Raw genomic sequence first — 57671 nt, forward strand, 5'->3', positions numbered from 1 at the left:
GCGGGAAGCCGGCCGCCGAAACTGTGGCTGCCGAGTAGGGCCAGCGAGTAGTACCAAAGAAAATCCACCTCATCTGTGCCGGTTCACCTTCGGCAGTGCCGAAGGTGACGCGCAACAGATGAGGTGGATTTTTCAGTATGTAGCGGCAGGGGCGTCGATCAGTGTCCCGGGAAGCGCTCGACGGCGGCCTGTGCCACCTTCTCCGCCTCGTCCTTGCCGACCCAACCGCCCGGTGTGACCGACTTGCCGGGCTCGAGATCCTTGTAGTGCTCGAAGAAGTGCGAGATCGCGTTCAGCTCGAACTCCGACACGTCGCCGACGTCCTGAATGTGGTCCCAGCGCACGTCCTTGGCGGGCACGCACAGCAGCTTGTCGTCGCCGCCTGCCTCGTCGGTCATCGTGTACATCGCGACCACACGAGCCTTGACCACGACGCCCGGGTACACCGACTCGGGCAGCAGGACCAGCGCGTCGAGCGGGTCGCCGTCTTCGCCGAGTGTGTTGTCGATGTAGCCGTAGTCGGCGGGGTAGCCGAATGCGGTGTAGAGATAGCGGTCGAGGAAGACCTTTCCGCTCTCGTGATCGACCTCGTACTTGTTGCGACTTCCCTTGGGGATCTCGATGGTCACATCGAATTCCACGGTTCCTCCTTGATCGTGGCGCCTCGGGCGGGATCGGTGCGCCGTCGGCGGGTGTCGACAGCCGCGGTCCGGCTGTGCGAATCGCCTCAACGATACTGTGGGGCGTCGGAAGAGATGGGTCGAGACCGGAGGTCGAGTGGGCGCGAGGAATCAGGACGGTCGGTTGCGCGGTCGACGTCGCGCGGTTGTGTGGACCCTGGTGTCGGTGATCGTGCTGGCATTGGTCGCATCGAGCGTGCTGTTCGTGGCGTTGCGCATGAACAAGTCCGACGACCTCCCGGCCGGTGTGCCGCCAAGGCCTGCGCCGATCGCCGCGACGCCTGAGATCAACGCTGTGTCGGCGACGGCGCCACAGCCGACGGCATCCGGCGTGACCAGGCAGATCGCCGCAGCGGCCCGCGCGCCGCAGCTCGGCGAGTTCACCGGCCAGGTCAGCGACTCGTTGACCGGCGCAATCCTGTGGTCGAAGAGCCCGAGCACCCCACGGGTGCCCGCATCGAACACCAAGATCCTGACTGCGGCCGCCGCGCTGCTCGGACTCCCGCACGATGCGCGCCTGACGACGACTGTCGTGGTCGGAACCGACGGCCAGGTGATTGTCAAGGGTGCAGGCGACCCGACGCTGTCGGCCCAGTCGAAACGGTCGCAGACGTTCTACACCGACCCCGGTCGGATCAGCGACCTTGCCGACCAGGTCCGTCGGTCGGGGGTTCCGGTCACCTCCGTCGCCGTCGACACCAGTGCGTACACCGGTCCGACGATGGACAGCAGTTGGAGCCGCGACGACATCAAGGGCGGCGACATCGCTCCGATCGAGGCATTGATGACCGACGGCGCGCGCATAGATCCGCTCAACGAATACTCCCCGCGCGTCGATGACCCTGCGAGAACCGCCGGAGAACAACTCGCCAAGGCCCTCGACGTCGACGCCCCGGTCACGAACGTCACCGCTCCCGCTGGTGCGCGGACCGTGGCGACGGTCCGTTCGGCACCGCTCGTCACCAGGGTCAACGACATGCTCCGCTACTCCGACAACGTGCTCGCCGAGGCGCTCGGCGTCGAACTGTCCGTCGCTCGCGGCGGACCCGCAACGCTCGCAGGCGGTACGTCGGCGGTGAAGCAGACGCTCGCCGACAACAAGTTCGACGTCTCGAACGTGACGCTGCGCGATACGTCGGGGCTGTCGTACCGCAACCTCGTGCCCGCAGCACTGCTCGACAAGCTGATGGCCGCTGCCAGCGGACCGACCGGAAGCGATCAGCCGATCGATTCCAAGATCCGCCCGATGCTCGACGGACTGCCGGTTGCAGGCGGCACCGGCACACTCGCCGACCGTTTCACCGTCGGCGAGAACCCCGGCGCGGGGTGGGTGCGCGCGAAGACCGGAACACTGACCGGCGTCAGTTCGTTGACCGGCATAGTTCAGACGGTCGACGGTCGGGTGCTGTCGTTCGCGTTGATCTCGGGAGGCACATCTCCCGCGGACGCGCGGCCGGCCCTCGACAACGTCGCGGGCAAGTTGAGGGAGTGCGGGTGCCGATGACCGAGCCGACCGACGACGTGGGAAGTGGTCTCGACAAGCTCGACCAGCGGGGTGAAGCCGCCCAGCGGGGTGAGCTCGACGAGCGGGGTGGTCTCGACAAGCTCGACCAGCGAGACGAGCGAGACGAGCGGGAGGAGCGCGGCGAGTCGATCGGTGCGCGCATCGATTGGTCGCTTGCCGCGACGGTCGGGAAACGTCTGGTGCGTCCGGGGCCGAAGGTCACCGAGTACACGCTCGACGCCGCGCAGGCCGAACTGGCCGACGCCGCCGTGCGGGCCGAGGGACCGGTGCGCGAGGTCACCGGACTCGCGGACGGGCTGCGCGTACCGAGTGCGCTCGTGGTCGATCGGCGCGGCTGGGTCGACGCCGCGTCTCAGTCGATGCGATCGATGCTCGACGGCGACGACGACGGCGAGTCCGGTGGCGGACTGTCGGGGAAGGTCGGCGGCCTACAGGCAGGCGGTCTCCTCGCGTTCCTCGCGGGCGCCATACTCGGGCAGTACGACCCGTTCACGCCGAGTGGTTCGGATTCGAGCGGGCCAAGTGACCCCGGCGCCGGGAGCGCAGCGAGCGGGCCGCAGAATCCCGGCGCCGGGAGCGCAGCGAGCGGGCCAAGTAATCCGGGCGTGCTCATGCTGGTGACGCCGAACATCATTGCGGTGGAGCGTAGTCTGCGCGTCGTGCCGTCGGATTTCCGTCTGTGGGTGTGTCTGCACGAGGTGACCCATCGCGTGCAGTTCTCCGCCAACCCCTGGCTGCGTCAGTACATGCTCGACAACATCGCGGTGCTGACCTCCGATGCCGGAGAGTCGGTGGCAGACGTTGTCGCACGGATCAATTCGGCTGTGCGCGGTGGTGCCAAGCGGGAGAAGGGCGTCATCGGTGTGATGCAGATGTTGCAGACGCCCGAGCAGTACGAGGCGTTCACCCGCATGATGATGCTCGGCACCCTTCTGGAGGGGCATGCCGACCACGTCATGGATGCCGTTGGCCCAGCACAGGTTCCGACCGTCGAGCAGATCCGCGCATCGTTCGACAAACGACGCACCGCACCGCGAAATCCCGTGCAGCGCATCATCAGAGCGTTGATCGGTATGGATGCCAAACTCGCGCAATACATTCGGGGCAAGGCTTTCGTCGACGAGGTCGTCGGGACCGTCGGAATGGAGCGTTTCAACACCATCTGGACCGATGCGGAGACGCTGCCCCGGCCAGACGAGATCGACGAGCCGTCGCGATGGATTGCACGCGTGTTGTGACCCGCGCGGTCGCAGATTTTGCGACCGCTCACCTGGCCGGACGCACCGAGGTGTGCGTCGGGTTGTCCGGGGGACCGGACTCGTTGGCGCTCACCGCAGGAGCGCTCCGTGCGGGTCTGACGGTCCGCGCACTCATCGTCGACCATGCGCTGCAGCCCGGCTCTGATGCTGTTGCGGCCGATGCGGCGCGGACCGCCGTGGGCCTCGGTGCGTCGGCGCAGGTGCTGCGCGTGAGTGTCGGAACCGCCGGAGGCATGGAAGCGGCGGCACGAGACGCCCGGTACGCGGCACTCGACGCCGCCCGCGACGGACTGCCGGTCCTGCTGGCCCACACCATGGACGATCAGGCCGAGACAGTCCTCCTCGGCCTCGGAAGGGGTTCGGGGTCGCGCTCGCTGGCTGGTATGCGTGCGTCGCGTGAGCCGTGGGGTCGGCCGCTGCTGGGTGTACGTCGTTCGCAGACGGTCGGAACGTGCACAGAGCTGGCACTGCCAGCGCATGCCGATCCGCACAACCGCGACCCGAGATTCACTCGCGTGCGGCTACGAGCAGAGGTGATCCCGTTGCTCGACGATGTCCTGCACGGTGGGGTCGTCGAGGCGCTGGCGCGCACCGCGACCTCCCTGCAGGCTGACGTCGATGCTCTCGACGACGTCGCGGACGAGATCTACTCGACGTCGTCGAGGATCGGCGAGCACGCCGAACTCGACGTCGCTTCGGTCGCCGACCTCCCCGCCGCGGTGCGAACCAGAGTTGTGCGGCGCTGGCTGCGGGAGGTCGGCGCGACGGAACCCACGACGCGGGTGATCGAGGCCGTCGACGAGCTGCTTCGGGGTGTTCGGCCGGGCCAGGTGGCGATCGGCGGATCGCCTGATCACCGGCTGGCGGTCGAACGGACAGCCGATGGGATGAGGGTGACGCGCCTTCCGCGGTGACCCGGTCACCAAAGCGTGGCCGGGTCACCGCGGAGGGATCGCTTTTTAGTCGTTCTAAACGGGCGAGTTGATGGTCTGGAAGTACTGGATCGCGGAGAGGATCAGCGTCCCACCTCCGCCGAGGATGATTCCGACGATCGACCCGAGCGCCGCACCGATCTGAATGCCAGGAAAGAGGCAGCCGATTCCCGCGCCCAGCGCCGCACCGAATCCACATCCGACCACAGCCCCGACAACAGCGCCGAGACCAAGTCCGACCAGAGAAGAAATGGTCATTCCGGCCGACAGCTGACCGTTGAAGCGGGTGAGAGCCTCGTTGTCGCGTTGTTGCTTCGTCTGCTTCGTCGGGGCTTCCTTCGCGGCGACCGCACGCATCGCGTTCACCTGAACCGGGTCGGCGAGATGTGCACGCAGTTTGTCTCGGGACGGGACCAAAGTCGCGGATGTCGGGGTCACGTGCGCGTCGATGGGCAATTCGAGAAATTCATCCCGATACCACAAAGCCATGCGGAAAAGGGACTTTCCCGCGCCGTTCTTGATGACCAGGTCAGAGCCCTCACGAGCTATCGTGCCGTCGGTGACGGAGAGGCTCACCGACGACGGTCCAGCGGAAAGGCGGTAGTGAACCGATTCCGACGACGGCGCAGCGTGGGCAGTTGCCTGCAGCAGGGGGATCGCGAGCACAGCGGCGGCGAAGATTGCAATCGCACGTATCAAATACTTTGTCGGCAAATATGTTTCGCCAGGCAAATGTGCTAGTTGAGAGGGTGGCTTGGGGTTGTATCGCCGCTGTTGGTTCATTGTCGTCCTCGTCCTTGATCCGACGTTGAGTTTGCTTGTCATCGGCGATTACGCCGCTCCGTGATCCTCAAATAAAATCCGAGAATCGTTAGTGAGTGATACCGATCACTACGATGCCCGAAAATAGATAGTGGCTGCTTTTCTTGGGGCGTGGGCACAACCGCGCCCGCGGGTGACGCATGTTTCGATCCGTTATTCTCTTGTGATGGATTCGTCCTGTTTTCAGACGACATTTCCTCGGGTGGGTAATGGTGTTCAGACGCAGCGGACGGCACCGCGGGCATCGGCCGGTTCGGTGGACGTGTCAAGCTGGTATCCGTGCATTCCGAGATCGAGATCGAGCACCACTACGGCGACGACATCGAAGCTGTCCTCATAACGGAGGAACAGATCAAGGCGCGGACCGCGGAGCTGGCCCAGTCGGTGGCGCAGCGCTACACGGATCTGCAGGACGATCTGGTCCTGATCGGCGTCCTCAAGGGCGCGATCATGTTCATGACCGATTTCGCCCGCGCGTTGCCCATTCCGTCGCAGATGGAGTTCATGGCGGTGTCGAGCTACGGGTCGGCGACGTCGTCGTCGGGCGTGGTGCGCATCCTCAAGGACCTCGACCGCGACATCGCAGGTCGTGACGTCCTGATCGTCGAGGACATCATCGACTCGGGGCTGACGCTGTCGTGGCTGATGAAGAACCTCGCCACCCGTCAGCCGCGGTCGTTGGCGGTGTGCACCCTGCTCCGTAAGCCGGAGGCGGTCCGCTCGCCCGTCGACGTCGCCGATGTCGGCTTCGACATCCCCAATGAGTTCGTCGTGGGCTATGGCCTCGACTATGCGGAGCGCTACCGCGACCTCCCCTTCATCGGCCGCCTGCGCGCGTCGGTCTACGAGAACTAGCCCGCACAGCGCGCGAGGGGAGCCCGCGCAGATAAACAGGGAACGGTTTCACCTGCGTGATCGTTGACCGGTAGCCTCAATGTGTACGACCGAACCCTTGGGTGGCGTTCACATCGTTCACGAACCGATGGGAAGGACAGTGGTAACGGCGCCGGGCGGCCCCACGTAGCCTGGACCTCCACCAATGCGCATGAACCGAAAGACAGTCTTCCGTAACCTCGCGATACTCGCGGTGCTGGTGCTCGCCCTGTGGGGCTGGAGCGCGATGCGCGATGGCGATCGCGGCTATACCGGGGTCGACACCTCTGTCGCGTTGACGCAGCTCAACACAAAGAACACCAAGTTCATCCAGATCGACGATCGCGAACAGCAGTTGCGGATCGAGACCAAGGATGCAATCAAGGTCGACGGCCAGGACGTCACGAAGATCTCGACCAAATACCCGGCTTCGGCGGGCGAGCAGGTCTTCGACTCGGTCAAGTCGACCGGGGCCGGCTATCAGACCAACGTGACGCAGCAGTCGGTGTTCTGGCAGATCATGATCTTCCTGCTGCCGATGCTGCTGCTGTTCGGACTGTTCTTCTTCGTCATGAACCGCATGCAGGGTGGCGGCAAGGGCGGCGTGATGGGCTTCGGCAAGTCCAAGGCCAAGCAGTTGTCCAAGGACATGCCCAAGACCACCTTCGCCGACGTCGCGGGTGCCGACGAGGCTGTCGAAGAGCTCTACGAGATCAAGGACTTCCTGCAGAACCCCGCGCGCTACCAGGCTCTCGGCGCCAAGATCCCGAAGGGCGTGCTGCTCTACGGTCCGCCGGGAACGGGTAAGACGTTGCTCGCGCGGGCAGTCGCGGGCGAGGCGGGCGTGCCGTTCTTCACCATCTCGGGTTCCGATTTCGTCGAGATGTTCGTCGGTGTCGGTGCGTCGCGTGTGCGTGATTTGTTCGAGCAGGCCAAGAACAACAGTCCGTGCATCATCTTCGTCGACGAGATCGACGCCGTCGGCCGTCAGCGTGGTGCTGGTCTCGGCGGTGGTCACGACGAGCGTGAGCAGACGCTGAACCAGTTGCTCGTGGAGATGGACGGCTTCGGCGACCGCTCGGGTGTGATCCTGATCGCGGCGACCAACCGTCCCGACATCCTCGACCCGGCGCTCCTGCGTCCCGGACGTTTCGACCGGCAGATTCCCGTCGGCAACCCCGACATCGCGGGTCGTCGGGCCATCCTCAAGGTGCACGCCAAGGGCAAGCCCATCGCCGAGGATGCCGATCTCGACGGTTTGGCCAAGCGCACGCCAGGAATGTCGGGCGCCGACCTCGCCAACGTCGTCAACGAAGCCGCACTGCTCGCCGCGCGCGAGAACAAGACGCAGATCACGGCGGAAATGCTCGAGGAGGCGGTCGACCGCGTCATCGGCGGACCGCGTCGCAAGAGCCGGATCATCAGCGAACACGAGAAGAAGGTCGTCGCGTACCACGAGAGTGGACACACGCTCGCCGCGTGGGCGATGCCCGATCTCGACCCGATCTACAAGGTGACGATCCTCGCGCGCGGACGAACGGGTGGTCACGCGCTCGCCGTGCCCGAGCAGGACAAAGACCTGATGACGCGTTCGGAGATGATCGCTCGTCTGGTGATGGCCATGGGCGGTCGCGCATCGGAGGAGTTGGTCTTCCACGAGCCGACGACCGGCGCGTCGTCGGACATCGACCAGGCGACCAAGATCGCACGCGCGATGGTCACCGAATACGGCATGAGCGCCAAGCTCGGCGCCGTGCGCTACGGGCAGGAGCAGGGCGATCCGTTCCTCGGCCGCAGCATGGGCGCGCAGAGTGACTACTCCGCCGAGGTCGCGAGTGAGATCGACGACGAGGTGCGCCGACTGATCGAGGCCGCACACACCGAGGCGTGGGCGATCCTGTCCGAGTACCGCGACACCCTCGACGTGCTTGCCAGTGAACTCCTCGAGAAGGAGACGCTGACGCGCAAGGATCTCGAGAACATCCTGTCCGACGTCGAAAAGCGTCCGCGGATCACGACGTTCAACGAGTTCGGCGAGCGCACCCCGAGCGACAAGCCCCCGGTGAAGACCCCGGGCGAGTTGGCCATCGAGCGCGGCGAGCCGTGGCCTCCTCCGCCGCCGGAGCCGGTGCGCGAGCCGGTCGGTGCAGGCAGTGCTCCCGCCGCCCCGGGTTACCCCGGTGGGCAGCAGCCCTACTACGGAACCCCCCATCAGGGTCAGGGTTCCTATCCGGGCCAGGGTTCGTACCCGGGTCAGGGATACGGACAGCCCTATCCGCAGCAGGGCTACCCGCAGGGTTCGCAGGGTGGCGGCACTCGCCCCGACTATGGTGCTCCGCGTGACTGGTCGGCGCCGGGTTGGCCGCCCCAATCGCAGGGGAATCCGCAGTCGCAGGGATATCCGCAGTCGCAGGGATATCCCCAGTCGCAGGGGTACCCGCAGAACGGAAACCCGAACGGCGCCAACGGAAATCAGCCAAATGGAAACCAGCCAAACGGTAATCAGCCCAACGGGTATGGCTACGGCAACGGTTCGTACGGCGGCCAGCACGGAGCGGGCAGCAACGGCGGGCAGCATCGCGATGATGCCGGCGACGGGTCGCAGCGCAACAGTTCGCACGGGGAGACCGGTTCGCACGGAGACAACCGTTCACCCGGAGACGGAGCCTGAGGGCCGGATCGATGACAATCAGCGAGGGTCACGACATCGCGACTCACGACGACGCGTCGCGTGATTTGTCGACCGGTGATGGGCGCTTCTTCGACCAGGAGCGCGCAGAGGCGGCTGTGCGAGAGTTGCTGATCGCGGTCGGCGAGGATCCCGACCGCGAGGGGTTACGGCGCACACCGACTCGCGTGGCGAATGCGTACCGCGAGATGTTCGCCGGTCTCTACACCGACCCGTCGGAGGTGCTCGCCACCATCTTCGACGAAGATCACGACGAGTTGGTGCTGGTCAAAGACATCCCGATGTACTCGACGTGCGAGCACCATCTCGTCTCGTTCCACGGTGTCGCCCACGTCGGCTACATTCCGGGCCCGACCGGCCAGGTGACCGGACTGTCGAAGTTGGCGCGCGTCGTCGACCTCTATGCCAAGCGTCCGCAGGTGCAGGAGCGGTTGACGAGCCAGATCGCCGATGCCCTGGTTGAGCGGCTCAATCCGCGCGGCGTGATCGTCGTGATCGAAGCAGAGCACTTGTGCATGGCGATGCGGGGTATCCGCAAGCCGGGCGCCCGCACGACGACGTCCGCGGTGCGCGGCATCTTCAAGACAAGCGCCGTTTCGCGCGGCGAGGCACTCGACCTCATCACCCGGTGACCGCTCACCCGGTCGCCGCCGACACGGTCGATGCCGCACGCACGAAGGTGATGGGCGTCGTCAATGTCACCGCCGACTCGTTCTCCGACGGTGGTCGCTACCTCGACCCCGACCGCGCCGTCGAACACGGTGTGCGTCTCCTCGCCGACGGCGCCGACATCATCGATGTCGGTGGTGAATCGACCCGCCCGGGTGCGGTGCGCGTCGATGAGTCCGTCGAGATCAAGCGCGTGGTTCCGGTGATCTCCGCACTTGCTGCCGAAGGCGTGCAGGTCTCGGTCGACACGATGCGCGCAGGCGTGGCGGCGGCCGCCATCGAGGCCGGGGCGACGATCGTCAACGACGTCTCGGGCGGTCGCGCAGACCCGGGCATGGCAGCGCTCCTCGCCGACGCCGGACTGCCCTGGATTCTGATGCACTGGCGTCCCGCGGCAGCCGAATCGGATGCCGGTCGACGATTCACCCACCGGGTCGACGACACGGGTGGATACCGCGACGTTGTCGCAGAGGTCAGTCGTGAACTGCTCGGCCAAGTCGACGCCGCCGTCGACGTCGGCGTCGATCCCGACAACATCATCCTCGATCCCGGTCTCGGGTTCGCCAAGACCGCACAACACAATTGGGCGCTACTGAACGCGTTGCCGACGCTGGTCGATCTCGGTTTCCCGGTGCTCGTCGGGGCGTCGCGCAAGCGCTTCCTCGGTACGCTGCTCGCCGCGGACGGCCATGATCGTGCGCCGGAGGGCCGCGAAATCGCCACGGCGTCGATCAGCGCGCTCGCCGCGGTGCACGGTGCGTGGGGAGTTCGGGTACACGACGTCGCAGCCAACCGTGATGCGGTGACTGTCGCTGCGGCGTGGCGTACAGGTGGGCGCGACCGGCACGCCGTCCGACGGGAGCATGGAGATGGCTGACCGCATCGAACTGCGCGGTCTGCGCGTGCGTGGCAACCACGGCGTCTTCGACCACGAGCGCCGTGACGGGCAGGACTTCATCATCGACGTGACGCTGTGGGCCGATCTGCGTGCTGCTGCGGCGTCGGACGATCTGGCCGACACCATCGACTACGGATCGCTCGCACAGCAGGTCCACGACGTCGTCGCTGGTGGCCCGCGCAATCTGATCGAGGCCGTCGGCGGGGAGATCGCGGAGAAGATCATGCTCGACGACCGCATCCACGCCTGCGAGGTGGTGGTGCACAAGCCGTCCGCGCCGATCCCGCTGGATTTCGCCGACGTCGCCGTCGTGACCCGACGCTCTCGCAAGTCGGCCGGTGGTGTCCGGTGACTCGCGCCGTGCTGTCCGCAGGTACCAATCTCGGCGACCGCGAGGCCCGGCTTCGCGAGGTCGTCGACGCATTCGCCGACGACCTCGTCGCGGCGTCGAGCATCTATTCGACGGCCCCGTGGGGCGGCGTCGAACAACCCGACTTCTACAACATCACGCTGATCGTCGACGCCCCGATCTCGGCGCGCGACTGGTTGGAGCGGGGCTTCGAACTCGAACGCGCTGCCGATAGGACCCGTGATATTCGTTGGGGCCCGAGGACACTCGACGTCGACGTGATCTGTGCGACCGACGCAGACGGACAGCCGATCACCAGCGACGACGAGGTGCTGACGCTGCCACATCCGCGTGCCGCCGACCGGGCCTTCGTACTCGTTCCGTGGCTGGAGATCGAACCCGACGCGACGCTGTGGACGCCCGACGGTGTCCGGTTCGTCGTCGACCTGGTTGCGGCGCTACCCGCGAGTGAACGCGCGGGCGTGCATCGACTGTCCGCGCGTCCCGGGAACTCGCAGCCGGGCCGACCTGGGAGTGAGGTGTCGAGGTGACCGTCCCGCAGCCGTCGACGCCACCGGAGTCCGACGAACCCGGCCTGGGTCCGACGCGACCACGCGATCTGTTGATCATCGCGGTCTTCGTCGCCGTGGTCTCGTGGATTCTGGTGCGCTACAACTACTCGGCGCTGCCCCCGCTGCCGCTGCTTGCTGGAATCGTTCTCTACGTGCTCGCCGCGATCGAGACGGCGATGGCTTTCGTGGTGCGCGCACGTGTCGCCGACCGTCAGGTGGGTCGGGCGCGCGGGCAGTTGCACCCGCTGACGGCGGCGCGTGTGCTCGCCCTGGCGAAGGCGTCCGCGATCCTCGGCGCTGTGGCCGTCGGCGTGTGGGTGGGGATGCTGGTGTTCCTGTGGAGTCAGCACGGCGTGAATGCCGCCGAGCACGACAGACCCGGCGCGATCGTGGGCGCCTTCGGCGGACTCGCGCTCGTCGGTGCGGCGCTGTGGCTCGAGTACTGCTGCCGGGCACCCGATGACCCGACCGACCAGCCGACGCAGCCGCGGGCAGACGGTCATCCCGGACCCGCGTGACTTGCATGTGTGACGCGATCGGACGACTTCTTAGGGGTCCAATCGTGACTCTCCGCACCAGCCTGGCGGTCGTGGCGGCTGTCAGAGGGTAAGTTCACGATCATGACGACCTCGACTGGCCGTGCCGCCGACACACGCCGTTCCGGTCGCGTCGGGCAGTGGTTGGTGGGTCTCCTGATCGTGCTGGCCGTTGTGGCCAGCGTGCTGATGCTCTTCACTGATCAAATCTCGGTGCTCGGATCGCTGGCGGTGATCGCTGCGCTGTGGGCGGCGGTGATCGCGGCGATTCTTGTCACGCGCTACCGCAGGCAGGCCGAAAGCGCCGAGAGCAAGAGCCGCGACCTGCGCCTGGTGTACGAACTGCAACTCGAGCGCGAGATCGCCGCGCGCAGGCAGTACGAGCTCGACGTCGAGTCGACGATTCGCAAGGAGATCAGCGACGAAGCCGGCGTCGAACTGGCCGAACTCAAGGCGCAGGTGCTCGCACTGCGATCGAGCCTCGAGATGCTGCTGGGTGAGTCGCTGCCCGATCAGCGCGCGGCTCTTCCCAACGAGAAGCTGCGTGAGCTGGCTTCGGGCCTCGGTGGTCTCGGCGCCGAGTCGGGTCAATCCCATACCGGGTACGGCAACGGGGGTTACGGCGACTCGGGCTATTCCGGCGGGTACGGCACGACCGACTACACCGCTCACGACGACGGCGCCGTTGCCGCGCGCGACTTCGAGCAGACCGCTCCCGGTGCTGAGCATCGTCGACGCGACTCCCGCCCGTTCGACGCTCCGCGACGTTTCGGGACCGACGTCGACCCCAACGAACTGACCGAAGTGCTCCCGGTGGTTCCGGGTGACGCCCCCATCTCCGGGCGCATCGCCGCCGAGGTCCCGCTCGACGACATCCACGCCGAAGACACAGCCGTCGAGTACGGGGCGGTTGAGTATGGCGCGGTGGAGTATGCGGCCGTCGAGGACGTAAGCGCCGACGAGGTCGAGACGGTCGCTGTCGACGAGGAGCTTGCGGCGCAAGCTGAGGCCGACCAGCAGAACGTTGGCCCAGAAGGATCGGGCACAGAAGGATCGGGCACAGAAGGATTGGGCGCAGCGGGATCGGGCCCAGAATTCGGCCCGGAGGATTTCGGTGCAGAAGAGGTGAGGGCTGACGAGGTCGTCGTCGACGTGGTCGACGAACAGCCGCGGGCGCCCTACACCTCGGGATACGACGAGGAACCCCCTGCAGGATCGACCTCGGCGTCACCGTTCTCCGGCGGGTTCTATGTCCCCACTGCGGAGACGACTCCTTCAGCCGCCGACACCGTCGCGGCGCCGGAGCAGGAGGCCCAGGCTGAGACGGCAACGTCGGCGCCCGAGTCCGGTGACTCCGAAACGGTCGACACCCCTGACTCCGCGGCGGGTCGGCACGAGACCGGCGACGGTGCGCCCGCGAGTACCTACAGCGGTGGCCGACGACGTCGTGAGGACGATGAGGACCACGACGCCGCGCATACCGCTGGACTGCCCGTCGCAGAGCTGCTCAATCAGCTTCGCCAGTCTCCCGGTGGCAGTGGCGGCGGACGTCGTCGTCGCGAGGACTGACTTTCCCCTTCCGTCGACCTGGTCAGAGCCGTCGAGCGTCTCACCCGTGTCGTCGACGATCCGCTTGGGTGACCCGCCTCACAGGCATTGGCCCGACGATGCGTCGAGCGCCTAGCATTGCGGTGCACGTCCGGTACCCACGCTGCAGTTGGGACTGGAACGATCTGGGAGGACACCGGTGACCTCACCGAACGGCGATCCCGCCGTGTCGAATCAGCCACCCCGCGACGCGGGGCGAGCAGGCCATTCCGGATCCTTCTCCGCCGAATTCGCAGGGGTCAGCAATCTGCCGACACCCGCGCGCCTGACTATCGGCATCATTTCGGCGGGACGTGTCGGAACCGCACTCGGCGAGGCACTCGAACGCGCAGGCCACGTGGTTGGAGCGGTCGTGGCCAGGTCGCCGCAGTCTCGACGCCGCGCCGCCCAACGACTTCCCGAATCGCAGATTCTCGATCTTCCCGACGTGGTCGCCCGCTCGGAGCTCCTGATCATCGCCGTACCCGACGACCGCATCTCCGACGTTGTCGCGGAGATCGTGGACAGCGGACGGCTGCGTCCTCGGACGCTCGTCGTACATACGGCGGGCGCGCACGGCGTCGACATCTTGGCGCCCCTCACCGCGCTCGGGGCGCTTCCGCTCGCCATTCATCCCGCGATGACGTTCGTCGGAACCGACGACGACACCGCCCGACTGCCGCAGGCTTGCTTTGGCGTCACCGCTTCCGACGAGGTGGGTCTCGCGATAGCGTCGGCCCTCGTGCTCGAGATGGGCGGTGAGCCTGTCCGGATCGCCGAGGCCGACCGCACGCTCTACCACGCAGCACTCGCGCACGGTGCCAATCATCTCGTCGCACTTGTCAGTGATGCGGTCGTGGCGATGAACGCGGCCATCGAGGGCGGTGCGGGGGAGTCCGGCCGTGACGCGGCAACAGTCGACGGATCTTCGGAACGGTTGGCCGAACGCATTCTCGCGCCGCTTCTGACGGCAGCTCTGCACAATGTGCTCGACCTCGGTCCCTCCGCGCTGACCGGCCCCGTGGCGAGGGGCGACGCGCAGGCCGTCGCAGACCACCTCGACGCTCTCCGAGCACTACCCGGCGGTCATCGACCGGACGCCATCGCCGAGGCGTATCGCATCCTTGCGCGCCGGGCAGCCGCATACACCGACGCACCCGCACCGCTCCTCGACGTATTGGAGCAGTGAGTGAACACCGAACAGATGTCGACAGATGTTGTGATGCACGGCCTTTCGAGCCGTATCGGAGGAGAACGATGACCGCGCCGCTGAGTCCAGACGCCTACGCCCGAGGTGAACTGACGGTGCATCGCGACCCTGCGACGCTGCACCGGGTGAGCCAGGCGTTGCGTCGCGCGGGTAAGCGCGTGGCGTTGGTGCCGACGATGGGTGCGCTCCACGCGGGCCACTTGCAGTTGATCGACGCCGCCAAGAGCGTCGGCAATGTGGTGGTCATCGTGTCGATCTTCGTCAACCCGCTGCAGTTCGGCGAGAGCGAAGACCTCGACGCATACCCGCGGACGTTCGACGACGACGTCGAGCTGTTGCGTTCCGCCGGTGTGGAATTGGTGTTCGCGCCGACCGTCGACGACATGTACCCACTCGGGCCGCGCACCACGATCGTGCCGGGACCGGCAGGGGACATCCTCGACGGCGCCGTGCGCCCGGGGCATTTCGCGGGGATGCTGACCGTGGTGTGCAAACTCCTCAACATCGCGGCACCGCACGCCGCGTTCTTCGGGGAGAAGGACTACCAGCAGTTGGTGTTGATCGCGCAGATGGTCGCCGACCTCAACCTCGACGTCGACATCGTCGGGGTGCCGACGGTGCGCGAGGCTGACGGCCTGGCATTGTCGTCGCGCAACCGCTACCTGACACCGGAGCAGCGTGAGGTCGCGACCACGCTGTCTGCGGCGCTCACCGCGGGAGCTCACGCCGCTCCCGGCGGCAAGGATGCGATTCTCGCTGCCGCACAAGCGGTTTTGGCGACGTCGCCGGACATCGAACTCGACTATCTCGCGCTGCGTGACCGCGCCCTCGGCGAAGCGCCCGACAAGGGCGACGGACGCCTGCTGGTCGCCGCCCGCCTCGGCGCCGCGCGGCTGATCGACAACGTCGGCGTATCGATCGGCATCGAGCCCGAGGACATCGGGAATCCCGATGCGTACTGACCCGCACCGGCTTTCGCTGATCGAGCGCCGTTCCTCGCTGATCGAGCGCCACTCTTCGCTGATCGAGCGTCGTTCCTCGCTGATCGAGCTTGTCGAGATCACTCCCGCGCTGATCGAGCGCCGCCCCGCGCTGATCGAGCGCCGTTCCCCGCTGATCGAGCTAGTCGAGATCACGCCCCCACAGACTCTGCAGCCCGCCCGCAATGCACGCCAACACAGAGGAATGACAGCATGTTTCGCACCATGATGACGTCGAAGATCCACCGGGCGACCGTCACTCAGGCCGATCTGCACTACGTCGGGTCGGTGACCATCGACGCCGACCTGCTCGACGCCGCGGACCTTCTCGAAGGTGAACAGGTCACCATCGTCGACATCACCAACGGCGCCCGTCTCGAGACCTATGCGATCGCGGGCGACCGCGGTACGGGCGTCATCGGGATCAACGGCGCGGCAGCACATCTCGTTCATCCCGGTGATCTGGTGATCATCATCGCCTACGGGATCCTCGACGAAGCGGAAGTGCGGGCCTACAGCCCGCACGTGGTCTTCGTCGACGAGGCCAACCGCGTCGTCGAGAACGGCACAGATCCCGCGCACGCACCAGAAGGATCAGGACTACTCGACCCCCGCCACCCCGAAACTGACTCGGCGCGAACCGACTTCGCAGATTCAACGGTCTAGGTCGTCGATGCTGCTCGCCGTCGAGGTCGGGAACACGAACATCCATCTCGGGGTGTTCGCGGGGTCGGGTGAGCACGCCACCCTGGTGCGGGACTGGCGGATTCACACCGACCCGCACCTGACCGCCGACGAACTCGCGATGGCTATTCGCGGCCTACTCGGCGGCGACATCGAGCAGATCACCGGCGTGGCCGCGTTGTCGACGGTGCCGGCGTTGTTGCGCGAGCTCCGTGTCATGGTCTCGCGCTACTACGACGGCGTCCATCACGTGCTCCTCGAACCGGGTGTGCGCACCGGGGTTCCGCTGCTCGTCGACAATCCCAAAGAGGTCGGCACTGATCGTGTTGCCAATTGTCTTGCCGCGCACCATATCTACGGCGGACCGTGCATCGTCGTCGCATTCGGCACGGCCACAGTTGTCGACGCGGTGTCTGCGAAGGGCGAGTTCCTCGGCGGTGCCATCGCACCCGGAGTGAACCTCGGCGTCGAGGCCCTCGCCGAGCACACGGTCACAGTTCGCCGCGTCGAGCTCATGCCTCCGCGCAGCGTGTTGGGCAAGAACACCGTCGAAGCGTTGCAGTCGGGAATCCTGTACGGATTCGCCGGGCAGGTCGACGGACTCGTCGACCGGGTGCGCGGCACCGTCGACGGCTTCGACGGCCGGGATCTGACAGTCGTGGCCACCGGGTCGCTGGCGCCGCTGATCTTCCCGGAGAGCCGCACGCTCACCACGCACCACTCATATCTGACTCTCGAGGGGCTACGCCTGGTGTCCGAGCGGGCCAAACAGCAGGGCCGTGGGCGCGGGACCCGCTGACCTGGCACGCCCAGCGCGGCGTCGAACTTCTTCTTTTTGCGCGCCGCAAGCACAAAACTCCCGCAGGCCTGGCCCGCGGCGGTGCACTGTGGCAAACTTGTCGCCGTGATCAAGAGCTGTCAGGAGTGTTGTCAGGGCTGAGTCCGCATCATGCGGCCGCCCTTCGTCGACGCCCCCGCTCGTTTCGATCACTCTCGAGGTTTCTCTCATGACCGCATCACCGCTGGTTAACGCACTGGTCCAGGTTCACTCTTTCGCACAGGCGCCGGTCACACAGCCCGTCCCCGACGTTCCGCTCTCGCTTCAGCCCACGGCCTACCGCGCCGCGATCGCTGCAGGAGCAGTGCCGGTCGACATCCGCAGTCACCGCAAGCGCAGGCTCGACGGCGCGCTGCTCGGTGCGCTGGCGGTCGACGCCGCGGAAGCGCTCGACCTGCTGACCCCCGGCTCACCGACCTCGCTGCGCACGGCAACCGCCGATCGGCGCTGGGTCGTCGTGAGCGACGACGGCCACGAGGCCGAGTGGCTGGCCTGGCATCTGCAGGCACGCGGTGTCAGTGGTGCTGTGTTCGTCGTCGGCGGGTTCCGCGGCCTGCGTCGCGACGGCATCAACGGCCAGATCAGCGCGGGCGAACTGGCGGTCTTCTCCGCGCACTGAGGGTCCGTCTCCTGTGGGAATCGGCCATCCGGCGTCATTTCGGCCATGCTTTCACGCCACTTGCCGAACCATCGTGTGACCTGGATAACATGGCCAGGTGCGGCGTGGCAGTGCGGTTTCATCGCGTCTTTCGTCGCGAGCACTGGAGGACGTGGGAGTAGACATGGCACGTGGGGCGTCGGGGCGGCCGTCGGCTCCTGATCCGATCGCCTTCACCACCGCTGGGCTCGGTGTCGAATCCGCGGCCCGGTGGGAGGAGTTCACCAGCAGTACCTTTCTGCCGCTGCACGCCAAAGTCCTCGGTGACGAGCGACTCGATGCAACGGGAACGGTGGCCGAGGTCGGCTCGCTGCGTGTCATGTCGTTGCGAATGGGGTCCCACATCGTCGAGATGTCGGGCAGATTTGTATCCGACGATGGTGTGCCCGCCACGCTGATCACGATCACCCTCAAAGGCCATACTTTCCTGTTCACCGACGGCCAGACCCACTTCGCCACGGTCGATCGGTTGTTGGTCACGAGCCTCGAGCGCCCGTTCGTCAGTGGCTTCGGCGAGGACACCGAAGCTCTGGCCGTCGTCGTTCCGACGCCACTTCTGCAACGATCGACGGGTGTGCCAATCGGATTCACTCCGCGGGTCATCGACATCGGCAACAACTTCGCCGGTGCCGCTTTGAGAACGCGATTGATTGCTGCGACGAGCGATCAGGCGGCCGAGTCGCTCGCGGAGGACGACCTGGTGGAGCTCATCTCCGCTGTCCTCTCCCCGCGACCGGAGCCAGCCGTTCACAATCATTTTGACCGAGCACGTGACTACATCGCGGCCAATCTGTCCGATCCAGGTCTGACCGCACCACACGTGGCACGTGCTGTCGGGATCAGTGAACGGCACCTGTCCCGGATCTTCGCCGAGGCGCACACCAGCGTGCCCAAATATGTTCGTGAGCAACGTCTTCTACGCTCCAGGGGGATGTTGCTCCAAGCCGCCGACGGTTTGACCGTGGCCCACATCGCGGTTCGCTGCGGTTTCGGCTCGGTCGGCAACTTCTCGCGCACGTACCACGCCAGGTTCGGGAACAGGCCCGACGACATACTGCGCGACAACGCACTTCGCCGTGCACTTCGGGGCGATGGGTGAACGAGCAAGTCGTGGAACGGCTTTGGAATTCGGTCAACGCCCTCCGGTGATCAGACATCGCGGCTGATTTCGGCCAACCTCGCCGCATCTCCTTTCATTACCGATGTGCGCCGCATCACACTCGAGAACAGAAGCGAGCCGCCACCGTCACTGGTGTCGGCCGTGGGTCTCAATCAGAGGAGTGTCGATGACCGTCATTGATTCCACCAAAACGTCTGTGCGGAAGCAGATCCCGGTCCCCGAGCCAGGACTGACCGTTGACGACTTCTTGGCTCGTGCGCGTGGGTTGAGGGACAGGCTGCGCGAGGAGCAAGCCGAAACCGAGCGACGCACCCGCTACTCGCCGGAGCTGCACGAGGAGTTCAGGCGGCTCGGCTTCTACCGCATGCTGCAGCCGGCTGCTCTGGGCGGCTACGAACTGTCGATTCAAGACTTCCTGCGCGTCGTCGTCGAAATCGGTCGCGGATGTCCTTCGACAGCATGGTGTTTGTGCCTGGGCTCGGCCCATGTGGTCAACCTTGCCGGGCTGTTCGATGCCGACGTTCAAGCCGAGGCCATGGGCGCCGACGGACATTTCATCGCGCCCTCCCGCGTGGTGCCCTCGGTGACCGCGACGCCGGTGGACGGTGGTTGGGAACTCAACGGGCTCTGGGACTATTGCTCAGGCGTGCCCTACTCGACACACGTTTTCAATGCGGTGATGATCATGCCCGCCGACGGCGGTCGTCCCCATCCGGGGCTGGCGCTGGTACCGCGCGACAAGTACGAGGTCCTCGACGACTGGGGCACGTTGATCGGCCTCAAGGGCAGCGGTTCCAACTCGGTCAAGGTCGACCACTGCGTCGTCGACCACGGATACGTCCTCGACATCGATATCAACGCCATTCGTCCGGATCAGACCTATGGGCTTGAGCTGTATGGCAATCCGATGTACATCGGGCCGATCCAGCCGTTCTTCTTCGCCGAATTGCTCGCCGTCGCATTGGGAATGACCAAGGCGATGTTCGACGAGTTCGCGGCGACGATGCCGGTGAAGAAGACGATGTGGCCACCGATGGCTGTCCGCGCAGAGGACTCGTTCTATCGGCAGTGGTACGGCGAGGCAACCACCCTGATCGATCAGGCTGAAGCCTGCCTGCTCAGCGTCACCGCCTCCTACACCCAACTGTGCGCCGAGTCGGCGGCGACCGGCAGGCCGGTCACCATTGCCGAGAATCAGCGCTTGGTCTCGCTGGCCATCCAGGCTGGCAAGGTGCTCACCGAAGCGATGGATCTGATGGCTCGTGTGACTGGGTCCAGCGCGATGAAGGATGGCACACGCACACAACGTTATTGGCGAGACTTCACCATGTACCGCAGCCACGTCGCGCAGACCATTCGCGAAGCCACCGCCAGCGGATACGCCGTTGCCGCGCTCGCAGAGGCGAACGCCTGATGCGCGCGGCACTCTGGCACGGAAACGGCCGCCACGTCGAGGTCGACGATGTGAACCTGCCCGCTCCCGGCCCGCACGAAGTGGTTGTCGACACCACCGCGGTGGTCGCCTGCATCACCGACGTCATCGCCTTCGACAATCCCCCGTTCCCGCCCGGCGCACACATCCCGCAGATTCCCGGTCACGGTGGTGTGGGCATCGTGTCTGCCGTGGGCTCCGACGTCAGTCGGGTACGCGTGGGCGACACCGTGCTCGCATCGGCCAATCCGTGGTGTGGTGTCTGCTACGCATGTCTACGCGATCGGCCGGACATGTGCGGCGAGCTGACCTTTCTCGGGCCCGAGATCGAGCTCGCCAGAACGGGTTCCACGGTCGCGCACTCCTACCTCGGGTCCTACGCCGAACAGATGCTGACCAGGGAAATCCAGGTGGTACCGCTGACCACAGGTCTATCCCATCAGGCGCTGGCCGTCCTTGCCGACGGCGGTGCAGGTGGCGTAGGCGGAGCGTTCAACGTCGCGCCGGTCACCGCGGGAGCCAGCGTCGCGGTCGTCGGGTGTGGCATGACGGGGCTCGCATACCTGCAGAGCGCGCGTGTTCTCGGAGCAGAAACGATCATCGCCATCGATCCGCTGGCGCACCGTCGGGAAATTGCCGAAAAGTTCGGCGCCACACACACCTTCGACGCCAATGATCCCGACCTCGTCGAGAAGGTCAAAGAGGTGGCCGGCAGCTATCCGGCTCTCTTCGGCGACAAGCGCGGCGTCGAGTTCGCTTTCGAGGCCTCGGGTGAGGCGACCGCGATGGGTACCGCCATGGCGATCACGCGCCCGACGGGTCACGTCGTCCTCGCCAGCGTCACCAAGGACTTCCTCACTGCGACACTGCCGATCAGCGCGTTCGACGCAGCGATGAACGGCAAACAGATTCACGGCTGCCAGTGGGGACAGACCAACCTGTTGCGTGACATCCCGGTGTGGACGAGGCTTCTCGAACGCGGTGAATTGGACTTCGATTCAATGGTTTCGACCACCGTGGGCCTCGACGCCATCGACGGCGTCCTCAATCAGGTGGCCGCCTGCGAGGTCGTCGCAGCTGTTGTGGAGCCGCGACGATGACCGCACTCGACATCAGGGCAGATGCCGCTCGCCCAACTCGCGACCCGTTCGATTCGGATCTGTTCCGCGACGTTCTCGGGCGATTCTGTTCCGGCGTCGTGGTGATCACCGCGTCCAGGAGCGGCGAGAACGTCGGCATGACCTGCCAGTCATTCATGAGCATGTCGCTGGACCCACCGCTGGTGGCTTTCGCGCCTGCGGCCACGTCGTCGACCTATCCCGCGATCCGGGATAGCGGGTCGTTCGCGGTGAACGTGCTGTCCAGCACGCAATCGGCGACCGCGCTGGGTTTCGCACGCCGCGGCATCGACCGATTCGCGCTTGCGCCATGGCATCTCGGTGAAACCGGCGCACCGCTGCTCGACGACGCGGTCGCCCACATCGAGTGCGAGCTATACGCCGAGCACATCGTCGGTGACCACTTCCTATCCGTGGGACGGGTAGTTGCCCTTGACGGCCATCCCGACGCCGAGCCGTTGCTGTTCTTCCGCAGTGCTTTCGGCGCCTGGAGCGCCACATCACACAGCGCCACACCAAAACAGGAGTCGTCATGAGTGTTTCCGTCACCGACCCCGCCGCCGACGAATCGGCAGGCCCATCACGCACGGTGCGCGCCGCGGTCGCCGCCACCATCGGCGCGCCATTGAATGTCGAGGAGGTGGAGATCGGCGCACCGGCCGCAGGCGAACTCCGGATCGACCTGGCCGCGAGCGGTATCTGCCACACCGATCTCAGCGCGCGCGACGGACAGTTTCCGGCACAGTTCCCGATCGTCCTCGGCCATGAGGGAACCGGATCCGTCACAGCGGTGGGTGAGGGAGTCGACGATGTGCGTATCGGTGATCGGGTGGTGCTGACCATTGATCACTGCGGACATTGCCGAAGCTGCGACCGCGGTCGGTACTGGGCGTGCGCCAACGCCTTCGGGATGAACATCGCAGGCGGTCGACCCGACGGCACAACGGCGTTCTCTCTGGACGGCAGCCCGATCCACTCGCACTGGTTCGGTCAATCCTCTTTTGCTGCAACGATTCTTGCGCCCCGCTCGACTGCGGTCGTCGTCGCCGATGACGTGCCGGCAGAGGTCGCGGCGCCGCTGGGATGCGGCATCATCACCGGCGCCGGGCCGGTCCTTCATCCCCAGACCACCCGCCCGATGGACAGCCTGGCGGTATTCGGCTTGGGCACCGTCGGTCTCGGAGCCGTGATGGCGGCCCGGATTCGTGGCATCGACCGGGTGATCGGTGTGGACCCGGTCGCCTCGCGGCGCGAGCTGGCCCTCGAGCTCGGTGCCACCGACGTCGTCGATCCGTCGGCATCGGATTCCGTCGAAGAGATTCAGCGCATCACCGGTGGCGGCGCCGACCAGACGCTCGAAACCAGCGGTGCGGCAGGAGTTCTCGACGTCGCGATGGCGGCGACGATCACCGGAGGACACTGCGGTGTGATCGGCGCGCCGCCACCGGGCACCGCGTTCACGACCGATGTCACCATGTTCATCGCCCGCAATATCTCCATCTCCGGTGTGGCGATCGGCGACTGCGACGCGAACCAGGTGATACCCGAACTCGTCGACCATTGGCGCAACGGTGATCTGCCGGTGGAACGACTGGTCACCACCTTCGATATGGACGCGATCAACGATGCGATCGCCGCGGCCAAGAGCGGCCGAGTCATCAAGCCGGTCATCGTGTTCTGACGGATTTCGTCTCAGCTCACCACAACTCATCTCTCGCCAGTGCCTCTCGGGACACGAGCGACAAACAACGTAGACGACCGGCCGGACCGGTCGTGGAAAGGTGGCCACCAATGCCCGCATTCGACGACGGCATGGCCCAGACCGAGATACCCACCGGCCAGGTGGTCGAAACCGATGTGCTCGTCGTCGGATCCGGACCGTCCGGGGCGGCCGCGTCGCTGATGCTCAGCGAACTCGGCATCGACAACATCATGATCACCAAGTACCGCTGGACGGCCAACACGCCGCGTGCGCACATCACCAATCAGCGTGCGATGGAGGTCTTTCGAGACCTGGGCATCGAGGACCAGGTATTGGTCGACGCCACCGCGCACGACCTCGTCGGCGACACTGTGTTTTGCACATCAATCGCCGGCGAGGAGATCGGCAGAATCCGCACCTGGGGCACCCGTCCCGACCGGGAGGCCGACTACCAGCTCGCTTCGCCATGCCTGACGGTGGATATCCCGCAGACCTACCTCGAGCCGATTCTGGTGCGCAACGCCACGATTCGCGGTACGCAGGCCAGGTTCTCCACCGAGTACCTCTCGCACACCCAGGACGACGACGGGGTGACCGTCGAAGTCCTCGACCGACTCACCGCCTACCGTTACCGCATACGCGCCAAGTACTTGATCGGGGCCGACGGCGCCCGCTCGCAGATCGCCGCCGACATCGACCTGCCGTTCGAGGGGGCGATGGACATCGCCGGGTCGATGAACATCACCTTCACCGCCGACATCGCCGCCCTCGTCGACCACCGCCCGAGTGTCCTCTACTGGGTCATCCAGCCCGGCTCCAACGTCGGCGGCATCGGCACCGGACTGGTCCGGATGGTCCGGCCGTGGAACGAGTGGCTGATCGTATGGGGCTACGACATCAACCAGCCGCCACCGGTTCTCGACGATGCCGCCGCCACCCAGATTGTCCGCGACCTACTCGGCATGCCGGATCTGGAACCGGAGATCACCGGCTACAGCCTCTGGGGCGTCAACGAAATGTATGCGACGAATTTGCAGCGCGGACGGGTGTTCTGCGTGGGCGACGCCGTGCACCGCCATCCGCCCAGCAACGGACTGGGGTCCAACACCAGCATCCAGGACTCCTACAACCTGGTGTGGAAGATCGCCGCCGTGCTGTCCGGTCAGGCCGGGCAGGGACTGCTCGACACCTACACCGCTGAACGGGCGCCGGTCGCCAAACGCATTGTCACACGGGCGAATCGGTCGGCGCGAGAGTTCGCAGACATCTTCACTGCACTCGATATCGAGGGACTGACCGACCCGGCAGAGATGGCTGCGGCCATGAACCGTCGCAAGGAGAACACCCCAGAAGGTGCAGCGATGCGCGCCGCACTGGTCGACGCCATGGAGACCAAGAACTACGAGTTCAACGCTCACGGAGTGGAACTCGGTCAGTTCTATCAGTCCGACGCGGTCATCTCCGATGGAACGTCGCCACCACCGAGCCTCGATCCGGATCTTTATCACGTCATGTCGACCAGCCCTGGTGCCCACCTGCCGCACGCTTGGGTCGGAGATCAGAACACCAAGCTCGCCACGATGGATCTTGCACCCTACCGTCGCTGGACCCTGATCACCGGCGTGGCAGGCGAGCAGTGGGAGGAGGCTGCCGCGAAGGTGTCGGCGACCATGGGAATCCCGTTGGAGGCCATCGTGATCGGGCCCGGACGCGAGGTGACCGACCTCTACTTCGACTGGGCCAGGCTGCGCGAAGTCGGCGAGGCCGGTGCGCTGCTGATCCGGCCGGACAAACACGTGGCCTGGCGGTCACAAGACCTGCCGACCGATCCGGAGGCCGCGCTGCGTGCTGCCATGACCCAATTGCTGTGCCGCACATGACGATGAGTTTCGTGCACGTCAGCAACCCTCAGCGAGTGGTGTTCGCTCCCGACGATGCAGCCCGTGCGGTGTCAGACGAAGTGGAACGGCTCGGGGTCCGACGATTGATGCTGATCGGCTCATCCGGCGGGCACGCTGACAGGCTCGCCGAGGGCCTGCCGGTCGCGATTCGGCAGCATGAGGTCACCATGCATGTGCCCGTCGAACTCGCCGACACCGCACGAGAGCGCGCCAAGATCGCCGATGTCGATGCGGTGATGAGTGTCGGCGGCGGGTCGGCAATCGGGCTGGCCAAAGCGGTGGCGCTGACCACCGGGCTGCCGATCATCGCGGTGCCCACCTCCTTCGCCGGATCGGAGGCCACCGATATGTGGGGGATGACGCAGAACGCTACGAAGAGCACCGGCGTCGACCCGAGGGTGCTGCCGCGCGCGGTGATCTACGACGCGACGTTGACCGCGTCGATGCCGTCGGACATGGCGGTGGCCAGCGGGCTGAACGCACTGGCCCACGGGGTGGATTCGATGTGGGCGCCGCGGTCGGATCCGATCGATCAGGCGCTGGCCGAGGAGGCCATCCGGTCACTGGCGTGTGGACTGGGGGACATCGTCGACGATCCCGGCGCTCTCTGCGGACGGGAGCGCACCCTGTACGGCGCATATCTGGCCGCGGTCGCGTTCGCATCGGCGGGTTCCGGGCTGCACCACAAGGTCTGCCACGTCTTGGGCGGCATGTTCAACCTGCCCCACGCGCAGACCCATGCCGTGGTGCTGCCGCACGTCGTGGCGCTCAACGCACCCGCCGACGATGCCGCAAATACCCGCATCTCCAGAGCGCTGGGTTCGTCCACAGCCAACGACGGACTTGCCAACCTCTACCAGCGGTTGGATGCGCCGCGCTCACTGGCCGAACTCGGTATGCCCGAAGCCGGAATCGAACATGCTGCGCTCGCCATCCTCGGCGTCATGCCCGACGGCAACCCGGTCGAGCTGACCGAAGTCAACCTCGCGGCGCTGCTTCGCCGCGCATGGAAAGGAACACCGATCACATGAGCACCACCGACTCCACTGTGGACCGTGCCGTCGACTCGGTCGACGAGCAGCAGCGACGCGAAGCGCAACTCATCGCCGACGTCGTGGCCTCCTTCGAACACTGTGCCGATCCGAGGCTGCGGGAGTTGATGATCGGCATTGTCGAACACGTGCACGCTTTCATCCGGGAAACCCGCCTCACCGAGGCCGAATGGAGCACCGCCATCGACTTCCTCACCCGCGCCGGACACATCACCGATGACCGTCGTCAGGAGTTCATCCTGCTCTCCGACGTATTGGGCGCGTCGATGCAAACGATCGCCGTGAACAACGCCGCCTACGGCGACGCGACCGAGGCGACGGTGTTCGGGCCGTTCTTCGTCGACGACTCGCCGCGGATACCCGACGGCGGCGACATCGCGGCCGGTGCGTCGGGTCAGCCGTGCTGGGTTGAGGGGACCGTTCGCGATCACCTCGGGAACGCGCTCGACGGCGCGCGGGTGGAGGTATGGGAGGCCGACGAGGACGGCTTCTACGACGTGCAGTACGACGATGATCGGGTCGCCGGTCGCGCGCATCTCTTCACCGGCGCGGATGGGTCGTACCGGTTCTGGGGCGTGACACCCACCCCGTATCCGATCCCGGCCGACGGTCCGGTCGGTGAGATGCTCGCCGCGGTCGGTCGGTCCCCGATGCGGGCATCTCACCTGCACTTCATGGTGTCGCACGAGGGATGCCGCACGCTCGTGACGCACATCTTTGTTCGCGGCGATCGGCTGCTGGGCTCCGATTCGGTGTTCGGAGTGAAAGACTCCCTCGTGCACGATTTCGTCGAACAGCCCGCTGGGACGCCGACACCCGACGGCAGGGTGGTGACCGGTAGCTGGTCGCGCACTCGATTCGACATCGTGTTGGCGCCGACCGGCGTGTGACCGCAGCGCCGGGCGGCGTCGGTCCCGCACCGGCGGGAAAAGCCGATCCGATAGGGTTCGGGAGTGAGTGATCACCCCTCGACCACCGAAAACGACGACCAGACGCCCGAGCAACTGCGTATCCGTCGGGAGAAGCGCGACCGCATCCTCGACGAGGGACGCGAGGCCTATCCGGTGTCGATCGGCCGTACGCACAGCCTCGCCGAGATCCGCGAGGCACACCCCGAACTCGAAGCGGGCACCGAGACGGGCACGATTGTCGGCGTCGCCGGACGTGTGATCTTCCTGCGCAACAAGGGCAAGCTGTGCTTCGCCACGCTGCAGGAGGGCGACGGTACGCAGCTCCAGGCCATGATCAGTTTCAACGGGGTCGGCGAGGAGTCGCTCGCGCGATGGAAGTCCGACGTCGACCTCGGCGACATCGTCTACGTCCACGGTGAGGTCATCAGCTCGCGCACCGGCGAACTGTCGGTGATGGCCGACGACTGGGCGATGGCGTCGAAGTCGTTGCGCCCGTTGCCGGTTGCGCACAAGGAGATGAACGAGGAGACGCGCGTCCGTCAGCGCTACGTCGACCTCATCATGCGTCCGGAAGCACGTGAGACTGCGCGGACCCGTATCTCGGTGATCGCCGAGCTGCGCAAGGCACTCGTCACCCGAGGATTCCTCGAGGTCGAGACCCCGATGCTGCAGACGCTGCACGGCGGCGCGGCGGCACGTCCGTTCGTGACCCATTCCAACGCCTTCGACATCGACCTCTACCTGCGTATCGCGCCAGAACTGTTCCTCAAGCGGGCAGTGGTCGGCGGAATCGAGCGCGTCTTCGAGATCAACCGCAACTTCCGCAACGAGGGCGCCGACTCCACCCATTCGCCCGAATTCGCGATGCTCGAGACCTACCAGGCCTACGGCACCTACGACGACGCCGCGACGATGACTCGCGAGATCATCCAGGAGGTGGCACTCGGCGCAATCGGCACGCTCACGCCGGAAATGCCCGACGGCACCACCTACGACCTCTCCGGCGAGTGGACCTCGTTGGAGATGTACCCGTCGCTCTCCGAGGCGCTCGGCCAGGAGATCGTGCCCGACGGCGGGCCGGAACATCCCGGGACCAGCGTCGACGAGCTGCTCGCCATCGCCGCCCGCGTCGGCCTCGAGGTGCCCAAGGACAAGGGTTACGGTCACGGCAAGCTCGTCGAGGAACTGTGGGAGCACATGGTGGGCGAGAAGCTCTCGCAGCCCGTCTTTGTGCGCGATTTCCCCGTCGAGACGTCGCCGCTGGTGCGCGCACACCGCAGCGTGCCGGGCGTCGTCGAGAAGTGGGACCTCTACGTCCGCGGCTTCGAGCTGGCCACCGGCTACTCCGAGCTCGTCGACCCGGTCATCCAGCGCGAGCGCTTCGTCGACCAGGCACGCCTCGCTGCCGCCGGCGACGACGAGGCCATGCGACTCGACGAGGAGTTCCTCGCCGCGATGGAGTACGGCATGCCCCCGACGGCGGGCACCGGCATGGGCATCGACCGTCTGCTGATGGCGCTGACCGGCTTGGGCATCCGCGAAACGATCCTGTTCCCACTGGTCAAGCCGCTGCGCGACTGAGCTGCCAGACGCCGTCCTCAGCCGCGATCAGCACCCAGCCCGCTCGCGGCGACCACGGATTCGACGTCGCCCGACGCCTCGAGGCGCCGCCAGCGCTCGTCGGGCAGTTCGAGCGTCTCACTCTGCCTGCGCGCGACGGCGGCGTCGGCGTCCGAGGCGTCGAGTCCGCGATGTTCGATACGTGAAATGCGCTCGGCCTCAGGTAGTTTTAGCCAGATTCCGGTGAAGTCGACGCCCGCGCGCTCGGCTGCGTCGGCTATTGCCGAGGACTGACTTCTTCGGCCGAACACGGCGTCGGCGATGACGCTCATTCCGCCGCGCAGGTCTGCTTCGGCGAGCCGGAACAGCTCGGTGTACACCGCTGCCCGAGCGGCGTCGGTGTAGGCCGACCGCGGGAGCCTGTCCCCGATGCCCACTCCCGCAAGACGTTTGCGCAGCACGTCGGTGCGTAGGATTCGGGCGCCCGGAGCAGGGTCGAGACTGCCTCCGACCGCCCGCGCTATCGTCGACTTCCCGGTACCGGAGCCGCCGCCAATCGCGACAACTTGCGGGAGTGAAGAATCGGTGAAACCCAGTGCAAGCGCCAGGTATTCGTGTGCGCGCTCGACGTCCTGTTCGGCTGCCGCGACGTGTGCGCGCACGGTGGCACGTACCGCGAGCAGTACCGGCAGCAGGCGGAACGCCTCCTCGTCGTCGATAGAACCATCGAACGTCGCATGATCGAAGTAGGTGTTGACGACGACGTTGGCTTCGTGGCGTAGCCGGCGCGCCCACAGGTCCATCACGAGGAACGCGAGATCGTAGAGCACGTCGGTCGTGGCAAGCTCCGCGTCGAACTCCAAGCAGTCGAACGGAATCGGCTCGCCGTCGATGATCGCGACATTCCCGAGATGCAGGTCGCCGTGACAGTGGCGAACGCGTCCGCCGCGTACCCGATCGTCGAGAAGGTCGCGATGCTCGGTGATGAGTGCAGTGATTCGGTCGGTGAGTTCCTGTGCCACAACGGGTTCGATGATCTCCGGGAATGCCGCCATGCTCGCGAGGTTTCCGTCGACGACCTCCTGCAATCGTTGCGCACCATGGGAATCCGCACTGATCTCAGATCCCTGATGCAGTTCGACGACGCGCATCGCGAGGCGCTGCAGCAGGTCGTCGTCGAGGCCACCTGGATGTGCGTAGTTGACCATCAGTGCGTCGTCGTCGAAGCGTGTCATCTCCAAGACGTGATCGACGATCTCGCCCGCGCCGTCGAACGAGAGCGAACCGTCCGCGGCGCGTCGGATCGCGTGGACCGCGATGTAGAGATCGGGAGCGAAGCGCCGATTGAGTCGGAGTTCGGCGTCGAGGGCAGCTCGACGCAGCTGTGGCGTACTGAAGTCGAAGTAGCGCAACCGAACCGGCCGTTTGAACTTCCAGGCGCGGTCATCGTTGAGCACGATCACCGCGCCGTGCGTGACGATGCTTCTGGTCGGGGAGTCCGGGTCGAGGGCGCCGACCTGTGCCAGCAGGTCCTCGGCTCGTGCCGTGTCGTTCATGAGTCCGTACCGGATTCGGCCACGGCGCGACGGTATTCGCCTGGAGGCATGCCGAGGGTCTGCCGGAAGTCGGCGGAGAAGTGCGCCTGATCGGTGTATGCGAGGTCGGCGGCGACGTCGGCGAGGGTGATCGTCGGGTCGTCGCGCAGTCGTTCCGCGGCCTCCTGCAATCGGTATCGGCGGATGACCGCCAATGGGGAGAGGCCGATGTGGCGGTCGGCGATGCGCTGCAGTGTGCGTATCGACATCGACATCTCGCGTGCGAGGTCGTCGACGCGGACGATGCTGCGATCCGCTGCGATCAGGTCTTGCATCTCGTTCGCGAGCAGCGCCGACTCCTGGGGCGGCGTCGCGTGTTCACGCAGCCACGACGCGAAGTGTGACGCGGCGTCGGAGACGTCGGGTTCCTCGACAGTCATTGTTGCAGTGATCGATTCGAACAGATCGGGCGCGCGGAAGGGTTGCGCGGCGTCGCGCAGAGATCGTGGCGAAACGTCGAGCGCGGCAGCGCCCGCGGGTCGCAGCAATGCCCCGACGGCCCAGCCGGAGCCAGTCAGATCGCGGTGCGTGCGCTGAGTCGACGGACCGACGATCAGCACCCCATCAGGTTCGACGACGAGGTTGCACGCGGGGAACGGCAGAATGTTCTGCCGCGACGTCCGGCCGGGCGCGAGGCTCCACTGGGGTATCCAGAACCACGAGACCATCGACGAGAGGTCGTCGGGCGCGACGACGCGGTCGAAGGTGGGCAGGCGAGCGGGGTAGAGCACACCGCGGGTGTCTGCGGTGTCCGTGACCGGGGTGTCTGGGGCGCGGGTGTCTGGGGCGCCGGAGTGGTCGGCTCCGCTGACGGGCATGCGTCCACGATAGTCGTCGCAAATCTACAAGCCGCGCACCGCACACGATCCCTAGCGTGAAACGCATGACAACACAGCAGAACACCACCGAGCCGACGACCGGCGTCACCGGCGACCACACCACCGACGGCATCCCGCACGGCCTGACGAGTCTCACCCCGTTCATCGCCGTGTCGAATGCCAAGCAGGCAATCGAGTTCTACACCAGTGTCTTCGGGGCGAGACTGGTCGATGCCACGGAGTTCAGCGGCGTGGTCGTGCACGCCGACCTCGACTTCGGCACCGGCCACCTGCAACTCGGCGAGCCCAACGAGGAGTACGGCCTGATCGCCGCGCCCGACGGGCCTGCCGCGTGCTACTCGTTGGGCTTTTACTGCCCCAGCGCCGACGAGGTGGTTGCCAAGGCCGAAGCCGCCGGCGCGACGGTCCGTGAGCCCCTCACGACCTTCGTCTCGGGCGACCGGTTCGCGTCGATCCTCGATCCGTTCGGGGTGCGATGGTCGGTGATGACTCGCGTCGAGGATCTCTCCGAAGAGCAGAGCGCCCAGCGCGTCGCCGAATGGGCTGCATCGCAGTCCGATTCGTGAACGGGTTGGAGTTCAGCGCAGTTCGCGTTTGAGTATCTTGCCCGACGCGTTGCGGGGAAACGCGTCGACGAACACCACGGATCGGGGAACCTTGAAGTTCGCGAGATGTGTTCGCGCATAGGAGAGTACGTCGTTCTCGGTGAGGTGGGTGGCGTCGTGGATGGTCACGTAGGCGCGCCCCACCTCGCCGAGTCGGTCGTCGGGAACTCCGACCACAGCGGTTTCGGTGACTCCGTCGAGTCGTGCGAGCGTCTGTTCGACCTCGGCGGGGTACACGTTGAACCCTCCACAGATGAACATGTCCTTGAGCCGGTCGGTGATCCGGAGATTCCCCCGCTCGTCGATCACACCCACGTCGCCGGTGTGTAACCACCCGTCGGCGTCGATGGTCGCTTCGGTCGCCGCGGGATCGTCGAGGTAGCCACGCATGACCATCGCGCCACGGGTGAGCACCTCACCCTGGTCCGACAGCCCGATCTCCATGCCGTCGAAGGCTCTGCCGCACGTTGTCGCGACCGTGACGTCGTCGTCAGCGGGGGTGCACGTGGTGATGAAGCCGCTGGATTCGGTTTGGCCGTAGGCGGTGATCACCGTGTCGACGCCGAGGTCGCGCTGGATACGCTCGATCAGCACCACCGGCACGATGGCCGCGCCGGTCACCACCAGGCGAAGTGACGACAGGTCGTGGGCTGCGCGCGCGGGGTCGTCGAGGATGGTCTGGAAGATGGTCGGCGCACCCGGAAAGACTGTCGCACGCTCTGATTCGACGAGCCGCATGGCCTCGGTGGGGGAGTAGACCGCGAGCGGAATCATCGTCGTCCCGAAGAGAATCGACGGCAGAATTCCCGCCTTGTATCCAAACGTGTGGAAGTACGGGTTCACCATCAAGTAGCGGTCTGATGGACTCAGGAGTCCGTTGGCTCCCCACGCCCGCGCGCCCGCGATGGTCTGCTGGTGCTCGGCCAGAACGCCTTTCGACTTCCCGGTGGTCCCTGAGGTGAACAGAATGTCGGAGATATCCTCTGGCGCAACAGCATCTGCTCGACGATCCGCTTCAGTGCGCGTCTCGTCGGTGGCACGCGCGACGAAGTCCGACCAGCCGACGCTGCCCTCGGGTGCTGGCGCCGACCCGTTGAGCGGTACCCGCACCACGAGATCGGGCAGCGAGCTGCGATGCTCGGCAAGCAGTTCCGCCGCATGGTCGACGCCGAGGAACTCACCCGACACCACCACCGCCGACACCTGAGCTCTCTCGATCACGTCGACGGCCTCGGTCGCCGTGTAGCGGGTGTTGAGGGGGACCAGCACCCCGCCCGCGTACTGGATGCCCAATGCGGCGATCGGCCAGTGATAGCTGTTGGGCGACCAGATGGCCACCCTGTCACCGACCTCGAAACCTGATGCGACAAGCGCCGCGGCGAACTCACGGACCCGCTCGAGCAGCTCCGCGTATGTCAGCTCGACGCTCTCGTCCCCCTCACCCCACTGGCGGTCGACGATCGCCTGCTGCGCCGGCCAGGTCCGCGCCGCCCGGATCAGTGCCGCGGGCGTCGACTGGGCGCTCTGTCCCGTCGACTGGGCGCTCCCTTCCACCGACTGGGCGCTCCCTCCCGTCGACTGTGCGCTCTGTTCGACCGACTGGGCGCTCTGTCCCGTCGACTGGGCGTCGCCGTTGGTGACTATCGACTCCATGGCCATAACCTAACAAATGCTTGGTAGGTTATGCTAGCGATCATGACGTCGATCAACCTTGCCGATCGTGCCGTCGACCTGGGCGAATGGGCGCGAAGCACGCCCGACGCGACCGGAGAGTTCACGCGAGCGGTGCGCGAGTGGCTGGCGCAGAATCTCGTCGACGACTTCGCCTCGCTCAAGGGTCGGGGTGGGCCGGGGAGCGAGCACGAGTTCTTCTCCGAGCGTCTGGCGTGGGATCGCCACCTCGCGGCGTCCGGCTGGACATGCCTCGGTTGGCCCACGCGGTATGGGGGCCGTGGCGCGACACTCGAGCAGCGAATCATCTTCCATCAGGAGTATGCGCGCGCGAACGCGCCTGCGAGGGTGAATCACCTCGGTGAGGAACTGCTCGGCCCGACGCTGATCGAGTTCGGTACGGAAGAGCAGAAGCAGCGCTTCCTTCCCGGCATCGTCGACGTCACCGAGCTGTGGGCCCAGGGCTATTCCGAACCCGGGGCGGGCTCCGATCTCGCGGGCGTCTCCACGACGGCCCGACTTTCCGACGACGGCGCGCGCTGGCATGTCAACGGACAGAAGATCTGGACGTCGCTCGCGCACGTGGCGCAATGGGTGTTCGTGCTGGCGCGTACCGAAGTGGGCTCGTCGCGCCACAAGGGACTCGGCTTCCTGTTGGTCCCGATCGACCAGCCCGGCGTCACGGTGCGGCCGATCCAGCAACTGACCGGAACATCGGAATTCAACGAGGTCTTCTTCGACGACGCGACCACCGACGCCGGCCTCATCGTCGGAGAGTCCGGCGACGGTTGGCGGGTCGCGATGGGGCTGCTGCAGTTTGAGCGAGGTGTCTCGACGCTGGGGCAGCAGGTGGGATTCGCGCGGGAACTCGACGCGATCACCGAGATGGCAAGAGCCAACGGAGCTCTCGAGAATCCGGAGATAGCCGCACGCCTCGTTCGCGCCCGCATCCGGCTGAGCGCGATGCGTGCCAATGCGCAACGGACACTCGACGACGACGCGACAGTTTCCGGGGGGACCTGGGGTGCGGCCGCCGCTGCGGGGACAGCCTCGGTGGCAAAGCTGTTGTGGGCCAACTGGCATCGAGACCTCGGCGAGCTCGCAATGGCGGTGGCGGGCCCGGCGTCGTTGATCGGGCCCAGCGAGACCGTCGAGGGCCACCTCAACGACATTCACGACCCGGAGAATGTCGAACTCGACGAGTGGCAACGCCTGTTCCTCTTCACCCGCGCCGACACCATCTACGGCGGCTCGAACGAGGTGCAGCGCAACATCATTGCCGAGCGCGTACTCGGCCTACCCCGCGAGGCACGAGCTTGAAGAGGTACAGCGAGGCACGAGCATGACTCAAACAAAGCCAGGCACAACCGCGGAACCACTACGAGAGGTGTGGACACGATGACGCAAACGACGTCGAGTCAGGTCGATGGTGAGAGGTCGCCGTTGGCAACGCCTCCGGAGGAGACGCCGGGCCACGGATTGTTGTTGGGACGCAAGGTGGTCGTGACCGCGGCGGCAGGTACGGGTATCGGATTCGCGACGGCGCGGCGTGCGCTGCTAGAGGGCGCCGACGTCGTGCTCAGTGACTGGCATGAGCGACGACTGGGCGAGGCTGCCGACCAACTCGCTGCCGAGTTCGACGGTCAGACTGTCGGCAAGGTGGTGTGCAATGTGCAGTCCACTGCCGATGTGGATGCGCTGATCGCACGTGCCGCAGACTCACTTGGCCGCATCGACGTGTTGGTGAACAACGCCGGCCTCGGTGGCGAGACACCCGTCGCCGATATGTCGGACGAGGAGTGGGACCGCGTCGTCGACATCACGCTCACCGGGACGTTCCGGGCCACGCGGGCCGCGCTCCGCTACTTCCGTGCCGTCGAGCATGGTGGCGTAATCGTCAACAACGCATCGGTCCTCGGGTGGAGAGCTCAACGCGGACAGGCACATTACGCCGCCGCCAAGGCGGGAGTGATGGCACTGACGCGCTGTTCAGCCGTCGAGGCTGCCGATTTCGGGGTGCGTATCAACGCTGTTGCTCCGTCGATTGCCAAGCATCCCTTCCTTGCGAAGGTGACCAGCGACGAACTGCTCGACGACCTTGCGCTGCGCGAGGCCTATGGCCGCGCGGCCGAGGTATGGGAGGTCGCGGCCACCATCGCGATGCTCGCCAGCGACTACACCACCTATCTCACTGGCGAAGTGGTGTCCATCTCCAGTCAGCGCGCCTGAGCGTGAAGACCGTTATCTATCAGGAGTTCTCATGAGCACACCACAGGCGTACATCGTCGACGCCATTCGCACGCCCGTCGGTAAGCGCAACGGCTCGCTTGCCAAGACGCATCCGGCCGACATGGGTGCGCATGTCATCTCTGCACTCGTCAGTCGGACGGGGATCGACCCGGCGGTCGTCGACGACGTCGTTTTCGGGTGTGTCGACGCGATCGGTCCGCAGGCGGGCAATATTGCCCGAACCGCTTGGCTGGCTGCCGGAATGCCGCTGGAGGTACCCGGGACCACCGTCGACCGTCAATGCGGTTCGAGCCAACAGGCCATCCACTTTGCAGCGCAGGGTGTGATGAGTGGGACGCAGGACGTCGTGGTGGTCGGTGGTGTGCAGAACATGAGCGCAATCCCCATCTCGCAAGCCATGATTGCCGGCCAGGAGTTCGGATTCACCACGCCGACAGCCGAATCCGTCGGCTGGCGCGAACGATTCGGCGACGCCGAGATCTCGCAGTTCGTCGGCGCCGACCTGATGGCGCAAAAGTGGGACATCAGCCGCGAGGATATGGAGGCATGGGCGCTGCAGTCGCATCAGCGAGCCAAAGCCGCGATTGCACAGGGACGGTTCGACGGCGAGACCGTCGCACTGGCCGACTGCGTCGTCGACGAATGTCCGCGTGACACGTCGTTGGAGAAGATGGCAGGGCTGGCTCCCCTCGCCGACGGTTCGCGGCTGACGGCGGCGGTGGCGTCGCAGATCTCCGACGGGGCGTCGGCCGCGCTGGTGGTCAGCGAGAAGGCGCTCGCCGAGTACGGCCTGACCCCGCGTGCCCGCATCCATCACATCTCGGTCCGCGGCGACGACCCCGTGATGATGCTGTCCGCGCCCATCCCCGCGACGAAGTACGCGCTGGCCAAGTCGGGGCTGAGCATCGACGACATCGACGTCGTCGAGATCAACGAAGCGTTTGCCTCAGTAGTCCTCGCCTGGTTGAAGGAGACCGGCGCCGACCCGGCGCGCGTCAACCCGAACGGCGGGGCAATCGCGCTCGGGCATCCTCTCGGAGCCACGGGGTCCAAGCTCTTCGCGACGATGTTGGCCGAACTTGAGCGCACCGGCGGCCGCTACGGCCTACAGACCATGTGCGAGGGCGGCGGCACGGCCAACGTCACGATCATCGAGCGCCTCGGCTGACCCAGTCGATCGTCGAGAGCGCCCAGTCGGCGTTCTCGTGCGCCCAGTCGGCAGTACGGAGCGCCCAGTCGGCGTTCTCGGGCGCCCAGTCGGCAGCTTTAAGCGCCCAGTCGACGGTCTCGAGCGCCCAGTCGACGGCTCGCCCGGGTCGACTGTGCGCTTCCTCGCGCCGACTGTGCGTTGGCGGGGTGTGCGCCGTCGACCCGCGCTCGCATTCGTGTGATCTACGGCATAGCATGTGATACACAATCGGGGCGGCGTCTCACCGGACGGTGCCTCTGAGTACCCGCAAATCCTCAAGGAGCCACCATGACCAAGCCTGCGGACGTGACGACCGGAGCGGGTCGCCGCATCGAGAAGGGGGTCTCGTCGGAGGCTCACTCGATGGCCGAACTGCTCGAGATCCAGCAGGCCGCGTTCCTGCGTGACGGCATCCCGGATGCCAACACGCGCATCGACCGCATCACGCGGCTCGGGTCGCTCCTGCTCGACAACTCCGACGAGATCTGCGCGGCATTGACCGCCGACTTCGGCACGCGCCCAGCCGAATTGAGCATCACGGCCGACGTCGCCGGCTGCCTCATCGATATCACCCACCAGCGCCGTGGTGTCAAGGAATGGATGAAGGAGACCCCGTCGGCGCGCGTGCAGGGGTTGATCGGGTTCAAGCAGCGGGTGCGGCACGATCCGCTCGGCGTGGTCGGGATCATGGGGCCGTGGAACTTCCCGCTGCAGTTGACGTTCGTACCCGCGGCCTCGGCGTTCGCGGCCGGTAACCGGGTGCTGATGCGGCCGTCGTCGATCACCGCCCGCACCACCGAGGTCATCGCGCGGCACGCACCGGACTACTTCTCCGTCGAAGAACTCGCGGTCATCACGCCCAAGCACGGTTCGGGCTCCGACTTCGCGAAGCTCGCCGTTGATCATCTGTTCTTCACCGGTTCGCCCGAGGTGGGGTCGTCGGTGGCGCAGGAGGCGGCCAAGAACCTCGTGCCGGTGACGCTCGAGTTGGGTGGCAAGAACCCGGCCGTCGTCGACGTCTCCGCAGACATCGGCAAGGCCGCGAAGATGCTGGCCGAAGCCCGCATGGCCAACGGTGGCCAGGTGTGTCTGTGCCCCGACTACGTGTTCGTTCCCGAGGCAAAGCTCGGTGAGTTCACCGACAAGGTCATCGCCCACTGGACCAAGAGCTTCCCGACGATCTACGACAACTCCGACTACACGTCGACGATCAACCAGAAGAACTACGACCGCATCGTCGGACTGATCGACGACGCCGTCGAACTCGGTGCTACCAAGCGGCAGGTGATCCCCGGCGGCGAGCAGCTTCCGTCAGCCGAGCGCCGCAAGATCCCGCCGACGCTGCTCACCGGCGTCAAGGCGGGCATGAAGATCGCCGACGACGAGGTGTTCGGCCCGGTCCTGAGTGTCTACCCGTACCGCGATCTGACCGAGGCGATCACCCACATCGCAGCGAATCCCCATCCGCTGACCATGTACTGGTGCGGCGACGACAACGCCAATTTCAAGCGGCTTGCCGACAACACGCGCAGTGGATCGATCAACGGCAACGACTTCGCACTGCACATGTTCGGTGCGGAACTGCCCTTCGGCGGCATCGGCCGCAGCGGCATGGGCGCCTACCACGGCAAGACCGGCTTCGAGACGTTCAGCCATGCACGCGCAGTGGCATTTTCGACGATGCCGTTCACCGTCGCCGAGATGATCGCGCCGCCGTTCACCAAGCGCGACACGCGAATGGCCAACGGGCAGATCAAGTTCTGGAGCAAGCTCAACAAGCGCGCCGCGAAGAAGGCGCGTAAGCGCTGAGTCACTAAGGCTCAGCGACGTCACACCCCGTCATGGGTGGGTAGATCCTTCAGGGGCTTTACCCACCCATGAACCATCTGTGCCCCTCTTGTGACTGGTGTGGCCAGTGGCTCTGCTGTTAAGTGGACGGCGTGGACCGTCGCCATTTCCTCGCAGCACTGGCGGCAGGCACCGTCGTTGCGATATCCGGTTTGTCTGATTCGAAAGCAGCTGCGGCGCCGGGACTTCCACCGAACCTCCGCTTGCCGGGCTTGCCCGAGCAGTTGCTCACGCCGCCCCTCGTTGCACCCCCACCCGTTGTTCCCAGCAAGGCGCCGCTTCCCAAGGGGCCGATCACCGCGCTACCCGGGCACGGCAACTATCTCGCGCTGACCATCGACGACGGGGTGCGGTCGGACGTCGTCGGCGCGTACATCAAGTTCGCGCAGGACACCGGTGCGCGCTTCACGTTCTTTGTGACCGGCGTCTACAAGAGTTGGACCGACCATCGGAGTTCGCTTGCGCCGCTGGTGGAATCGGGTCAGATCCAGTTGGGCAACCACACCTGGACGCATCCCTCGTTGACCTCATTGTCGGAGAGTGCGATCGCCGACCAGCTCAACCGCAACAAGCGCTTCTTGCAGAACACCTTTGGAGTCGACGGCACCCCGTTTTATCGTCCGCCCTACGGACACCGCAATGCGGCGGTCGACCGCGTCGCCGCCGACCAGGGCTACACGGCGTCGACCATGTGGTACGGGACGTTGGGGGACGAGCGGGTACTGCGCGAGCAAGACATCATCGCCAACGCGCGCACCTACTTCCGCCAGCAGGCCGTGGTGATCGGGCACGCCAATCACCCTGCGGTGACGCACATTTACCCGCAACTGGCGGAGATCATCAGAGAACGAAAGCTGACCATGGTCACCCTCGACGACTACTTCGTCACCGGATGAGTCCGCGCTCGAACGCAACTCGCACGGCCGCGGCACGGTCGGCGACACCGAGCTTCGGGTAGAGCCGCAGGAGGTGCGTCTTCACCGTCGCCTCGCTGATCATCAGTTCGGCGGCGACCTGACGGTTGGTGCCGCCACCGGCGATGGCGTGCAACACTTCTCGCTCTCGTTCGGTGAGGGTGTCGGCTCGGTTGCGGCTCATCAGGCTTCCCGCCACGCTCGGGTCGAGAACGCTGTGGCCGGCTGCCGCACGGCGCACCGCTGAGATCAGATCCTCACGCGGGGTTGCCTTGAGAAGGTAGCCGTCGGCTCCCGCGTCGACGGCCGCGTGAATGTCGGTGTCGGTGTCGTACGTCGTCAGCACCAGGATGCGCGGCCAGTCGCGGTCGGCTGCGCGCAGAGCGCGAATCGCCCCGACACCATCGGATCCCGGCATGCGCAGATCCATCAACACGACGTCGGGTGTCAGCGCGGCCACCTGGGTGAGCGCCTCGTCGCCACTGGTCGCCTCGCCGACGACGGTGAGGTCTGCTTCGCGCTCGAGCATCCCGCGAATCCCGTCGCGCACCACCGGATGATCGTCGACGACGAGGATACTGATCTGGTCCGGCCGCGAGCTCATTGCGGTACTCCTTTCGGCACATCGCTTCGCTCGGTGGGAACCGACCGCTCGGTGGGAATCGACCGCTCGGTGGGAATCGACCGCTCGGTGGGAATCGACACGGAGACAACGCAACCCGCACCGGGATCGGATTCGACGACGACGGTGCCGCTGAGCAACTGCGCGCGCTCGGCCATGCCGGTCAGCCCGAAGCCGCTGTGAGCGGATCGTCGTACCGCGTCGACGTCGAAACCGTCTCCGTCATCACGGATGTCGAGCAGCAGTTCGTCGTCGAGGTAGGTCAGCGTCACCACGACCTGCTGCGCACCCGCGTGTTTGGCGATGTTCGCCAGTGATTCCTGCAGGATGCGCAGTACGGTGTCGTCGCTGCCGCCGAGGTCGTGGGCGTCGCCGTCGACCCGCAGTACCGCGGTGATGTGATTGCGCTTGGAAAAGGCGGTGAGCTGATCCTGTACAGCGGTGGGTAGCGGTTGTGCGTCCAGTGTGAGCGGTCGGAGTGCGTTCACCGCGCGTCGCGCTTCGCCGAGTCCTTCGCGCGCAAGCATTTTCGCGTTGTCCACACGGTCGCGGGTGGCGTCGGACAGTTCAGCCTCGTCGACGGATTCCAACTGCGTGACCACCGCGACGAATCCCTGTGCGACGGTGTCGTGCAATTCGCGGGCGAGGCGGGAACGCTCGTCGCGGATGCCTACGAGTCGTGCTTGCTCGAGGAGTTCGGACTGCAGTCGGGCGGTGCGGGAACGTTCTGCGAGGAGGTCTTCGGTGAGCTGGTTGCGCCGTATCACGGATGTCTCGCGTGCGTCGGTCACGACTACGACGGCGACGCCGATCACGAAGTTCAGAATCCACGCGAGTACCGACGCCCACCAGGGATTGGCGAGGTTCTCCCAGCCATAGCGTTGCGTCGCCGTCATCAGCACGCACGACACACTGATGGTCAGCACCATCGGGAGCCCGGTGAACAATGACGCGTAGAGCATGTAACCCGCCCACGACGCGATGCCTGCGATCGGTGTCGCGGCGATCGCGACGGCGATCAGCGTGGTGGTGACAGCGAAGATCCCCACACGCCGCCACATGGGCCCGATGTTGACGCGAGTCCAGATCTCGGTGAAGACCATCAGCGCGATCAACGCCGAGGCACTCACCAGATGCTGCGTCGACGACGCGGGCACGAGTTGGGCGACGACAAGCGCGACGAGATAGAGAACCCGAAGCGTCCACACCTCGGCACTGGGGGGCACGATGATGTCCGGCCAGGTCAGCTCGTGCCGACAGTCGCGCCAGCGTCCCTGCGGTTCACGCTCGAGGTTGCGTCGGAACAGGCCGTGCGCCAGCGCAGTGGTGGTGAATGGGCTGTTCACTCCCACTTGAAGGTCCGGACCGCGATCGCGGTGGTCACTGCGCCCCACACCAGTAGTGTGCCGAAGTACCCGATCGCTGGCCAGCCCGTCGTCGCGGTATCTACGAGCGCTTGTGTGCCCGCTCCCGACGGAGTGAGGTTCGACGTGACGTGCAACCACCCGGGCATCGTCGCCCGGGGTACCCACAATCCGGCGAAGAACATCAACACGAAGAACACCAGTGAGCCGAATCCCGCAGCGACCTTCGCGTTCCGGAAAAGCGACGCGATCACCATGCCCAGGCCGAGAAAAGCCCAACCCGTCAGCACATAACTGACGATGAACCCCACGGGATGTTGCGGCCACTGCCCCGAGATGATCCCCGGTACGACGACGATCAGCGCGAGACACATGATCGAGACGGCGGAGGTCAACACGAACTGCGCGATCAGCAGGAGACTCGGAGATGCCGGAGTAGTGCGTAATCGCTTGAGAATTCCCATCTCTCGGTATCTCGTGAGTACGTCCGGTAGCGCCTGGACGGCGAGCAACGCCACGACGAACAGCACCAGAATCGGCTGGTACACCTGAAACACGCTCAGGCCGCCGAATTCGTCGAGCGGTTGGCGCGCGGCGGGGATCGACGCGATGATGATCGACGCCGCGACGGGCAGGATCACCGTCCAGATCACAACCCCCGGGTTACGGGCCAACAGCTGCGCTTCGGAACCGATCATCGCGGTGGTGGCGCTCATCGTCGTACTCCTTCGGAATCGTTTTCGGTTGTGGCGGCAACATGAAGGTCTGGCGCGTGCGTCAGCGCGAGAAACGCGTCGTCGAGGCTCGGTTGGTCGACGCGGAGCTTGCCGCACGCGATGCCGTGCTCGTGCAGCGCGATGATGACGGCGGACGCCACGTTGTCGGTTCCGGTGACGAGAACCCGCTCTCCTGTGCGCTCGACGCGGTGAACGTCGGGAAGCGCTGCGAGCGCGTGGAGGTCGACGGCGGCCGTCGGGATGAACGACATCCGTTGGTCGGCCTGCACCGCGGTCGCGAGATCTGCCGGGGTGTCGAGGGCGACGACGCGCCCGTCGTCGATGACGGCGACGCGGTCGCACAGACGTTCAGCTTCCTCCATGAAGTGGCTGACCAGCAGGAGCGTGACGCCGGTGTCCTTGAGGTCTTCGAGCAGACCCCACACCTCGCGGCGCGCGCTCGGATCGAGTCCGGTGGTCAACTCATCGAGAATGGCCACCTTCGGATTGCCGATGAGTGCCAAAGCCACCGACAGACGCTGCTTCTGCCCGCCCGAGAGCTTGCCGAAGTAGGTCGCTTCGTGGCCGCTCATACCGAGTCGGTCGAGTAGTTCACGCCAGTCACGCGGTGCCGAGTAGAAGCTGGAGTACAGCCGCATCGCCTCGCCGACGGTCTGCTTCTCGGGCAGGCGTGACTCCTGCAGTTGGATGCCGAGGGCCTCGCGGAGTCCACGTCCCTCGTCGGCCGGATCGAACCCGGCGACACGCACACGGCCGCCGTCGCGTCGGCGAAGTCCACCGATGCACTCGACGGTCGTCGTCTTACCTGCCCCGTTGGGGCCGAGGATGCCGAAGATCTCGCCTTCGGCGATCTCGAGGTCGACGCCACGGACCACCTGCTTGTCGCCGTAGCTCTTGGTCAGTCCTGCCACTTCGATCATTGCCATGCGTACAACGATCCGCCGCGCGTGCCGCATGCGGATCCACCGCTCGACTACATTCGACTCAGCCGATCGGTGGACCCACGTCGACGCCCAAGCAGTTGCTAGGGTTGGCGAGTGGCGACGCGCAACGGGTCAACCAGGCGAGACGAACTGCTGGCGACGGCAGGTCGGATGTTCGCCGAGCAGGGACTACGGTCGACGACGGTGCGCGACATCGCCGATTCCGCCGGCATCCTTTCGGGAAGCCTGTACCACCATTTCGATTCCAAGGAGTCGATGGTCGACGAGATCCTGCGGAGCTTCCTCGACTCCCTCTTCGCGCGATACCAGGAGATCGCCGCCGCAGATCTCTCCGCGACGGAGACGCTGCGCGAGTTGGTCGTCGCCTCGTTCGAATCGATAGGCGCACAACGCCATGCGGTCGCCATCTACCAGGACGAAGCCAAACGCCTTGCGGGACAAGAGCGTTTCGCGTACATCAACGAGCGCAACGTCGAGTTCCGTGAACTGTGGCACTCGGTGCTCGCGCGTGGCGTCGCCGACGGTGAGTTCCGTGCCGACCTCGACATCGAGTTGGCGTACCGCTTCCTACGCGACACCGTCTGGGTCGCGGTCCGCTGGTACCGGCCGGGCGGCTCGCTGTCGGTCGACGACATCGCCAAGCAGTACCTGTCCATCGTGCTCGACGGGATACTGCCGCGCTGAATCCTCCCCGCTCAGTCCTCTGGCTGACCTCAAGCTGCCGATTCGCGTCCATATACTTGGATGACCTAGTAATTTGGGTGTCGTTCGGCAGGGACGAAGGAGCGCGCGGTGAGTACAGGTAACGGTGAGTCGACCTTGAAGGAATCGATCTCGAGGGAATCGGCCTTCACTGAATCAACACAGGCGGCGGTGGCGACGGCACGCGGCAACACGATCAGCGACATGTTGCACCGCACGGCTGCGCGCACGCCCGACAAAGTGGCGATCATCGACGGCGATGTGCGCCTCACCTACGCCGAGTTCGACGCCGCGGTCAACCGCTGCGCCAACGCGCTCACCGCGCGCGGACTCGATCGTGGCGACCGGTTGGCGCTGATCAGTCACAACTCGTGGCAATTCGCCGTGCTGAACTTCGCCTGCGCGCGGATCGGCGCAATCCTCGTACCGATCAACTTCGGACTCGGCGTCTCCGAGATCGCCTTCATCCTCGACCACAGCCAGGCGTCGGGCGTCGTCGTCGAAGATGCGCTCGGGCCGACAGTCATCGAGGCGATCGCGACCGCGGGTACGCCCATCGATATCCGCGGGTGGATTCCCTTGGCGGGAGTACAGGCACCGCAGGGGTTCGAGCCGGTTGCCGAATGGATGACGACCGGCGACGCGTCTGCCCCCGGCATTGTCATCGACGACGACGAGCCGGTCCGCATGATGTACACATCGGGCACCGAGTCACGGCCGAAAGGCGTTCTGCTGTCGAGCAAATCGCTGATGACGCAGTACGTCTCCTGCATCGTCGACGGTGGGATGGAGGGCTCCGACGTCGAGATCCATGCACTCCCGATGTACCACTGCGCCCAGTTGGACTGCTTCTTCTCGGTCGACGTCTACCTCGGTGCGACCAGCATCATCCTGCACGCGCCGGACGCCGCAACGATGTTGGCCACCATCGAGGCCGAGCGCGTTACCAAGCTGTTCTGCCCACCCACCGTGTGGATTTCGCTGCTGCGCCACCCCGACTTCGACACCCGCGACCTCTCGTCGTTGCGCAAGGGCTACTACGGCGCCGCGGCGATGCCCGTCGAGGTCCTACGTGAGCTGGCACGTCGGCTTCCCGACGTTCGCCTTTGGAACTTCTACGGACAGACCGAGATGTCGCCGCTGGCAACCATTCTGCAGCCGCACGAGCAACTCGACCGGGCGGGATCGGCGGGGCGCGCGGCACTCAACGTCGAGACCCGCGTCGTCGACGACGAGGACAATCCGGTGCCCGTCGGCGAGGTCGGGGAGATCGTGCACCGCAGTCCGCATGCGGCACTGGGCTATTACGCCGACGAGGACAAGACCGCCGAGGCTTTCCGCAACGGCTGGTTCCACTCTGGCGACCTGGGTGTAATCGACAAGGACGGGTACCTGTCGGTCGTCGACCGCAAGAAGGACATGATCAAGACCGGCGGTGAGAACGTCGCGTCCCGCGAGGTCGAGGAGGCGATCTACCTTCACGACGGCGTCGCGGAGGTGGCCGTCTTCGGTGTGCCGCACCCGAAGTGGATCGAGGCCGTCACGGCTGTCGTCGTGGCCAAGGACGGTGTGGTCCTGTCAGAAGACGAAGTGATGGAACATCTTTCGTCGATCCTCGCTCCGTACAAGCGGCCCAAGTTCGTCCTGTTCGCCGAGGCGTTGCCGAAGAACCCGTCGGGCAAGATCCTCAAGAAGAACCTGCGCGTCGAGCACGCCGAGATCGCGGGATCGAGCTAGTTCACTTCAGCACGAACGGATTCCCGGAGGGTGCGCCGGTGTTGATCCACACGCTCTTGGTCTCCAGGTAGTCGTCCACCGCCGAGATGCCGTTCTCGCGACCCAGGCCGGACTCCTTGACGCCGCCGAACGGCATCATGTAGCTCACGGCACGATAGGTGTTGACCCACACCGTGCCCGACTCGATCGCCGCAGTCATCCGGAATGCTCGCGCCATGTCGGAGGTCCAGACGCCTGCGCCGAGACCATATCGGGAGTCGTTGGCGATGGCGATCGCCTCGGCCTCGTCGTCGAATCGGATCACCGAGAGCACAGGACCGAAGACCTCCTCCTGCGCGATGCGCGAGGAGTTGTCGACGCCGGTGAAAATCGTGGGTTCGACGAACCAGCCGTCACCACACTCGGGTCGGGTTGCGGCCGATCCGCCCAGACTCAATTGTGCGCCTTCTGATCTCGCGATCTCGATGTAGGAGAGGACCTTCTCGTACTGGTCGCGTGTTGTCACCGGTCCCACCTGTGTGTCCGGATCGGCCGGATCTCCCATGCGCGCGGTCTTCGACAGTTCGACGACGCGTCTGACCACCTCGTCGTGGACAGACGACTGCACCAGCAGTCGTGATCCGGCGATACAGGTCTGACCGGTTGCGGCGAAGATCCCCGACACCGCCCCGTTGACCGCGGCATCGAGGTCGGCGTCGTCGAAGATGATGTTGGGCGATTTGCCACCCAGTTCGAGGCCGACATGTTTGATGCCGCCCGCGGCCTGCGCGCCGATCCTGCTGCCGGTCGCGTCCGAGCCGGTGAAACTGACCCTGCGCACCAGCGGGTGATCGACCAGGGGGCTGCCGACTTCCTGTCCGAACCCGGTGACCACATTGACCACGCCGGCCGGTAGGCCCGCTTCCTCGAGCAGCGCAACGAATTCCAGGGTCGAGGCGCTCGTATGCTCGGAAGGTTTGATGACGACGGTGCAGCCCGCAGCGAGAGCTGCCGCCAGCTTCCAGGTGAGCAGCAGCAGCGGTGAGTTCCACGGCGTGATGATGCCGACGACCCCGACCGGAGCCGACGTCGTGTAGGCGAAGTATCCCTTCTTGTCCAGTGGCACAACCGATCCCTCGATCTTGTCTGCCAGACCGCCGTAGTAGTAGAACCACTCCGGAATGTAGGCGGTCTGTGCAGACATCTCGGCGAACAGTTTTCCGTTGTCGCGCACCTCGGTTCGGGCGAGCTCGGCACTGTTGGCGGCGATTGCGTCGCCGAGTCGATGCAAGAGCTTGCCCCGTGCGCTCGCCGTCATCTCCGACCAGGCACTGTTGGTGAGAGCGTCGTGCGCCGCGTGGACGGCATCGTCGACGTCGGCGGCACTGCCGCGGGCCACGCTGGCCCACGGTTTCCCGGTGAAAGGGTCGAACGAGTCGAAGAACTCACCGGTGCTGCTGTCGCGACAGCGGCCGTCGATCCGGAGCTGATAGGTCTGCATGGTGCCGTCCTTCCTCAGAATGTGGTCAGGCCGAGTGCTGCGCGAAACTTGTTCTTCACCGCGACTCCGTCGCGTGGCGGAAGAGCGCGCGGCGGCTCGCCGGTGTCGATGTGCACCTGCACGAACGAGAGTCCGTTGCGCGCGTTGATGTTCGACGCGACGTCGGCTACCTGGCCGAGCGAATCGACCTCGCGGCAGTGACGGATCCCGAAGCCGTGCGCGACGTCGAGAAGGCGTGTGCAAAGCCCGGAGTGGCTGCGCTGCATCCCCGTTTCGCCGAAGTGTCCGTTGTCGAGCACGACGACCGTCAGATTGTCGGGCGCGCGCACCGCGGCGGAGCCGAGCGATCCGATGCCCATCAGCATCTCACCGTCGCCGGTCACGACGACGACGGATCTGTCGGGCTGCGCCAGTGCCAGCCCGAGGCCGACGGGAACAGCGCCGCCCATCGCGCCCCAGAGGTAGAAGTTCTCGTCGCGCTCACCGTGGGCGAAGACGTCGTACGACGCCGAGCCGAGCCCGGTGACTATGAGAGCGTCGGGAACACGATCGATCAATGCAGACACGAACTCGCGGCGGTCGATCGGAGTGGTCTCTTGTACGGCGGTGAAATCAGTTGCGGTCATGTCAGTTTCGCTCCCACTTCTTGCGGCCGATGAGGCTTTGTCCGAGTAGTACCGCGGTGCGCTCGCCCGCGAGGAAGGTCGATTCCAGGGCTGCCTGCGCGACCTCACGAACCTCGTCGGGTTTGTCGGCACGCAGCACGGTGATGCCGCCGAGTTCGAGTGCGCGCTGGGTGGTCGAACCCATCGGTATCTGCCATGGATTGAATTCCGCATACTCGCCGCGCATTGTCACGAGGGTCAGGAACGGAAATCGGCACATCTCCAGCAACGAAAACATATTCACGCAGTTGCCGACGCCGCTGCTCTGCATCAGCAACGCTGAGCGCACACCACCGAGCCAGGCTCCGGCCGTGACTCCGACGCCTTCCTCCTCCGTCGTCAGCACGACGTCGGTGATGTCGGGGTCGGCGATCGCTGCACGAATCGCGTAGGAGTGACCGGCGTCGGGGACGTAGGCGATCTGCGACACCCCGCCTTGCTTGAGCACCTCGAAGACATCGCGTTGCCAGCCGGGGCCGACAATCTCGACCGGTGCCCCGTCGGTTGATGCCCCGTCGTTGGTTAATTCGCCGTGGTTGGTCAATTCACCGTCGGTAAGCGCGCTGGTCATGGGCAGAACCTTTCGTTGTTGAGCTGCCAACGATTCTCTATCGTTATGGGAATGAGTGGGTAATAGAATTTCGGCATGGTTCCGCATTCCGTGCCGGAATGCCGGCGGACAGCGGACCGACAATCGACGACCTCGTGCAACGGCGGGGCGAGTGGAGATGACGTGGAGATCAGACAACTACGGGCGTTGCTGGCAGTGGCCGATACCGGAAGCGTGACCGCGGCCGCGAAGACACTGCACGTGGTGCAGCCGGCTGTCACGAAGCAGATCCACGCGTTGGAATCGGAACTGGGCGTCGAGTTGTTCGAACGAAGCCGGTCGGGGATGTCGTTGAACGCCAGCGGCAAACTGGTACTCGAACGTGCTCGACGGGCGCTGGAGGAACTCGACCGGGCACGGGCGGAAGTGCTCTCGGGTACCGGTGAGGACGTCCGCGGTCGGGTCAGCATCGGGCTGTTGCCCTCGACCGTCGGGCTACTCGCTGCCGAACTCATCTCGGTTGTGTCGCAACGGTATCCAGGCATCGCGTTGCGTGTCGACGTCGGATACGCGGGGCACCTGGCACAGTGGCTCGAACTCGGCGACGTCGACGTCGCGCTGCTCTTCGAGCAGCCGAGTACCTCGGCGTTTCGCATCCGTCCACTGCTGCGCGAAGACCTGTGGGCGGTGGCGCCGAGTTCGGCTGGTCTACACGCCGACGAACCTGTCGCGCTGGAGGAGTTGCTGCAGCATCCCCTCGTGCTGCCCGCCCCTCCGCACGGGTTGCGCAGCATCGTCGACGCCGCGTCCGCGGGTGTCGACATCTCCGTCGCGGTGGAGACCAACGATGCCGGCGTACAACGTCGGCTCGTCGCCGATGGTCACGGGTGGACGGTGCTTCCGGCCGCGATGGCGATCGACGCGGCGGAGGCGGTCAGCTGTGCGCCGATCGTCGGCGCGGCTCTGTCACGGACGATCGGCACTGCCGTAGCGCGCAACCGGGCGCAGTCGACGGCTTGTGACCTCGTCGTCGAGTTGCTCGGAGAGGTCGTCGCCACCTCTGTCGCGAGTGGACGGTGGCCGTCGGCCCGGCTGGTCTGACCGCGCTTTCGGTAGGGGGCATCGGCAAACGGCACGAGCTTTCCAAAGGGACTGTTAGGAAACGCCGCGAGGCATTGGCTGCGCTTGTGACCGCTGCCACAGTGATGGGGAAAGCAAGTCCCACCTCACAAAAGTCCCATTTCACAAAGGAGCGTGTGATGACTCAACAGTCCTCCACATCCAACCGGCGCGTCGTCGCCAACGTCTTCCGAGGGTGCATCGGCAACCTGATCGAGTGGTACGACTGGTTCGTCTACGCAGCGTTCAGCGTGTTCTTCGCCCCGGTGTTCTTCCCCAGCGAAAGCCAAACGGCCCAATTGCTCTCCGCGGCAGTCGTGTTCGCCGTCGGCTTCCTGATGCGACCGCTCGGCGGCTACGTCCTCGGTCGATTCGCCGACCGATACGGACGGCGTAACGCACTGACCCTATCGGTGTTGCTGATGGCGGCCGGATCGCTACTCATCGCGGTCACGCCGGGCTTCGCCACCATCGGAATTCTCGCTCCGGTGATCCTGGTGCTCGCCCGGCTCCTGCAGGGCCTTTCGGTTGGAGGTGAATTCGGTTCGAGCGCAACCTATCTCTCGGAGGTCGCGACGCCGGGCCGACGTGGCTTCTTCTCCAGCTTCCAGTACGTGTCGATCGTGCTCGGCCAACTCTGCGCACTCGGCATCCAGATCATCCTGCTGCAGATCCTCACACCGGCGCAGATGGATTCGTGGGGCTGGCGTGTGCCGTTCGTGATCGGTGCGGTCGCAGCGGTGACAGTGATGATCATCCGGCGCGGAATGGATGAGTCACCGCAGTACCTCGCGGAGAAGCAGCGGGTCGCCGCACTGGGTGCGGGTGCCGCCAAGCAGGAGGGAACACTCCGCACCCTCATGCAGTACCGCAAGTCGTTCGCGCTGGTCTTCGCACTGGCCATCGGTGGAACCGTTTGCTACTACACGTACACCACCTACCTGCAGAAATACATGATCAACACCGCGGGAATGGATAAGGAGACCGTCGCCTGGATCAGCTTCTGCGCGCTGTTCGTCTACATGTGCATGCAGCCGTTGGCCGGCGCTTTGTCGGACAAGATCGGACGCCGCAAGGTGATGCTCTTCTTCGGTGCGGGTGCCACGCTGCTCACGGTCCCGATCATGACAACCCTCGGCCACGTGTCCAACGCGTTCGTCGCCTTCTGCCTGATGATGGTGGGACTGACCATCGTCACCGCATACTCGGCATTGAGCCCCATCGTGAAGGCGGAGCTCTTCCCGACCAAGGTGCGCGCGCTCGGCGTCGGACTGCCTCACGCCCTGGTCACCGCCGTATTCGGTGGAACGGCTGAGCCGATTGCGTTGGGACTCAAGCAGGCCGGTCACGAGGGAGCCTTCTTCTACTACGTCTCCGCCTGCGCCCTGCTGACCTGGATCGCCGCGTACTTCATGAAGGAAACGCGGGGCGACTCGATGCTCGACCCCGCCGACGCCGGCGCGAAGGAGTCGACTTCCGCGCAGGCTGTCTCGCAGGACTCGCTGGTCGATTCGTCGAACCCATCGACCGTCGACTTTCCCTCGGCGACAGTGCAGTACGCCGAAACAGGAACGAAGTCGCTCATCGATGAGGGTCCCTCTTCATCTCGATGAATTGGACTGAATGCCACCATTATCCGCATTCCGCGACCGCGGGATGCGGATAATGGGCGTCGTGCGTATTGCGGTTGTGGAGGATGACGACGGCGTCGCAGGCGCGATCGTCTCGGGCCTGCGACGCTTCGGGCACGAACCGACCAGATACGCCGTCGGGGCCGATCTGTTGCTCCATCACGCAGGGTTCGATTTCGTGTTGCTCGATCTCGGCCTACCCGATCAGGATGGCCTCGAAGTACTTCGGCAACTGAGACAGGTGAGTTCGGTACCGGTCATTGTGCTCACCGCGCGAGGCGACGAGCGGTCGGTCGTGCGCGGTCTACGCCTCGGAGCCGACGACTATCTGGTGAAGCCGGCCCGATTCGTCGAGTTGGTTGCGCGCATCGACAGCGTGAGTCGACGAGCCGCCCGCCCGGAACCCGCTGGGGCGCAACACCTTGTGGTGTCCGGTGACCTGGCCATCGACCTCGACGCTCGTACAGCTACCGTCGACGGACGCGATATCGAGCTCACCGCAAAGGAATTCGACATCTTGGCGGTTCTGGTCAGGAACGCGGGGTTGGCAGTCAGTCGTGCTGCGCTGATGGATCAGGTGTGGGGCGATGCCTTTGTGGCCGTATCGCGCTCGCTCGACGTCCACATGACCGGATTGCGCGCCAAGCTCGGTCGTCGGGGACTCATCGCCACCATCCGCGGATTCGGCTACCGCTGGGACGGGGCCGTCGACGATGCGTAGGCGACTGCTGATTGTGCTCGCGATCATCGGGGCTGTCAGTATTGCCGGCTTTGCAGTGCCACTGATCGAGGTGTCGTCGCAGGCGCGCACGCGGCAGTTCGTGCAGCAGCGCGAGAGCGACGTGAACCGATTCGCTGCGATGTCGAATGAGTATGTGACGACAGGTAACTCGGCCCGTATCGCCGATGAGATCCGCGCCTATCACGACGTGTACGGCGACTCGGTGCTGATCGTCTCCACCCGGGGCGTCCCTGATCTGTCGGTGGGACCGACGGATCAGGAGATGCGGGCCGCCGTGACACGCGGACTACGCAATGAGAAGTCGTCGGAGCTTCGACATGTGGCGCCGTGGGGTCCCGACTCGGCGGTGTTCGTCGCCCCGGTCGGCAGCGGCGCCCAGGTGAACGGCACTGTGGTCATGCGATCCTCGACAGCGGCGACGAGGTCCGACGTCACCCGCTGGTGGCTGCTCATCGTCGGTGGCGCCGCTGCGGTGATCCTCGCATTCGCCGCGCTCGCAGTGGTGTTGAGCCGCTGGGTGCTGCGTCCGCTCGCAGACCTGTCGGACGCGATGACCGATCTCGCAGCAGAACTGCCGTCCATTCCGACATCGGCGACCGACGATCCGATACACGCGGCGTCGGACGCCAAAACCGGTGGGCCGCCTGAGGTGCGTCAACTCACCGACACTTTCGACGGCTTGGTGACGACTGTGTTGAGATCGGTCGAAATGCAGCGCCGCCTGGTCGCAGATGCCTCACACCAACTGCGTAACCCGTTGGCGGCGCTGCAGTTCCGGATCGACATCGTGGAGACGGAGGTTCCCGATGCGTTGTCAGAAGACTTCGCGATGATCGGTGCCGAGGCGCAACGCCTGCAGCTGATCCTGGACAAGCTCCTGACCCTCGCCAGTGCGGAGACGCCGAGGCTCGAGAGTGGCCGACGTGACGAATGGAGCACGGCCGCAACGGTCCTCGCCGACCGCGTCGAGTTCTGGTCGGTGCCGGTGCGTGAACGAGGTGCGCGGCTGACCTTCCGCGACGAACTCGACGATCCGGCGACGCAGGCACGGATCAGCGAGGATGCGCTCGCGCAGGTGATCGACGTCCTCGTCGACAACGCGTCACGGCACGCCGGGCCACATCCGGAGATCGCGCTGTCGATCGGGATACCCGAGGACTCGCCCGACTCGGTGGTGATCGAGGTCGCCGACGATGGGCCCGGCGTGGCAGACGAGGACGTGCCGAGGTTGACGGAGCGATTCTTCACGCGCGACAAGGCGCACGGGACGGGGCTCGGACTCGCGATCGTCGACATCCTCGTCCGCGCCGTCGGGGGAGACGTGCACTTCGGCAGATCGACGGAAGGTGGACTGAGCGTTCGTGTGCTGTTGGTGAGACGCACAGACACTACGACAGGCTTCGACACCGCAGCAGATGTCAGCGCCGGGGGAGATGCCGTATGAGGCGTCGGACACTGCTCAAGGGACTGGCGGTGATTCCGCTGCTTGCCACCGGCTGCGCGAGTGGTGACGTGCGCGAGTATCGGATCGCTACCGGTGAGCCGGGAGGGTTCCAGTCAGAGTTCGCCAAGCTACTGTCGTCGGCGATGGCCGACGGTTCCACCCGCCTCGTACCGATGAACACCACCGGCTCGGTGCGCAATATCGAACTTCTCGAACAGGGGCGCGTCGACTTCGGCCTCTCACTCGGCGATGTTGCCGCGGCGCGGGGCGGGCCGCTGCGCGCCGTGGGACGTGTCTATGAGAACTACGTCCAATTCGCGGTGCCCGCGACGAGCGACGTCCAGACGTTTGCCGATCTGCGCGGGAAGCGGATCAGTCTCGGTGCGCGTGGCTCGGGTACCGAATGGACGGGACGTCGTGTCCTCGCCGCGGCCTCGATGACGCCCGACGATGTCGAGATCACCCCGGTATCGCTGACCAACGTGCTCGAATCACTGGCTTCGGGCACGGTTGCCGCGGCGATGTGGGCGGGTGGCGTACCCACCCCGTCGGCCATCCCCCGACCGGGCTACGGTCCGGCCGGCGGGATCAGGTTGCTCGACCTGTCAGCCGAACTCGCCGTACTGCGCGAGAGGTACGGCCCGCTCTACGAGCCGGTTGCGGTGCCCGCGGGGATGTACGGCACGCGCACCGAGACGGCGACGATCGGCGTGCCAAGCGTGCTGCTCACCACTGCGAGCACACCGGACTCGGCGGTGACAGCGGTTGTCGACGCGTTGGTCGACAAGGCGTCGGAGCTGATCCCCAAAGGTACTGTCGGAGTGCAGTTCTTGGATACTCAGACCCTCATTCAGGTCTACGGACTGCAACTTCATCCGGCCGCGATCGCGGCGTACCGTCGCCACCACGGGTGACGGTCTCGCCGCACCGGCCGCAGGGTCACCCCAGCGCGCTCAGTGCTTTCAGCCGCTCGTGTGCCTGATCCATGATCGATTGGATGAGTGCATCGCAGCTGGGAAGGTCGTCGATCATCCCGACCACCTGGCCGGACGCGAGAACCCCTGCGCGCGTATCACCTTCGACGAGACCCGCACGCAACAGCATCGGGGTGTTGCCCGCCATGATGACCTGCTGCCAACTGCGCTCGCCCGACTTGCGCATCGCACGCCCGTCGCGCAGCATCGTCGTCCACTTCATGCCGGTCAACTGCTTGAACTCGTTGGCATTTCGTGCCGCCGCGAACAACGCGCGGATCGGGCTGCCACTTTCGAGCGCCTCGACGAGTGGGGTGCGCAGCACCCGATGCGGCATACCGTCGACCTTCACCGAGACGACGGTGTCGTTGAGAGTGCGCGTCAGATACTCCTGCTTCACCGCGTCGGGAACTGCGGAGTCGGCGGTGAGCAGGAACCTGGTACCCATCGCGACACCCTCGGCCCCGTATGCCAGCGCCGCAGCGAGCCCCCGGCCGTCGAAGAAGCCTCCCGCCGCGACGACCGGCATATCGGAACCGCTGTCGCGCAATGCATCCAGCACGGAGGGAAGCAGTAGTGTCGTCGCGACCGGTCCGGTGTGGCCGCCGCCCTCACCGCCCTGCACGATCACCGCATCCGCGCCCCACGACGCGACCTTCACGGCGTGCTTGGCCGCACCGATCGATGGGATCACGACGACGCCGTTGTCCTTGAGCTTCGCGATCAGGTCCTTCTTCGGTGCCAGCGCAAACGACGCGACCCGCACCCTCTCGCGAATCAGCAGGTCGATCCGCTCGGCGGCATCGGTGGCGTCGGCGCGGATGTTGACTCCGAAAGGCTTGTCGGTCAACGACTTCGTCTTCGCAATTGCCGCTTCCAACTCGGCATAGGTCATCGTCGCCGACGCCAGGATGCCGAGACCGCCCGCATTCGATGTCGCAGAGGTCAACGACGGGCCTGACACCCACCCCATCCCGGTCTGCACGATCGGATATTCGACACCGACCAACTCGGTGAACCGGGTCGGTAGCGCGGCCGCGCGTGCCGTCGAACTCATTTCACCTCCCGGTCGCGAACACCCTTGGGGTCCAGCATGTCTCGGATGATGGCGAGCTCGTTCTCCGATGGCAACCTGGTTGCCGGAGCCAGCTCGAGACCCGCGATCTCGAACGAGGTGTTCTCGACGACCTCGCCCGCCTCGACGCCGGGGTGTAGCGACAGCGCCCGCATCGTGTGCCCGGGTCCGCCGAAGTCGAAGACGCCGAGATTGGTGACGACCCGATGAATGTCGAGGTCGTCGAATGCGGGATTGTCGGGATCGACCTTGTCGTAACCGATTCCGCTGACGACGTCGACCTCATCGCCGAAGACACGCGCCGAATGTCGGGGGACCCAGTAGCTCGTCGGATGGTTGATGGTGTTGCCCGGCGCTCCGCGCACACCGAACATCTGACGCGTGGGGTGTTGGAGTGGACCGAACGCCGACAGGTTCTGGTTACCGTGTCGGTCGATCTGGTTGGCGCCCATGACCACGTGTCGCCTACCGGAAGCCACGACGTCGAAGACCTTGGAGAACGGCATCCATCCTTCGATGGGACCCGACTTCCCGATCGGCGGTGTGTCGGCGAGGATCAACGCCTCGCCGTCGGTGATGAGCAGGTCGGGTGAGAAGGTCAGGCGCGCCAACCGGGCACCGAGCAGCGGCACCGGCGCCATGGGCGACGCCATGATCTCGCCGGCATCGCGGAAGATCTCGGCGCACGCGACGACGCACACCTCTGCACGGGTGACATCGGTTTCCGTTGCCGCAGCTTCTGTTTCCGCAGTTGTCACTTCGACTCCTCCTGCTCACCGCGCCAGGCGTCGACCTCGCGCTGATATGTCGCCTCGTCGACGTCGAGAAAGCGACGACGGAACGTCGACCATTTGTCCGGTTCCTTGGCGCATTCGACGTAGAACCGTTGAAACGCCTCGTCGCGGCCGTACTCGCCCGCAAAAGTGAAGTGGGCGCCGTTGGGTGCGTGGACAACCTTGTCGACGTGCATCCGATTGAGCAGGAGCCGTTGCGTCGGAACGGACTTGGCGAGTACCTCGGTCGAGACGAGTTGGTCGGTCTCGAGGTAGCGACGCTGCGCCGCGGCGCAGAACAGATCGTCCATGTACGGGTCGACGCCGGTGTAGGCGGCGTTGCCGCGTGAGTCGGCGATGTCGAGGTGGACGAATGCGGCGTCGAGTTGCAGTGCAGGCATGGCGATCAGGGTCTGTTTTCTGCCGTCGGGATCGGGATACGGCGACGCGACGGTCTTCAGTTCGCCCTCCCAGAAATCGGGCACCGACGATCCGAGACCGGCGCGTGTCGGCAGGAACGGCAGGCGAGCGGCAGCGGCCTGCAGCCCGCTCTTGACCATGCCCTCGTCCATCTCGCGGGATTCGATGGCGCCACTGGTGCGCGCCGCCGAGAACCATGGGTCGTAGAAGGGTGCCGAGTCGAGCGAGACGAAACCGTAGTACGCTCGGCGGACTTTGCCTGCGGCGCAGAGCAATCCGAGGTCGGGCCCACCGTAGGTGACGACGGTCAGATCCTTGACGTCGGAGCGCGCGAGAGCCCGGACGAGTGCCATCGGCTTGCGACGCGAACCCCACCCGCCGATTCCGATGGTCATGCCGTCGCGGAGTTCTCCGATGACGTCGTCGAGCGTGCTGGTCTTGTCGGCTGGTGTCGAGGTCTGGGGTGTCGAGGCCTGCAGCGTCGCGGTCTGGGGTGTTGAGGTGTCGGCCATGTCAGCGGCTCCCCTGTGTGGTCTTCGGCTTTCCCGTCGCGACGAATGCGTCGCGGTGCTCGTCGGCAACGCCTGCCAGATTGAGTTCGAACGTGTACCCCTGCTCCAGGCGATAGCTGGCCTTCACGTCGACGGGGTCGATGTGGTTGATCGCCGATTTCGCAGCACGGATGACCCGCGTGTCCTTGGCGGCGATCTGCTCGGCGACGTCGAGCGTCGTCGCGTCGAGCTCGTCGGCCGGCACCACCTTGTAGACGGACCCGAAGTGCAGGAGCTGTTCTGCGGTGACGTTGCTCGCCGTGTAGTACAGCGTGCGCATCATGTGCTGCGGGACGAGACGGGCGAGGTGCGTTGCCGCGCCGAGCGCGCCGCGATCGACCTCCGGCAACCCGAAGACCGCGCCCTCCGACGCGACGATCACGTCGGCGTTGCCGACAAGACCGATTCCGCCCCCCACGCAGAACCCGTTGACCGCGACGATGACCGGCACCTTGCAGTCGTAGACCGCGGAGAACGCGGCGGCACAGCCGTGGTTGGCGGCGATCAGTGCGTCGAACCCCTCGGTTGCCTGCATCTCCTTGATGTCGACGCCCGCGTTGAATCCCCGACCTTCCGCCCGCAATACCACCGCGTGGGTGTCTAGATCGTCGCCCGCCGCGAGAATCGCGTCGGCCAACTCGAACCACGCTGCGGACGGCAGCGCGTTGACCGG

Annotated in this window: 55 protein-coding genes (1 of these 55 running past the window's edge); 39 read left to right on the top strand and 16 right to left on the bottom strand. The window is 65.6% G+C overall.

Annotated features, from left to right (window positions below; genetic code table 11):
• Positions 1–158 precede the first annotated feature (158 nt).
• Positions 159–641 carry an inorganic diphosphatase gene (locus tag A5785_RS00935; RefSeq protein ID WP_005207556.1) on the bottom strand — a complete coding sequence of 161 codons (483 nt, stop codon included), beginning with the start codon at positions 639–641 and terminating at the stop codon, positions 159–161.
• 136 nt (positions 642–777) lie between these two features.
• Between A5785_RS00935 and dacB the strand changes: the two genes are divergently transcribed.
• Genes dacB through tilS form a run of 3 tightly spaced genes read left to right on the top strand, consistent with a single transcriptional unit; the run spans position 778 to position 4378 of the window.
• Positions 778–2184: a D-alanyl-D-alanine carboxypeptidase/D-alanyl-D-alanine endopeptidase gene (gene dacB, locus A5785_RS00940; RefSeq protein ID WP_064864189.1), complete on the top strand. Its 1407-nt coding sequence runs from the start codon at positions 778–780 to the stop codon at positions 2182–2184.
• On the top strand, positions 2181–3443 hold the full coding sequence (locus A5785_RS00945; RefSeq protein ID WP_231894029.1) for a zinc-dependent metalloprotease: 1263 nt from the start codon (positions 2181–2183) through the stop codon (positions 3441–3443). Before dacB ends, A5785_RS00945 begins: the two co-directional genes overlap by 4 nt.
• Positions 3422–4378 (top strand): tRNA lysidine(34) synthetase TilS, encoded by a 957-nt coding sequence (gene tilS, locus A5785_RS00950; RefSeq protein WP_064864191.1) that lies wholly within the window; start codon positions 3422–3424, stop codon positions 4376–4378. The genes A5785_RS00945 and tilS overlap by 22 nt, the downstream gene beginning before the upstream one ends.
• 54 nt (positions 4379–4432) lie before the next feature.
• Here the strand turns inward: tilS and A5785_RS00955 are convergent, their stop codons facing one another.
• Positions 4433–5062: a hypothetical protein gene (locus A5785_RS00955; protein ID WP_231895401.1), complete on the bottom strand. Its 630-nt coding sequence runs from the start codon at positions 5060–5062 to the stop codon at positions 4433–4435.
• A 435-nt stretch (positions 5063–5497) separates the two neighbouring features.
• Here A5785_RS00955 and hpt point away from each other — a divergent pair, with 435 nt between their 5' ends.
• From hpt to lysS, 23 genes are all read left to right on the top strand, one after another.
• Complete coding sequence (gene hpt, locus A5785_RS00960) at positions 5498–6073, top strand: hypoxanthine phosphoribosyltransferase (protein WP_049699953.1); 576 nt, start codon at positions 5498–5500, stop codon at positions 6071–6073.
• Positions 6074–6263: 190 nt separating this feature from the next.
• Positions 6264–8762 (top strand): ATP-dependent zinc metalloprotease FtsH, encoded by a 2499-nt coding sequence (gene ftsH / locus A5785_RS00965; RefSeq protein ID WP_197494456.1) that lies wholly within the window; start codon positions 6264–6266, stop codon positions 8760–8762.
• A gap of 11 nt (positions 8763–8773) precedes the next feature.
• On the top strand, positions 8774–9412 hold the full coding sequence (gene folE / locus A5785_RS00970) for a GTP cyclohydrolase I FolE (protein WP_064864196.1): 639 nt from the start codon (positions 8774–8776) through the stop codon (positions 9410–9412).
• 50 nt (positions 9413–9462) lie between these two features.
• On the top strand, positions 9463–10326 hold the full coding sequence (gene folP / locus A5785_RS00975; protein WP_049700102.1) for a dihydropteroate synthase: 864 nt from the start codon (positions 9463–9465) through the stop codon (positions 10324–10326).
• Positions 10319–10699 carry a dihydroneopterin aldolase gene (gene folB / locus A5785_RS00980; protein ID WP_064864298.1) on the top strand — a complete coding sequence of 127 codons (381 nt, stop codon included), beginning with the start codon at positions 10319–10321 and terminating at the stop codon, positions 10697–10699. Before folP ends, folB begins: the two co-directional genes overlap by 8 nt.
• Complete coding sequence (gene folK / locus A5785_RS00985; RefSeq protein WP_064864198.1) at positions 10696–11247, top strand: 2-amino-4-hydroxy-6-hydroxymethyldihydropteridine diphosphokinase; 552 nt, start codon at positions 10696–10698, stop codon at positions 11245–11247. Before folB ends, folK begins: the two co-directional genes overlap by 4 nt.
• On the top strand, positions 11244–11786 hold the full coding sequence (locus A5785_RS00990) for a DUF3180 domain-containing protein (protein WP_049699949.1): 543 nt from the start codon (positions 11244–11246) through the stop codon (positions 11784–11786). The genes folK and A5785_RS00990 overlap by 4 nt, the downstream gene beginning before the upstream one ends.
• A gap of 102 nt (positions 11787–11888) precedes the next feature.
• Positions 11889–13373, top strand: a complete 1485-nt coding sequence (locus tag A5785_RS00995; protein WP_064864200.1) for a DUF6779 domain-containing protein — start codon at positions 11889–11891, stop codon at positions 13371–13373.
• 178 nt (positions 13374–13551) lie between these two features.
• The gene (locus tag A5785_RS01000; RefSeq protein ID WP_049699947.1) at positions 13552–14580 is read left to right on the top strand and encodes a Rossmann-like and DUF2520 domain-containing protein; all 1029 of its coding nucleotides are present in this window, start codon (positions 13552–13554) and stop codon (positions 14578–14580) included.
• Positions 14581–14648: 68 nt separating this feature from the next.
• Positions 14649–15563: a pantoate--beta-alanine ligase gene (gene panC, locus A5785_RS01005; RefSeq protein WP_064864202.1), complete on the top strand. Its 915-nt coding sequence runs from the start codon at positions 14649–14651 to the stop codon at positions 15561–15563.
• The gene (locus A5785_RS01010) at positions 15553–15810 is read left to right on the top strand and encodes a hypothetical protein (protein ID WP_064864204.1); all 258 of its coding nucleotides are present in this window, start codon (positions 15553–15555) and stop codon (positions 15808–15810) included. The genes panC and A5785_RS01010 overlap by 11 nt, the downstream gene beginning before the upstream one ends.
• Positions 15795–16247 carry an aspartate 1-decarboxylase gene (gene panD / locus A5785_RS01015; RefSeq protein ID WP_049699944.1) on the top strand — a complete coding sequence of 151 codons (453 nt, stop codon included), beginning with the start codon at positions 15795–15797 and terminating at the stop codon, positions 16245–16247. Before A5785_RS01010 ends, panD begins: the two co-directional genes overlap by 16 nt.
• A gap of 7 nt (positions 16248–16254) precedes the next feature.
• Complete coding sequence (locus A5785_RS01020; RefSeq protein ID WP_064864206.1) at positions 16255–17064, top strand: type III pantothenate kinase; 810 nt, start codon at positions 16255–16257, stop codon at positions 17062–17064.
• Between the two features lie 208 nt (positions 17065–17272).
• Entirely contained in the window at positions 17273–17722 is a 450-nt protein-coding gene (locus A5785_RS01025; RefSeq protein WP_049699942.1) for a hypothetical protein, read from the top strand.
• Between the two features lie 163 nt (positions 17723–17885).
• Positions 17886–18860 (top strand): AraC family transcriptional regulator, encoded by a 975-nt coding sequence (locus A5785_RS01030; protein WP_064864208.1) that lies wholly within the window; start codon positions 17886–17888, stop codon positions 18858–18860.
• 187 nt (positions 18861–19047) lie between these two features.
• Positions 19048–20295: an acyl-CoA dehydrogenase family protein gene (locus A5785_RS01035; protein WP_197494455.1), complete on the top strand. Its 1248-nt coding sequence runs from the start codon at positions 19048–19050 to the stop codon at positions 20293–20295.
• Positions 20295–21413 (top strand): zinc-binding dehydrogenase, encoded by a 1119-nt coding sequence (locus A5785_RS01040; RefSeq protein ID WP_064864212.1) that lies wholly within the window; start codon positions 20295–20297, stop codon positions 21411–21413. Before A5785_RS01035 ends, A5785_RS01040 begins: the two co-directional genes overlap by 1 nt.
• Complete coding sequence (locus A5785_RS01045; protein WP_064864214.1) at positions 21410–21967, top strand: flavin reductase family protein; 558 nt, start codon at positions 21410–21412, stop codon at positions 21965–21967. Before A5785_RS01040 ends, A5785_RS01045 begins: the two co-directional genes overlap by 4 nt.
• Positions 21964–23112: an NAD(P)-dependent alcohol dehydrogenase gene (locus A5785_RS01050; RefSeq protein ID WP_064864216.1), complete on the top strand. Its 1149-nt coding sequence runs from the start codon at positions 21964–21966 to the stop codon at positions 23110–23112. Before A5785_RS01045 ends, A5785_RS01050 begins: the two co-directional genes overlap by 4 nt.
• 110 nt (positions 23113–23222) lie before the next feature.
• Positions 23223–25013 carry an FAD-dependent oxidoreductase gene (locus tag A5785_RS01055; protein ID WP_064864218.1) on the top strand — a complete coding sequence of 597 codons (1791 nt, stop codon included), beginning with the start codon at positions 23223–23225 and terminating at the stop codon, positions 25011–25013.
• Complete coding sequence (locus A5785_RS01060) at positions 25010–26065, top strand: maleylacetate reductase (protein WP_082937841.1); 1056 nt, start codon at positions 25010–25012, stop codon at positions 26063–26065. The genes A5785_RS01055 and A5785_RS01060 overlap by 4 nt, the downstream gene beginning before the upstream one ends.
• Positions 26062–26976, top strand: a complete 915-nt coding sequence (locus A5785_RS01065; RefSeq protein WP_049699934.1) for a dioxygenase family protein — start codon at positions 26062–26064, stop codon at positions 26974–26976. Before A5785_RS01060 ends, A5785_RS01065 begins: the two co-directional genes overlap by 4 nt.
• A gap of 63 nt (positions 26977–27039) precedes the next feature.
• On the top strand, positions 27040–28578 hold the full coding sequence (lysS, locus tag A5785_RS01070; RefSeq protein WP_064864220.1) for a lysine--tRNA ligase: 1539 nt from the start codon (positions 27040–27042) through the stop codon (positions 28576–28578).
• Positions 28579–28595: 17 nt separating this feature from the next.
• Here the strand turns inward: lysS and A5785_RS01075 are convergent, their stop codons facing one another.
• Together A5785_RS01075 and A5785_RS01080 are read right to left on the bottom strand one after the other, a co-directional pair.
• Complete coding sequence (locus A5785_RS01075) at positions 28596–30113, bottom strand: bifunctional aminoglycoside phosphotransferase/ATP-binding protein (RefSeq protein ID WP_064864222.1); 1518 nt, start codon at positions 30111–30113, stop codon at positions 28596–28598.
• On the bottom strand, positions 30110–30970 hold the full coding sequence (locus tag A5785_RS01080; RefSeq protein ID WP_082937840.1) for a helix-turn-helix domain-containing protein: 861 nt from the start codon (positions 30968–30970) through the stop codon (positions 30110–30112). The genes A5785_RS01075 and A5785_RS01080 overlap by 4 nt, the downstream gene beginning before the upstream one ends.
• 65 nt (positions 30971–31035) lie before the next feature.
• Here A5785_RS01080 and A5785_RS01085 point away from each other — a divergent pair, with 65 nt between their 5' ends.
• Entirely contained in the window at positions 31036–31557 is a 522-nt protein-coding gene (locus tag A5785_RS01085) for a VOC family protein (RefSeq protein ID WP_064864224.1), read from the top strand.
• Between the two features lie 12 nt (positions 31558–31569).
• Here the strand turns inward: A5785_RS01085 and A5785_RS01090 are convergent, their stop codons facing one another.
• Positions 31570–33249, bottom strand: coding sequence for a FadD3 family acyl-CoA ligase (locus A5785_RS01090; RefSeq protein ID WP_231894089.1), 1680 nt, complete (start codon positions 33247–33249; stop codon positions 31570–31572).
• A 42-nt stretch (positions 33250–33291) separates the two neighbouring features.
• Between A5785_RS01090 and A5785_RS01095 the strand changes: the two genes are divergently transcribed.
• The 5 genes from A5785_RS01095 to A5785_RS01120 all read left to right on the top strand — a co-directional run bounded on the left by A5785_RS01095 (position 33292) and on the right by A5785_RS01120 (position 39450).
• The gene (locus tag A5785_RS01095) at positions 33292–34587 is read left to right on the top strand and encodes an acyl-CoA dehydrogenase family protein (RefSeq protein ID WP_064864225.1); all 1296 of its coding nucleotides are present in this window, start codon (positions 33292–33294) and stop codon (positions 34585–34587) included.
• 78 nt (positions 34588–34665) lie between these two features.
• Entirely contained in the window at positions 34666–35496 is an 831-nt protein-coding gene (locus A5785_RS01100; RefSeq protein ID WP_064864305.1) for an SDR family oxidoreductase, read from the top strand.
• A 31-nt stretch (positions 35497–35527) separates the two neighbouring features.
• Positions 35528–36685 (top strand): acetyl-CoA C-acetyltransferase, encoded by a 1158-nt coding sequence (locus tag A5785_RS01105; protein ID WP_064864227.1) that lies wholly within the window; start codon positions 35528–35530, stop codon positions 36683–36685.
• A 309-nt stretch (positions 36686–36994) separates the two neighbouring features.
• Positions 36995–38515 carry an aldehyde dehydrogenase family protein gene (locus A5785_RS01115; RefSeq protein ID WP_064864231.1) on the top strand — a complete coding sequence of 507 codons (1521 nt, stop codon included), beginning with the start codon at positions 36995–36997 and terminating at the stop codon, positions 38513–38515.
• A gap of 131 nt (positions 38516–38646) precedes the next feature.
• A complete protein-coding gene (locus tag A5785_RS01120; RefSeq protein ID WP_064864308.1) occupies positions 38647–39450 on the top strand; it encodes a polysaccharide deacetylase family protein in 804 nt (267 codons plus the stop codon).
• Here A5785_RS01120 and A5785_RS01125 read toward each other — a convergent pair.
• From A5785_RS01125 to A5785_RS01140, 4 genes are read right to left on the bottom strand one after another with little or no spacing between them, the layout of a single operon-like run.
• On the bottom strand, positions 39440–40072 hold the full coding sequence (locus A5785_RS01125; RefSeq protein WP_064864233.1) for a response regulator: 633 nt from the start codon (positions 40070–40072) through the stop codon (positions 39440–39442). The genes A5785_RS01120 and A5785_RS01125 overlap by 11 nt on opposite strands.
• On the bottom strand, positions 40069–41436 hold the full coding sequence (locus A5785_RS01130; protein ID WP_231894088.1) for a sensor histidine kinase: 1368 nt from the start codon (positions 41434–41436) through the stop codon (positions 40069–40071). Before A5785_RS01130 ends, A5785_RS01125 begins: the two co-directional genes overlap by 4 nt.
• A complete protein-coding gene (locus A5785_RS01135) occupies positions 41433–42170 on the bottom strand; it encodes an ABC transporter permease (RefSeq protein WP_064864237.1) in 738 nt (245 codons plus the stop codon). The genes A5785_RS01130 and A5785_RS01135 overlap by 4 nt, the downstream gene beginning before the upstream one ends.
• Positions 42167–43117, bottom strand: a complete 951-nt coding sequence (locus tag A5785_RS01140) for an ABC transporter ATP-binding protein (RefSeq protein WP_064864307.1) — start codon at positions 43115–43117, stop codon at positions 42167–42169. Before A5785_RS01140 ends, A5785_RS01135 begins: the two co-directional genes overlap by 4 nt.
• 111 nt (positions 43118–43228) lie before the next feature.
• Between A5785_RS01140 and A5785_RS01145 the strand changes: the two genes are divergently transcribed.
• Together A5785_RS01145 and A5785_RS01150 are read left to right on the top strand one after the other, a co-directional pair.
• Positions 43229–43819, top strand: a complete 591-nt coding sequence (locus tag A5785_RS01145; protein WP_039856320.1) for a TetR/AcrR family transcriptional regulator — start codon at positions 43229–43231, stop codon at positions 43817–43819.
• Positions 43820–43927: 108 nt separating this feature from the next.
• The gene (locus A5785_RS01150; protein ID WP_231894087.1) at positions 43928–45574 is read left to right on the top strand and encodes an acyl-CoA synthetase; all 1647 of its coding nucleotides are present in this window, start codon (positions 43928–43930) and stop codon (positions 45572–45574) included.
• Between the two features lies 1 nt (position 45575).
• Here the strand turns inward: A5785_RS01150 and A5785_RS01155 are convergent, their stop codons facing one another.
• Genes A5785_RS01155 through A5785_RS01165 form a run of 3 tightly spaced genes read right to left on the bottom strand, consistent with a single transcriptional unit; the run spans position 45576 to position 48290 of the window.
• The gene (locus tag A5785_RS01155; RefSeq protein ID WP_064864239.1) at positions 45576–47054 is read right to left on the bottom strand and encodes an aldehyde dehydrogenase; all 1479 of its coding nucleotides are present in this window, start codon (positions 47052–47054) and stop codon (positions 45576–45578) included.
• Positions 47055–47068: 14 nt separating this feature from the next.
• A complete protein-coding gene (locus A5785_RS01160) occupies positions 47069–47680 on the bottom strand; it encodes a thiamine pyrophosphate-dependent enzyme (protein WP_064864240.1) in 612 nt (203 codons plus the stop codon).
• Between the two features lies 1 nt (position 47681).
• A complete protein-coding gene (locus tag A5785_RS01165; RefSeq protein ID WP_231894086.1) occupies positions 47682–48290 on the bottom strand; it encodes a phosphonopyruvate decarboxylase in 609 nt (202 codons plus the stop codon).
• A 162-nt stretch (positions 48291–48452) separates the two neighbouring features.
• Between A5785_RS01165 and A5785_RS01170 the strand changes: the two genes are divergently transcribed.
• The 5 genes from A5785_RS01170 (at position 48453) to A5785_RS01190 (ending at position 54119) form a co-directional block, all read left to right on the top strand.
• Positions 48453–49370, top strand: coding sequence for a LysR substrate-binding domain-containing protein (locus tag A5785_RS01170; protein WP_064864242.1), 918 nt, complete (start codon positions 48453–48455; stop codon positions 49368–49370).
• Positions 49371–49528: 158 nt separating this feature from the next.
• Positions 49529–51001 (top strand): MFS transporter, encoded by a 1473-nt coding sequence (locus A5785_RS01175; protein ID WP_231894085.1) that lies wholly within the window; start codon positions 49529–49531, stop codon positions 50999–51001.
• Between the two features lie 61 nt (positions 51002–51062).
• Positions 51063–51740, top strand: coding sequence for a response regulator transcription factor (locus A5785_RS01180; RefSeq protein WP_049700093.1), 678 nt, complete (start codon positions 51063–51065; stop codon positions 51738–51740).
• Positions 51733–53205: a sensor histidine kinase gene (locus A5785_RS01185; RefSeq protein WP_064864244.1), complete on the top strand. Its 1473-nt coding sequence runs from the start codon at positions 51733–51735 to the stop codon at positions 53203–53205. Before A5785_RS01180 ends, A5785_RS01185 begins: the two co-directional genes overlap by 8 nt.
• On the top strand, positions 53202–54119 hold the full coding sequence (locus A5785_RS01190; protein WP_064864246.1) for a TAXI family TRAP transporter solute-binding subunit: 918 nt from the start codon (positions 53202–53204) through the stop codon (positions 54117–54119). Before A5785_RS01185 ends, A5785_RS01190 begins: the two co-directional genes overlap by 4 nt.
• Positions 54120–54144: 25 nt before the next feature.
• On the opposite strand, the gene A5785_RS01195 is transcribed toward A5785_RS01190, so the two are convergent.
• The 4 genes in view from A5785_RS01195 to A5785_RS01210 are tightly spaced (at most 1 nt apart) and all read right to left on the bottom strand, a layout consistent with a single transcriptional unit that may run on beyond the window.
• Positions 54145–55236 carry an NAD(P)H-dependent flavin oxidoreductase gene (locus A5785_RS01195; RefSeq protein ID WP_064864248.1) on the bottom strand — a complete coding sequence of 364 codons (1092 nt, stop codon included), beginning with the start codon at positions 55234–55236 and terminating at the stop codon, positions 54145–54147.
• On the bottom strand, positions 55233–56012 hold the full coding sequence (locus A5785_RS01200) for a CoA-transferase subunit beta (RefSeq protein ID WP_064864250.1): 780 nt from the start codon (positions 56010–56012) through the stop codon (positions 55233–55235). Before A5785_RS01200 ends, A5785_RS01195 begins: the two co-directional genes overlap by 4 nt.
• Positions 56009–56959 (bottom strand): CoA transferase subunit A, encoded by a 951-nt coding sequence (locus tag A5785_RS01205; protein WP_064864252.1) that lies wholly within the window; start codon positions 56957–56959, stop codon positions 56009–56011. Before A5785_RS01205 ends, A5785_RS01200 begins: the two co-directional genes overlap by 4 nt.
• Position 56960: 1 nt before the next feature.
• Positions 56961–57671 carry the 3' portion of an enoyl-CoA hydratase family protein gene (locus A5785_RS01210; RefSeq protein WP_064864254.1) on the bottom strand. It continues 60 nt past the right edge of the window, so the window shows 711 of its 771 coding nt (coding positions 61–771); the start codon falls outside the window, past its right edge; it ends in the stop codon at positions 56961–56963.

This window comes from Gordonia sp. 852002-50395_SCH5434458, from assembly GCF_001665905.1.
Classification (GTDB): Bacteria; Actinomycetota; Actinomycetes; order Mycobacteriales; family Mycobacteriaceae; genus Gordonia; species Gordonia jacobaea.

What these genes read in the sequence shown, in the direction of transcription:
- A5785_RS00945 (WP_231894029.1), top strand. Translation starts at nt 2,181, where the DNA reads ATGACCGAGCCGACCGACGACGTGGGAAGTGGTCTCGACAAGCTCGAC.
- tilS (WP_064864191.1), top strand. Translation starts at nt 3,422, where the DNA reads ATGGATTGCACGCGTGTTGTGACCCGCGCGGTCGCAGATTTTGCGACC.
- ftsH (WP_197494456.1), top strand. Translation starts at nt 6,264, where the DNA reads ATGAACCGAAAGACAGTCTTCCGTAACCTCGCGATACTCGCGGTGCTG.
- folE (WP_064864196.1), top strand. Translation starts at nt 8,774, where the DNA reads ATGACAATCAGCGAGGGTCACGACATCGCGACTCACGACGACGCGTCG.
- folP (WP_049700102.1), top strand. Translation starts at nt 9,463, where the DNA reads ATGGGCGTCGTCAATGTCACCGCCGACTCGTTCTCCGACGGTGGTCGC.
- folB (WP_064864298.1), top strand. Translation starts at nt 10,319, where the DNA reads ATGGCTGACCGCATCGAACTGCGCGGTCTGCGCGTGCGTGGCAACCAC.
- A5785_RS00995 (WP_064864200.1), top strand. Translation starts at nt 11,889, where the DNA reads ATGACGACCTCGACTGGCCGTGCCGCCGACACACGCCGTTCCGGTCGC.
- panC (WP_064864202.1), top strand. Translation starts at nt 14,649, where the DNA reads ATGACCGCGCCGCTGAGTCCAGACGCCTACGCCCGAGGTGAACTGACG.
- A5785_RS01010 (WP_064864204.1), top strand. Translation starts at nt 15,553, where the DNA reads ATGCGTACTGACCCGCACCGGCTTTCGCTGATCGAGCGCCGTTCCTCG.
- panD (WP_049699944.1), top strand. Translation starts at nt 15,795, where the DNA reads ATGTTTCGCACCATGATGACGTCGAAGATCCACCGGGCGACCGTCACT.
- A5785_RS01020 (WP_064864206.1), top strand. Translation starts at nt 16,255, where the DNA reads ATGCTGCTCGCCGTCGAGGTCGGGAACACGAACATCCATCTCGGGGTG.
- A5785_RS01025 (WP_049699942.1), top strand. Translation starts at nt 17,273, where the DNA reads ATGACCGCATCACCGCTGGTTAACGCACTGGTCCAGGTTCACTCTTTC.
- A5785_RS01030 (WP_064864208.1), top strand. Translation starts at nt 17,886, where the DNA reads ATGGCACGTGGGGCGTCGGGGCGGCCGTCGGCTCCTGATCCGATCGCC.
- A5785_RS01035 (WP_197494455.1), top strand. Translation starts at nt 19,048, where the DNA reads ATGACCGTCATTGATTCCACCAAAACGTCTGTGCGGAAGCAGATCCCG.
- A5785_RS01040 (WP_064864212.1), top strand. Translation starts at nt 20,295, where the DNA reads ATGCGCGCGGCACTCTGGCACGGAAACGGCCGCCACGTCGAGGTCGAC.
- A5785_RS01045 (WP_064864214.1), top strand. Translation starts at nt 21,410, where the DNA reads ATGACCGCACTCGACATCAGGGCAGATGCCGCTCGCCCAACTCGCGAC.
- A5785_RS01050 (WP_064864216.1), top strand. Translation starts at nt 21,964, where the DNA reads ATGAGTGTTTCCGTCACCGACCCCGCCGCCGACGAATCGGCAGGCCCA.
- A5785_RS01055 (WP_064864218.1), top strand. Translation starts at nt 23,223, where the DNA reads ATGCCCGCATTCGACGACGGCATGGCCCAGACCGAGATACCCACCGGC.
- A5785_RS01060 (WP_082937841.1), top strand. Translation starts at nt 25,010, where the DNA reads ATGACGATGAGTTTCGTGCACGTCAGCAACCCTCAGCGAGTGGTGTTC.
- A5785_RS01065 (WP_049699934.1), top strand. Translation starts at nt 26,062, where the DNA reads ATGAGCACCACCGACTCCACTGTGGACCGTGCCGTCGACTCGGTCGAC.
- A5785_RS01075 (WP_064864222.1), bottom strand. Translation starts at nt 30,113, where the DNA reads ATGAACGACACGGCACGAGCCGAGGACCTGCTGGCACAGGTCGGCGCC.
- A5785_RS01080 (WP_082937840.1), bottom strand. Translation starts at nt 30,970, where the DNA reads ATGCCCGTCAGCGGAGCCGACCACTCCGGCGCCCCAGACACCCGCGCC.
- A5785_RS01085 (WP_064864224.1), top strand. Translation starts at nt 31,036, where the DNA reads ATGACAACACAGCAGAACACCACCGAGCCGACGACCGGCGTCACCGGC.
- A5785_RS01090 (WP_231894089.1), bottom strand. Translation starts at nt 33,249, where the DNA reads ATGGAGTCGATAGTCACCAACGGCGACGCCCAGTCGACGGGACAGAGC.
- A5785_RS01095 (WP_064864225.1), top strand. Translation starts at nt 33,292, where the DNA reads ATGACGTCGATCAACCTTGCCGATCGTGCCGTCGACCTGGGCGAATGG.
- A5785_RS01100 (WP_064864305.1), top strand. Translation starts at nt 34,666, where the DNA reads ATGACGCAAACGACGTCGAGTCAGGTCGATGGTGAGAGGTCGCCGTTG.
- A5785_RS01105 (WP_064864227.1), top strand. Translation starts at nt 35,528, where the DNA reads ATGAGCACACCACAGGCGTACATCGTCGACGCCATTCGCACGCCCGTC.
- A5785_RS01115 (WP_064864231.1), top strand. Translation starts at nt 36,995, where the DNA reads ATGACCAAGCCTGCGGACGTGACGACCGGAGCGGGTCGCCGCATCGAG.
- A5785_RS01125 (WP_064864233.1), bottom strand. Translation starts at nt 40,072, where the DNA reads ATGAGCTCGCGGCCGGACCAGATCAGTATCCTCGTCGTCGACGATCAT.
- A5785_RS01135 (WP_064864237.1), bottom strand. Translation starts at nt 42,170, where the DNA reads ATGAGCGCCACCACCGCGATGATCGGTTCCGAAGCGCAGCTGTTGGCC.
- A5785_RS01140 (WP_064864307.1), bottom strand. Translation starts at nt 43,117, where the DNA reads ATGGCAATGATCGAAGTGGCAGGACTGACCAAGAGCTACGGCGACAAG.
- A5785_RS01155 (WP_064864239.1), bottom strand. Translation starts at nt 47,054, where the DNA reads ATGCAGACCTATCAGCTCCGGATCGACGGCCGCTGTCGCGACAGCAGC.
- A5785_RS01160 (WP_064864240.1), bottom strand. Translation starts at nt 47,680, where the DNA reads ATGACCGCAACTGATTTCACCGCCGTACAAGAGACCACTCCGATCGAC.
- A5785_RS01165 (WP_231894086.1), bottom strand. Translation starts at nt 48,290, where the DNA reads ATGACCAGCGCGCTTACCGACGGTGAATTGACCAACCACGGCGAATTA.
- A5785_RS01175 (WP_231894085.1), top strand. Translation starts at nt 49,529, where the DNA reads ATGACTCAACAGTCCTCCACATCCAACCGGCGCGTCGTCGCCAACGTC.
- A5785_RS01185 (WP_064864244.1), top strand. Translation starts at nt 51,733, where the DNA reads ATGCGTAGGCGACTGCTGATTGTGCTCGCGATCATCGGGGCTGTCAGT.
- A5785_RS01190 (WP_064864246.1), top strand. Translation starts at nt 53,202, where the DNA reads ATGAGGCGTCGGACACTGCTCAAGGGACTGGCGGTGATTCCGCTGCTT.
- A5785_RS01195 (WP_064864248.1), bottom strand. Translation starts at nt 55,236, where the DNA reads ATGAGTTCGACGGCACGCGCGGCCGCGCTACCGACCCGGTTCACCGAG.
- A5785_RS01205 (WP_064864252.1), bottom strand. Translation starts at nt 56,959, where the DNA reads ATGGCCGACACCTCAACACCCCAGACCGCGACGCTGCAGGCCTCGACA.